The sequence below is a fragment of the Sinomicrobium pectinilyticum genome (genome assembly GCF_003725735.1).
GTDB lineage: Bacteria > Bacteroidota > Bacteroidia > Flavobacteriales > Flavobacteriaceae > Sinomicrobium > Sinomicrobium pectinilyticum.
On sequence record NZ_RJTM01000110.1, the window covers coordinates 1 to 57,671 of the forward strand.

Annotated in this window: 39 protein-coding genes (1 of these 39 running past the window's edge); 19 read left to right on the top strand and 20 right to left on the bottom strand. The window is 45.5% G+C overall.

The features are described from left to right. The first annotated feature begins 456 nt into the window (after positions 1–456). From ED312_RS16740 to ED312_RS16760, 5 genes are all read left to right on the top strand, one after another. Positions 457–3,729: a SusC/RagA family TonB-linked outer membrane protein gene (locus ED312_RS16740; protein WP_123217177.1), complete on the top strand. Its 3,273-nt coding sequence runs from the start codon at positions 457–459 to the stop codon at positions 3,727–3,729. A gap of 19 nt (positions 3,730–3,748) precedes the next feature. Then, the gene (locus ED312_RS16745) at positions 3,749–5,341 is read left to right on the top strand and encodes a SusD/RagB family nutrient-binding outer membrane lipoprotein (RefSeq protein ID WP_123217178.1); all 1,593 of its coding nucleotides are present in this window, start codon (positions 3,749–3,751) and stop codon (positions 5,339–5,341) included. Between the two features lie 107 nt (positions 5,342–5,448). After that, entirely contained in the window at positions 5,449–7,854 is a 2,406-nt protein-coding gene (locus ED312_RS16750) for a glycoside hydrolase family 3 N-terminal domain-containing protein (RefSeq protein ID WP_123217179.1), read from the top strand. Positions 7,855–7,898: 44 nt separating this feature from the next. Then, positions 7,899–9,347, top strand: coding sequence for an alpha-L-fucosidase (locus tag ED312_RS16755; protein WP_123217216.1), 1,449 nt, complete (start codon positions 7,899–7,901; stop codon positions 9,345–9,347). Positions 9,348–9,370: 23 nt separating this feature from the next. Beyond that, positions 9,371–10,828 carry an alpha-L-fucosidase gene (locus ED312_RS16760; protein ID WP_123217180.1) on the top strand — a complete coding sequence of 486 codons (1,458 nt, stop codon included), beginning with the start codon at positions 9,371–9,373 and terminating at the stop codon, positions 10,826–10,828. A 77-nt stretch (positions 10,829–10,905) separates the two neighbouring features. Here ED312_RS16760 and pafA read toward each other — a convergent pair whose 3' ends face one another. After that, positions 10,906–12,555 carry an alkaline phosphatase PafA gene (pafA, locus tag ED312_RS16765; protein ID WP_123217181.1) on the bottom strand — a complete coding sequence of 550 codons (1,650 nt, stop codon included), beginning with the start codon at positions 12,553–12,555 and terminating at the stop codon, positions 10,906–10,908. A 162-nt stretch (positions 12,556–12,717) separates the two neighbouring features. Here pafA and ED312_RS16770 point away from each other — a divergent pair, with 162 nt between their 5' ends. Further along, positions 12,718–13,455, top strand: a complete 738-nt coding sequence (locus ED312_RS16770) for an MlaE family ABC transporter permease (RefSeq protein ID WP_123217217.1) — start codon at positions 12,718–12,720, stop codon at positions 13,453–13,455. Next, positions 13,455–14,222: an ABC transporter ATP-binding protein gene (locus ED312_RS16775; RefSeq protein ID WP_123217182.1), complete on the top strand. Its 768-nt coding sequence runs from the start codon at positions 13,455–13,457 to the stop codon at positions 14,220–14,222. The genes ED312_RS16770 and ED312_RS16775 overlap by 1 nt, the downstream gene beginning before the upstream one ends. Positions 14,223–14,443: 221 nt before the next feature. Here the strand turns inward: ED312_RS16775 and ED312_RS16780 are convergent, their stop codons facing one another. The 9 genes from ED312_RS16780 to porV form a co-directional block, all read right to left on the bottom strand. Further along, the gene (locus ED312_RS16780) at positions 14,444–15,913 is read right to left on the bottom strand and encodes a TIGR00341 family protein (protein ID WP_123217183.1); all 1,470 of its coding nucleotides are present in this window, start codon (positions 15,911–15,913) and stop codon (positions 14,444–14,446) included. Between the two features lie 6 nt (positions 15,914–15,919). After that, the gene (locus ED312_RS16785) at positions 15,920–17,008 is read right to left on the bottom strand and encodes a mannose-1-phosphate guanylyltransferase (RefSeq protein WP_123217184.1); all 1,089 of its coding nucleotides are present in this window, start codon (positions 17,006–17,008) and stop codon (positions 15,920–15,922) included. A 164-nt stretch (positions 17,009–17,172) separates the two neighbouring features. Then, complete coding sequence (locus tag ED312_RS16790; protein WP_123217185.1) at positions 17,173–17,775, bottom strand: SprT-like domain-containing protein; 603 nt, start codon at positions 17,773–17,775, stop codon at positions 17,173–17,175. An 84-nt stretch (positions 17,776–17,859) separates the two neighbouring features. Beyond that, complete coding sequence (locus ED312_RS16795) at positions 17,860–18,543, bottom strand: SDR family NAD(P)-dependent oxidoreductase (protein ID WP_123217186.1); 684 nt, start codon at positions 18,541–18,543, stop codon at positions 17,860–17,862. Between the two features lie 84 nt (positions 18,544–18,627). Then, positions 18,628–19,584 (bottom strand): M28 family peptidase, encoded by a 957-nt coding sequence (locus tag ED312_RS16800; protein ID WP_123217187.1) that lies wholly within the window; start codon positions 19,582–19,584, stop codon positions 18,628–18,630. Positions 19,585–20,029: 445 nt separating this feature from the next. Beyond that, positions 20,030–21,679 carry a pyruvate dehydrogenase complex dihydrolipoamide acetyltransferase gene (locus ED312_RS16805; protein ID WP_123217188.1) on the bottom strand — a complete coding sequence of 550 codons (1,650 nt, stop codon included), beginning with the start codon at positions 21,677–21,679 and terminating at the stop codon, positions 20,030–20,032. 5 nt (positions 21,680–21,684) lie between these two features. After that, positions 21,685–22,683 (bottom strand): pyruvate dehydrogenase (acetyl-transferring) E1 component subunit alpha, encoded by a 999-nt coding sequence (pdhA, locus tag ED312_RS16810; RefSeq protein WP_123217189.1) that lies wholly within the window; start codon positions 22,681–22,683, stop codon positions 21,685–21,687. A gap of 379 nt (positions 22,684–23,062) precedes the next feature. Continuing rightward, positions 23,063–23,545 carry a cytidine deaminase gene (gene cdd / locus ED312_RS16815; RefSeq protein WP_123217190.1) on the bottom strand — a complete coding sequence of 161 codons (483 nt, stop codon included), beginning with the start codon at positions 23,543–23,545 and terminating at the stop codon, positions 23,063–23,065. 2 nt (positions 23,546–23,547) lie between these two features. After that, positions 23,548–24,708 (bottom strand): type IX secretion system outer membrane channel protein PorV, encoded by a 1,161-nt coding sequence (gene porV / locus ED312_RS16820; RefSeq protein ID WP_123217218.1) that lies wholly within the window; start codon positions 24,706–24,708, stop codon positions 23,548–23,550. Between the two features lie 379 nt (positions 24,709–25,087). On the opposite strand from porV, the gene gldJ reads away from it, so the two are divergent. Together gldJ and ED312_RS16830 are read left to right on the top strand one after the other, a co-directional pair. Next, complete coding sequence (gene gldJ / locus ED312_RS16825; RefSeq protein WP_123217191.1) at positions 25,088–26,755, top strand: gliding motility lipoprotein GldJ; 1,668 nt, start codon at positions 25,088–25,090, stop codon at positions 26,753–26,755. A gap of 76 nt (positions 26,756–26,831) precedes the next feature. Next, positions 26,832–28,106, top strand: coding sequence for a UDP-N-acetylmuramoyl-tripeptide--D-alanyl-D-alanine ligase (locus ED312_RS16830; protein ID WP_123217192.1), 1,275 nt, complete (start codon positions 26,832–26,834; stop codon positions 28,104–28,106). Positions 28,107–28,161: 55 nt separating this feature from the next. On the opposite strand, the gene ED312_RS16835 is transcribed toward ED312_RS16830, so the two are convergent. From ED312_RS16835 to ED312_RS16855, 5 genes are all read right to left on the bottom strand, one after another. After that, positions 28,162–30,711 (bottom strand): phosphocholine-specific phospholipase C, encoded by a 2,550-nt coding sequence (locus ED312_RS16835; RefSeq protein ID WP_123217193.1) that lies wholly within the window; start codon positions 30,709–30,711, stop codon positions 28,162–28,164. 88 nt (positions 30,712–30,799) lie between these two features. Further along, positions 30,800–32,371, bottom strand: a complete 1,572-nt coding sequence (locus ED312_RS16840; protein WP_123217194.1) for a SusD/RagB family nutrient-binding outer membrane lipoprotein — start codon at positions 32,369–32,371, stop codon at positions 30,800–30,802. A 4-nt stretch (positions 32,372–32,375) separates the two neighbouring features. Continuing rightward, positions 32,376–35,774, bottom strand: coding sequence for a SusC/RagA family TonB-linked outer membrane protein (locus ED312_RS16845; RefSeq protein ID WP_123217195.1), 3,399 nt, complete (start codon positions 35,772–35,774; stop codon positions 32,376–32,378). A gap of 20 nt (positions 35,775–35,794) precedes the next feature. Beyond that, the gene (locus ED312_RS16850) at positions 35,795–36,856 is read right to left on the bottom strand and encodes a FecR family protein (RefSeq protein WP_123217196.1); all 1,062 of its coding nucleotides are present in this window, start codon (positions 36,854–36,856) and stop codon (positions 35,795–35,797) included. Between the two features lie 66 nt (positions 36,857–36,922). Then, positions 36,923–37,522: an RNA polymerase sigma factor gene (locus ED312_RS16855; protein ID WP_123217197.1), complete on the bottom strand. Its 600-nt coding sequence runs from the start codon at positions 37,520–37,522 to the stop codon at positions 36,923–36,925. A 427-nt stretch (positions 37,523–37,949) separates the two neighbouring features. Here ED312_RS16855 and ED312_RS16860 point away from each other — a divergent pair, with 427 nt between their 5' ends. The 10 genes from ED312_RS16860 to ED312_RS16905 all read left to right on the top strand — a co-directional run bounded on the left by ED312_RS16860 (position 37,950) and on the right by ED312_RS16905 (position 45,216). Then, positions 37,950–38,507: a TetR/AcrR family transcriptional regulator gene (locus tag ED312_RS16860; RefSeq protein WP_170164542.1), complete on the top strand. Its 558-nt coding sequence runs from the start codon at positions 37,950–37,952 to the stop codon at positions 38,505–38,507. A gap of 98 nt (positions 38,508–38,605) precedes the next feature. Then, on the top strand, positions 38,606–39,361 hold the full coding sequence (locus ED312_RS16865; protein WP_123217199.1) for an SDR family oxidoreductase: 756 nt from the start codon (positions 38,606–38,608) through the stop codon (positions 39,359–39,361). Positions 39,362–39,464: 103 nt separating this feature from the next. Continuing rightward, complete coding sequence (locus tag ED312_RS16870; protein WP_123217200.1) at positions 39,465–39,830, top strand: DoxX family protein; 366 nt, start codon at positions 39,465–39,467, stop codon at positions 39,828–39,830. Between the two features lie 76 nt (positions 39,831–39,906). Further along, complete coding sequence (locus ED312_RS16875; RefSeq protein WP_123217201.1) at positions 39,907–40,227, top strand: nuclear transport factor 2-like protein; 321 nt, start codon at positions 39,907–39,909, stop codon at positions 40,225–40,227. 27 nt (positions 40,228–40,254) lie between these two features. Continuing rightward, positions 40,255–40,767 carry a class I SAM-dependent methyltransferase gene (locus ED312_RS16880; protein WP_240643126.1) on the top strand — a complete coding sequence of 171 codons (513 nt, stop codon included), beginning with the start codon at positions 40,255–40,257 and terminating at the stop codon, positions 40,765–40,767. A gap of 5 nt (positions 40,768–40,772) precedes the next feature. Further along, a complete protein-coding gene (locus tag ED312_RS16885; protein ID WP_123217202.1) occupies positions 40,773–41,450 on the top strand; it encodes a potassium channel family protein in 678 nt (225 codons plus the stop codon). A 15-nt stretch (positions 41,451–41,465) separates the two neighbouring features. Then, the gene (locus ED312_RS16890; RefSeq protein ID WP_123217203.1) at positions 41,466–42,470 is read left to right on the top strand and encodes a bestrophin family protein; all 1,005 of its coding nucleotides are present in this window, start codon (positions 41,466–41,468) and stop codon (positions 42,468–42,470) included. Between the two features lie 12 nt (positions 42,471–42,482). Next, a complete protein-coding gene (locus ED312_RS16895; protein WP_123217204.1) occupies positions 42,483–43,112 on the top strand; it encodes a carbonic anhydrase in 630 nt (209 codons plus the stop codon). A gap of 356 nt (positions 43,113–43,468) precedes the next feature. Beyond that, positions 43,469–44,383 (top strand): metallophosphoesterase family protein, encoded by a 915-nt coding sequence (locus ED312_RS16900; protein ID WP_123217205.1) that lies wholly within the window; start codon positions 43,469–43,471, stop codon positions 44,381–44,383. Between the two features lie 116 nt (positions 44,384–44,499). Beyond that, positions 44,500–45,216, top strand: a complete 717-nt coding sequence (locus ED312_RS16905) for an endonuclease/exonuclease/phosphatase family protein (RefSeq protein ID WP_206363274.1) — start codon at positions 44,500–44,502, stop codon at positions 45,214–45,216. A gap of 116 nt (positions 45,217–45,332) precedes the next feature. Here the strand turns inward: ED312_RS16905 and ED312_RS16910 are convergent, their stop codons facing one another. The 5 genes from ED312_RS16910 to ED312_RS16930 all read right to left on the bottom strand — a co-directional run. Further along, the gene (locus ED312_RS16910) at positions 45,333–46,790 is read right to left on the bottom strand and encodes a glutamate synthase subunit beta (protein WP_123217207.1); all 1,458 of its coding nucleotides are present in this window, start codon (positions 46,788–46,790) and stop codon (positions 45,333–45,335) included. Between the two features lie 45 nt (positions 46,791–46,835). Continuing rightward, positions 46,836–51,368 (bottom strand): glutamate synthase large subunit, encoded by a 4,533-nt coding sequence (gene gltB / locus ED312_RS16915; protein WP_123217208.1) that lies wholly within the window; start codon positions 51,366–51,368, stop codon positions 46,836–46,838. Between the two features lie 470 nt (positions 51,369–51,838). Beyond that, positions 51,839–53,317, bottom strand: coding sequence for an efflux transporter outer membrane subunit (locus ED312_RS16920; protein ID WP_123217209.1), 1,479 nt, complete (start codon positions 53,315–53,317; stop codon positions 51,839–51,841). Positions 53,318–53,380: 63 nt separating this feature from the next. Continuing rightward, entirely contained in the window at positions 53,381–56,566 is a 3,186-nt protein-coding gene (locus ED312_RS16925) for an efflux RND transporter permease subunit (protein WP_123217210.1), read from the bottom strand. 113 nt (positions 56,567–56,679) lie between these two features. Continuing rightward, positions 56,680–57,671: the 3' portion of an efflux RND transporter periplasmic adaptor subunit gene (locus ED312_RS16930; RefSeq protein ID WP_123217211.1), read on the bottom strand. Its footprint extends 160 nt past the window's final position; only the last 992 of its 1,152 coding nucleotides appear in the window; its start codon lies beyond the right edge, outside the window; it ends in the stop codon at positions 56,680–56,682.

The following is a 57,671-nucleotide window of genomic DNA, read 5'->3' on the forward strand; positions in this document are numbered from 1 at the left end:
GACTTTACTCCTTTTTTACGTTAAGATTATTTTATCTCTTATCCATTATTCACGTTAATTATTGTTAAAACCATAGACATCCCACACTAATACCCTTTTTTCATTACTATTTCCACCATTATTACATTAAGTTGCTTAATTATTACGATCACCCCGTATGGCCAACCTTTATTTTCACAGGTAAACACGTTGATTTAAAAAATAAAAAGATTAAATATCACTTAAGATAAATCATACATTTTATACTTACCACTTACACACAACCTTTTTACAAGAATATAATAACACATTCTTAACACTTCCTTCGGCTTTTCAGAATTGTCATTAGTCGAAAAAATTTCCTTATGTTCATTTTTACCATAACATTTATATCCCTTTTTTAACGAAGGGACCAATCACTATTTTCCGGAGTGGCCCGAGTGGTCGCTCCATATTTTTAACTAACTCAAAATTAAAATGTGTAAAAAACAATTAACTTTTGTATTTACTGTTCTTCTCCTCTGCAGTCAGTTACTGCTTGCTCAGGACAGAACAGTCACGGGAGTGGTTACGGACGCCGAAGACGGCATGCCGTTGCCAGGGGTAAATGTGGTTATAAAAGGCACCACCACAGGAGCTTCAACGGATTTTGACGGAAATTTTACCATACAGGTTTCCGCAGATGCTGTTCTGGTTTTCTCCAATATGGGGTATGCTACCAGGGAAGTCGCAGTTGGAAACAATTCCGAAATCAATGTTGCTTTATCCCCTGCCATGGAAGAACTGGAAGGAGTGGTAGTAACCGCTCTGGGAATTAAAAGACAAGCCAGGGCTCTGGGATATGCCGTAAGTACAGTAAGTGCTGAAGACCTTACGGAAAGCGGGAACACCAATTTCGCCTCCGCATTATACGGAAAAGCCGCCGGTGTAAAGATCACTACTGCTCCCGGAGGTGCCAGCAGTGCCGTGAATGTTCAGATAAGGGGAATTAATTCCCTGAATTATAACCAACAGCCATTATATGTGGTAGACGGTGTGGTAATACGTAATGACGGACAGTTCGGTGCTAATGGTGCAAACAACAACAACTACTGGGATGACCAGCGTATCCAAGGGAATGGTATCCTGGATATCGATCCGAATAACATCGAAAGCCTGAATGTCCTTAAAGGTGCCAGTGCTACAGCATTGTATGGTTCAGATGCAGCCAGCGGTGTTATAGTTATAACCACGAAGAAAGGAACTGAGAAAAAAGGCCTTGGTATCGAACTTAACTATAACGGTACCGTAGAGCAGGTAGCTTTTCTTCCAAAATTCCAGAACACCTACGGTCCCGGATATGACAGGGAAACCAACCTCGCTAACGGTGCTACCGCCGAAGGCTGGATCCCGGATTCCGAGTCTCCTTCGGGCTTCCGCCCCTACTTCCGAGCATACGGGAACTTCGGTCCTAAAATGGAAGGCCAGCAGGTACGCTGGTGGGACGGATCTACACGCTCATACTCCGCACGTCCGGACAACTATAAAGATGTCTACAGAACAGGGTATACTTCCAATGTAAACCTGGCAGTGTCCGATAAGACCGAGAAACTCAATTACAGGCTTACCTACAGCCGTCTGGACTACAAGGGAACCCAGGAAGGAAACGAACTGGAGAAAAACACCTTCGGTCTTAACAGTTCTTTAAAAATCAATGACAAAATAAGTTTGGACATTGTTGCCAACTACATCAATACAATTACAACCAACCGTCCGTACCAGTTAGGACAAGTGTTGGGTTCCTTCGGAGGCTATTTCAGCCGTACGGAAGATATGGATCTGATGAAGCAGAAATACCGTACTTCAGACGGATATAAATACGTAACTTATGCCAACCGGGAACGTTCGGACGAATCGTTTATTTACGATATCCGCGCAACAAATCTTCTGGATTTCTTCTGGCAGCAGATGCGTAACAAATACGTAGAGACGGAAAACCGTCTGATCTCCAGCGCTACACTCAACTGGGAACTTGCAAAAGGGCTTCAGTTCCGGGGAAGAATAGGGAGCGATTACACCAGTCTGAACTCCGAAAACAAACAACACAACGAATATCCGCTGCGATTTAACGGCGCCACCAGTACCGGCGCCTTCAGTGTTGCCACGGGACAATATTCCATACTTTACGGAGACCTTCTGCTCACCTACTTTAAAGAGCTCGGTGAAGATTTCGATTTCTCCGTTTCCGGGGGGTTCCAGTCCCGCTCCGAAAAATACAAAGATCAGAAATCCGCCACTACCGGTGGTCTGGTAACAGAAAACTGGTTCAGCCTTAACAACTCTTACGGAATTCTGGAGACCAGCTACAACAGGAAAGAGTTGTTGAAGTATGCCTATCTGGGCATATTGAACTTAAGCTATAAAGACTTTCTCTTTGTGGAAGGAACGGCAAGACAGGAATACGCATCCACATTGCCTGCCAAAAACAACTCGTACTTCTATCCATCTGCAAACGCAAGTTTTGTATTCAACGATGTACTCCAGGTTCCGGAGTTTATGAGTTACGGTAAAATACGGGCATCTTACGGTGTGGTAGGTAACGCTCCTCCCATGTATGAATCTAATATATCTTATAACCAGATTTCCCTGCAAAGTATTAATGGTTCCGTACCTGCCCTGAGCCTGAACAGTGCATATGGTAACGATGATCTTAAACCGGAGAAAAAATACGAGATGGAAGTCGGGCTTGAAACTCAATTCTTAAACAACCGTATCGGACTGGATATCAGCTACTATGACAATCAGGTAAAAAACCAGATCCTCGCCCTGCAGACCGCTCCTTCCGTAGGAGCCTCCAGCCAGCTCGTTAATGTCGGGGAAATAGGAAGCCGTGGATTTGAACTGGCCATTAATGCTACTCCCCTGGCAGGAGATTTCCGCTGGGATACACGTTTTAACTTTGCCGTAAACCAATCCAGGGTTAATTCTCTTATGGATGGTGTTGATGAACTCGTGTTTTATACCGCAGAGCAGAATACGATAAAAATTGTTGCCGGAGTAGGAGAAAAACTGGGCAACATTTATGTAAACCCAAGGGCTACGGATGAAAATGGCAACTACCTCATCAATGATGATGGTCTGTATGTAATGGACAAGAATACTTATGTAAAAGCCGGTAACATTATGCCAAAAGCAGTAGGTGGCTTTTCCAATACTTTTACGTACAAGAATTTTTCTCTTGACTTCTCTGTAGATTACCGTTTAGGGGGACAAATGGTCTCTCCCAATACCAAGTACATGATGGGAGCCGGTATGCTGGAAAATACCATGCAGTACAGGGATGCAGAACATGGTGGAATTTCCTATACCGCAGATGGTGTCACCTATAACGACGGTGTATTACTGGAAGGTGTAAATCAAAATACGGGGCAGCCTAATGAAGAAGTAATCAGTGCAGCTACTTATTACATGAACACTTTTAACTGGGGAAATGATTCCTGGAGTCGTGAAGGCGCTATTTATGACAACAGTTATATTAAAATGAGGGAAATGGTCCTAGGTTACAACCTACCGGATAAAATAGCCGAAAAACTGCATGTACAGAATCTGAGGATTTCCCTTATCGGAAGAAACCTGTTCTATATATGGAGAACCCTCGAAAATATTGATCCGGAAGCTCCTTTAGGCAACAAATGGTGGTCTCAGGGCGTGGATGTCGGGTCTACCGCTGCAACAAGAAGCTTTGGTATTTCCCTGAACGCAAAATTCTAAACTAAAAGACACTAAAATTATGAAAAACAAATTCATCATATTAGGTTTGCTCACATTGCTGATGACCTCTATCAGCGGATGTTCGGACCAGCTTGAGGATAAATACCTCAACCCGGAGCAATCTACGGATGCCAGCATACCAGGTTTTTTCACCTCCATGCTGAATAATGATCGTGTGCGCCCCAGCTACTGGAACGTACGTACATTTCTCCTTCCCCATCCCGCTGTATATACACAAACCGCATTCTTTATGAACAGCAATTCCGTATATCAGCAAAACGATGACTATTCCGACCAGTACTGGAGAGACTTCTACGTATCCGGCGCTAACGGAGGCGGTGTTCTCAGCACCTATGCCGCCATGCAGGTAAATTATGAGGGTCTCACCGACCAGGAAAAGGAAGATAATGAAATATTCATGCATGCCGCTAAGGTGATCCTCATTGATGAAGCCTCCAAAATGGTGGATCTTTGGGGAGATATTCCATTTAGTGAAACAGCCAGCCTCATTAAAACAGGGACCATAGAAAACGGTAAATTCGACGATCAGGAAGAACTTTATTATTCTTTTATCAATGACCTGAAAGAAGCTGCCGATTATTTTGCTTCGGCAAGCACTACGGGAAATTTCTCAAGATATGATATATTGTTAAGCGGAGATACGGACAAATGGACGAGATACGTCAACTCCCTCCGTTTAAGGCTTCTTATGCGTATATCCTATGTAGACGAGGCCACTGCACAAACCGAAATAATGAACATGCTCAATAACAGCGGAAATTATCCCCTGATTGACGGGGGAAATGCCGGAGACTACGATCCGGCCGCTTCGGATGTACTGCTTCAACCTGTCACTACCTATCAGGATGATCTTACCAGCGCCCTTACTGAGCTTCCCAGCCATTACGCACCGGACTACATGCTGAACACGGTCATGCTTCCCGCCGAAGACCCGAGGATACCCATAATGTTCGACAAATACGGAAGAACAGAAGATGATGAGTTTATTCCAAATGAGGAGTACAAAGCAATGCCCATCACATTCACTGCCACACAACAGGAGCAGCAAAACAGGAACTATTCCATACTGGATTCGATTACCTTCATACAAAACCCGGATCTTCCCGGTATTGTTATAACTGCACCGGAAGTAAATTTCCTCAAAGCCGAGGCTTATGAAAAGTGGGGTGGCGGAGATCCCCAGGCAGCTTATGAGACCGCTGTTAAACAATCCGTTTCCTTTTACTATTACCTCAACGGGGCTAATCAAAAAAACAAGTCTGCCGAAGAAAAGCCGGAAAGCAGTGTAATAGAAGAGTTCATTACCAATGAAAACATAGCTTATACCGGATCACGGGAAGAAAAGCTGGCTAAGATCTGGACGCAGAAATGGCTGCACTATGGTTTCCTTCAATCTACCCAGGCATGGGCAGAATACAGGAGAACAGGATATCCTGAGCTGACCTTCCCTGAAGCTACACTCTCCGGTTACCGCACACCCCCGTCCAGACTGGTATATCCTTCCACGGAAAAGAACTACAACAGCCAGAACTATCAGGCTGTTCAGGGGCAGGATGTCCGTGACGGGAAAATATTCTGGGATGTGGATTAACCTATGAAAAAAAGCAATTACATAACCTAACTACTAACTGCAAAAAGAGGTTGTTATTTTAATGACAACCTCTTTCTTATTAATTTTGGAAAAATCACGTACAGACAATGAAAGCATTCCGGCATGCCATATGGATCACACTTCTCATCAGTCACTTACCTGTTACCGCCCAGAAAAAGAGTACTTCTCTTCCTGTTTATAAAGACAGTTCGGCTCCCGTTGAACAAAGAGTAACCGACCTGCTGCAACGCATGACCACCGAGGAAAAAGTCGGGCAGCTCAGCACGCTTCTCGGATGGGAGATGTATACTAAAAAAAGAAATAAAGTCACGGAAAGCGATGCCTTTCGCAAGGCCATAAAGGAACAGCATATAGGCATGTTGTGGGCAACCCTTCGCGCAGATCCGTGGACAAAGAAAACACTGGAAACAGGGCTCAATCCCGAACTGGCCGCGAAAGCCACCAATGCCATGCAGAAATATGCCATAGAAGAAACAAGGCTCGGTATTCCCCTTCTCCTCTCCGAGGAATGCCCCCATGGCCATATGGCCATAGGCACAACCGTATTCCCTACTTCCATAGGGCAAAGCAGCACCTGGAACCCGGAGCTTATAAAGGAAATGGCCACCGTTATTGCAGAAGAGGCACGCCTTCAAGGAGGGCATATCGGTTATGGTCCGGTCCTGGACCTGGCCCGCGAACCGAGATGGTCGCGTGTAGAAGAAACGTATGGCGAAGATCCCGTACTCAACAGTAGAATGGGTGAGGCTATGGTTCTGGGCTTTCAGGGCGATGACCTGAAAAGCGGTTACAACCTTATTTCCACCCTGAAACATTTCGCCGCATACGGTGTCCCCGAAGGCGGACACAACGGCAATGCAGTTCATGCCGGAACCCGTGAATTACAACATAGTTACCTTCCTCCTTTTAAGGCCGCGGTAAATGCCGGTGCCCTTTCTGTAATGACTGCATACAGTTCTATTGACGGTGTACCGAGTACCGCCAATCACTGGTTGCTCAACGGCCTCCTTCGCAACGAATGGAATTTTGACGGTTTTGTCGTATCAGATCTGGGCAGCATAGAAGGCCTCTCGGGCAACCATCACCTAGCAGGCACTTTCCCGGAAGCAGCAGCACTGGCCATAAATGCCGGGGTAGATGCAGACCTGGGAGGAAAAGGATACGGGACACATCTTCTGAAAGCGCTAAAATCCGGAGAGGTATCCGAAAATATACTGAACACGGCCGTTCGCCGGATACTCCGGCTCAAATTTGAAATGGGACTGTTCGAAAACCCTTATGTAGATCCTGCAAAAGCAAAAAAGGAAGTACGCAGCCGGAAACATATAGCACTTGCCCGAAAGGTAGCCCGCGAGTCCGTAACCCTTCTCAAAAACCAGGAAAATATACTTCCCCTGTCCAAGGACATAAAAAGCATAGCCGTCATTGGCCCCAATGCTGACAATATATACAATCAGCTCGGGGACTATACGGCACCTCAGGCAGAAGACAACATAGTCACCGTTCTGGAAGGCATAAAAGATAAGGTCCCACCCGCTACCAAAGTTACTTATGTAAAAGGATGTGCTATCCGCGATACCACTCAAATAGATATTGCCGGCGCAGTACAGGCCGCGAAACAGGCAGAAGTAGCTGTTGTGGTTCTCGGAGGTTCAAGCGCACGCGACTTTAAAACAAAATATATAGACACAGGCGCCGCCACCATAGGTCCGGATACCGGTACCGGCATTATAAGCGACATGGAAAGCGGGGAGGGTTATGACAGGTCTACACTGCATCTTCTCGGTAAACAAACCGAGCTACTCCGGGCCATTGTAGAGACCGGCACCCCTACTATTCTCATCCTTATCAAGGGACGTCCCCTGCTCCTCAACTGGCCTTCGGAAAATGTCCCCGCTATCCTCGATGCATGGTATCCCGGCCAGGAAGGTGGCAATGCCATTGCCGATGTGCTCTTCGGCGATTATAATCCTTCGGGCAAATTGCCCATTTCTGTTCCCAAATCCGTAGGGCAGTTACCGGTATATTACAATGCTCTGTTTCCCGTAAAACACAATTATGTGGAAGAAGATGCCAAACCGCTTTACAGTTTTGGCCATGGCCTGAGTTATACCGATTTTCGGTATGAAGGGCTTACCGTAACTGTTGACGAAAGTGAAAATGACGTCACGGTAAATATAAAATTCCGGATAAAAAATACCGGGCCTAGAGACGGCGATGAAGTGGCCCAGTTATATCTCCGGGATGACGTAAGTTCTGTAGTTACTCCTCAAAAGCAGCTTAAGGCATTCAAGAAGGTCCACCTCAGGGCGGGAGAAGAGAAAACCCTGGAATTCCGGCTGAAAGCCAGAGACATGATGCTTTGGAATACCCGAAGAGAATGGGTAACGGAAGCCGGAACTTTCTCACTGATGATCGGGGCTTCTTCCGAAGATATAAGATTAAACAGTTCTTTCGAAATATCCCGTAATATAAAGATACACAACCCATGAGAATTTCATATCTTTTCACAGAAAACAGCAAAAACAATTCGTACATGACTTATAGCAAAAAAACGGTATTGGCCTTCTGTGCAGGTCTCGGCCTGGCCCTTTCTGTCCGCGCGCAGGAAGATAACCTGCACCGGAGGTCCGCTATCTATGAAGCACCAAAAGATGCTAAGGTAATTGAAAAACTGGACCGGTGGCAGGATCAGAAATTCGGGATGATCATCCATTGGGGCATTTATGCCGTTCCCGGCATCATAGAGTCCTGGTCCATCTGTTCGGAAGACTGGATAGAGCGTGACAGTACCATAACCTATAATGACTATAAAAAATGGTACTGGGGACAAAGTAAAAAATTCAATCCCGTCAACTTTAACCCGGAGCAATGGGCAGATGCCGCAGATGCCGCCGGTATGCGATACCTGGTTTTCACCACAAAGCATCACGACGGTTTCAACATGTTCGATACCAGGCAAAGCGATTTTAAGATCTCCAATGGTCCTTTTGCGGATGATCCCCGTGCGGATGTCGCCAGATATGTTTTCGATGCTTTCCGTAAAAAAGGCTTCATGATCGGGGCTTACTTCTCCAAACCCGACTGGCACTCCGAATATTACTGGTGGCGCAAATACGCCACCCCCACCCGCAACAATAATTACGACATCCGCAAAAATCCATGGCGATGGAATAAATTCAAGGATTTTACCTATAACCAGATCAGCGAGTTGATGCACAATTACGGCAGTATAGATATACTCTGGCTGGATGGCGGCTGGGTACGCCCCCGTGAGACTGTCAATGACGAGGTCCTCTCCTGGGGAGCCCCGATACCGGAGTGGAGCCAGGACATAGACATGCCCAGAATAGCAGCCATGGCAAGAGAAGCCCAGCCCGGCATCCTGATGGTGGACCGCACCGTACACGGTCCGTATGAAAATTACCAGACCCCCGAACAACGCATCCCGGACGAAAAGATAGACAATCCCTGGGAAAGCTGTATGACCCTCGGAAATGCGTGGAGTCATGTGCCGGGCGACAAATTTAAATCCACCGCAAAGGTCATACATTCCCTTGTGGAAATTGTAGCCAAGGGGGGCAGCCTGCTACTCGGTGTGGGCCCAAAGCCGGACGGAACCCTTTCGCAGGAAGTCATAGACCGTTTAAAAGATATCGGGAAATGGATGTCTGAAAACGGCGAAGCGATCTATAATACCCGGACTGTGGACCATTACAGTGATGAAAACACCTACTTTACCCAAAACCCGAAGAAAAAGAAAACCTATGCCATTGTCTGCCTTCCGGAAAACAAAACGATCCCCGAAGTGGTTACATGGACAGGTAACCTTCCGAAAAAGGGCAGTAGTATGAAACTTCTTCAAACAGGGAAAAACGTGAAATGGGAAAAAGAAGGAAACCAGGTCAAGATATTTTTACCCGCTTCCCTGCAACAGAATAAAGATGTCCCCGCCATCGCATTTTCCTATACAAGGGAAAAATAAATTTGAGTCCAAAACCCGAAAACATGAAAAGACTAATCGCTATCACCACAATCCTCCTTACCCTCTGTTCCTGTAATTCACCCAAAAAACAGGTATCCGTTCCGGAGCCTGCAGGCCCTGTTCCTTCGGAGGCTCAACTGGCCTGGCAGGAGATGGAGTTGAATGCCTTTGTCCATTTTACCACCAATACGTTCACCGGTAAGGAATGGGGTTACGGAGACGAAAGCCCCTCCATATTCGCTCCTACCGGCATTGATGTAAACCAATGGATAACCACTTTGAAAGAAGCCGGTTTTAAAGGTGTTATACTTACTACAAAGCACCACGATGGTTTTTGCCTGTGGCCAAGTAAGTACACCGAACATTCCGTTAAAAACAGTCCCTACAAAAACGGTAAAGGAGATATCGTAAAAGAAGTTTCCGAAGCCTGTAAACACCACGGCCTTAAATTCGGGATATACATGTCTCCGTGGGACCGTAACCGCGCCGACTACGGCGAACCGTCCTATATCGAATATTACCGCAACCAACTGGAAGAGCTTTTCACCAATTACGGTCCCGCTTTTGAAATGTGGTTTGATGGTGCAAACGGTGGTGACGGCTATTACGGAGGTGCCAATGAAACCCGCAATATCGACAGACAAACTTATTATGACTGGCCGGCCACACTGGATATGGTACGCAAAATACAGCCCGAACCGCAAGTGTTGTTTTTCAGTGACGCCGGACCGGATATTCGCTGGGTAGGTAATGAAAAAGGGCTGGCCGGAGAGACCAACTGGAATACCATTTCCAAGGACACTTTATATGCCGGAAAAGCCGGTATAGAAAAATTATTAGCCACAGGTTCCGAAGATGGAAAACAATGGATACCTGCCGAAGTTGATGTATCTATCCGCCCAGGCTGGTTCTACCATGAAGAAGAAGACTCCAAAGTAAAAACCGCCGAACAATTATTTGATCTCTATCTGACTTCCGTGGGCCGGGGTTCTAATCTGCTACTCAATGTGCCTCCGGATAAACGTGGCCTCATCCACGAGAACGATGTGGAAGCCCTTCGCGGGTGGCGAAAACTACTGGACGAGACTTTTCGCACCAATCTGGCTTCCGGAGCTCCCGCAACAGCGACAGCGTATCGCGGAAATTCCCCGGAATATGCGGCGACTAACGTAACTGACGGTAAAAAACAGACGTATTGGGCCACGGACGATGGTATTACCAACGCTTCCGTTGAAATTGATCTCGGGAAAGAACAACAGGTCTCGTATATCCTTCTCCAGGAATATATTCCCCTGGGGCAAAGAGTCAAATCTTTCACTGTAGAAGTTCAACAGGGAAAAGACTGGAAAGAAATAGCCGCTGCCACTACCATAGGGTATAAGCGCATACTGAAAACAGGAGCGGTAAGAACAGACAAAATACGCATTAATATTACAGGCGCCAAAGCATGCCCGTTAATCTCCAATATTGAAGTGTATTAGATCTCACAGATTGCAGGTTACAAGTTGCAGGTTCAACCAAACCAAACCTGCAACTTGTAATTTATAAGCCGGGACATTTAGTCCTCAATCTCTATTGCCTTCTGTACCGGATGGCCGGTGGTCCCGCTCGGAAATGCAATACCCAGAAGAACTGCAATGGTAGGAGCCACATCGTTAATATGTGTTTCTCTAACCGTACTTTTCCCCTTTCTGATCCCCTTTCCGTAAAATAAAAGAGGAGTATGGGTATCGTAGTTTAAAGCAGAGCCATGTGTAGATCCGGTCCTGGGATAGGAGATTACCGCAGGTGCCAGTACAAAAAGTACGTCTCCCGATCTTTTCTGGTTGTACCCTCTTTGTAAGAGTGCGGTGATCCTTTCCGTAAATTCCGCTTCCGTAAATACATGTGCCGCATATGCTTTCTCAACATCTTTATATTGCATCACCTCTTCTACCAGGTCATCCTGTATATCCCGGATACGTAAATTATTTTCGCTGGCCACTTTGTGATCTATAAAGATCTGAAAATTGGATATATTGGCTATCAGCCCGTCCACACCGTATTTCTCTTTCGCAAATTCCTTCATGTGAATAGTAAAATTCAGCAGGTCAAAATATCCTCCCGGTATGTTTAGAGATTGCAGATAAGAAGGTACCTGTACTGCGGCATGGTCTGCCGTAAGAAAGACGGTATACTCTCCTTTCCCTACGCTTTCGTCAAGTGCAGAAAGAAGCCGGGCAAGGTCTTTATCCAGCCTCAGGTAAGTATCCTGTACTTCCTTGGAGTTTACCCCGAACCGGTGTCCTACATAATCTGTAGCCGAGAAACTTACCGCGAGAAAATCGGTAACATCATCCTGCCCGAGGTTTTCGCCGTCAAGGGCCGCAAGAGCGAAATCCACCGTCAGGCTGTTTCCGTAAGGAACCGACTTCAGTATGTCGTATCCGCCGTTATTTTTCATCAATTTACCCAGTTCATGAGGGAATGTCGGCGTTTTTTCCCCTTTAAAGGGGCCTTCATAAGGGTTATTATCCGGTCCGCTTTCGACATAGGTATCTATATCGTAAAGCGTGTTCCACGTAGTAACGTATTCCTTCACTTTACCGGACCGGTTAAATTTTTTCACCCACCCCGGAAGTTCATCTATATAATAAGAACTCGTTATCCACTTTCCTTCATCTTTACCATGAAACCAGTAAGCGGCATTAGCGGCATGACCTGCCGGCAGAATTGCCCCCCTGTCTTTCAGCGCCACTCCTATTACCTTACCACGGAGTTCCGTGGCCAGTCGTAACTGGTCTGTTATGGTAGTGGTTTTCATCCGGTGCGGGGACATCTTTCCTGCATCCGACTGCGTACCAACAGACTGCCGCGTATCATCCTCAGCACAATATACCATTCTGTCCTGTTCCTTATCATACCAGTCATTCCCGATGATACCATGTATCGCCGGTGTCGTACCGCTATAAACCGAAGCATGGCCCGGGCCTGTATAGGTTGGCGCATAATTATAATGGTTATTCCTGCAATTGAAGCCGTCATTTACCAGGCGCCTGAAGCCATCATTACCATATTTTTCCCAGAATCTGGTAATATAATCGTACCGCATCTGGTCTACCACGATACCTACCACAAGTTTGGGTTTTGCGTAAGGAGTTTCTTCCGTTTGTGCTTTAGAACCGAAGGCTGCGAATACACATAATACCGCAGCTGCTAATTTTCTCATAACTTTTAAAATTTTTAAGACCCGTAAAAATAAATAGTTCTCACTAAAATCCCGTTCGCATTGCATTATTTAACGATATATCTTTTCACAAAAAAAATGATCTTCACAAAATAAACTGCCCAACATTATTTATTTTTACCTTAGTTGCTATATTTTTACCGTATGAAGTATTTTGAAGCCATTGGCAAATATTTTTTAATGATACTAGAAGTTTTCAGGAGGCCTACCAAATGGTCTATCATGAAAACCCTCATCCTCAAAGAGATTGACGACCTGATATACGGTTCCCTGGGCATTGTAATTTTTATCTCGTTTTTTGTTGGCGGGGTGGTAGCCATACAGACTGCTTTAAATACCGATTCCCCTCTACTTCCAAAGTACCTGGTGGGCTTTGCCACACGGCAATCGGTAATACTGGAATTCGCCCCGACCTTTATCTCTATAATCATGGCCGGTAAAATAGGCTCTTATATAACTTCCAGTATTGGTACTATGCGTGTTACCGAACAGATCGACGCCCTGGAAGTAATGGGAATTAACGCCTTGAATTACCTGGTATTTCCAAAAATAGTAGCCTTGCTCCTGTACCCCTTCGTAATATCCATATCCATGTACCTGGGAATTTTGGGAGGCTGGACTGCAAGTGTTCTGGGAGGGTTTAATACCAGTACACAATTTATCGAGGGGCTTCAGATAGACTTTAAGCCTTATCACGTTTTTTACGCTTTTTCTAAGACCTTTATTTTTGCCTTTATACTGGCTACAATACCCTCTTATCATGGGTTTTATATGCAAGGGGGAGCACTGGAGGTCGGTAAAGCCAGTACCACTTCTTTTGTATGGACCAGCGTGGTAATCATTATCATTAATTATATTCTCACTCAAATGTTACTCGGCTGATGATTGTTGTAGAAAACTTACATAAATATTTTGACGGCGAACCTATTTTAAAGGGTATATCCACCTCTTTTGAAAAAGGCAAGACAAACCTTGTCATCGGGCAAAGCGGATCGGGAAAAACAGTTTTTTTAAAGTCGTTACTGGGTCTTTTTACCCCGGAGGAAGGTAATATCATATACAATGGCGAGACCTATTCCGAAATGGATGACAGCCAAAAACGCGATCTGAGACAAAAAATGGGCATGGTATTCCAGGGAAGCGCCCTTTTTGATTCCATGACTGTGGAAGAAAATGTGATGTTCCCCCTGCGGATGTTCACGAATGATCCCATAAGTGAAATGCAGGAAAGGGTAGATTTTGTGCTCAACAGGGTAAACCTTACGGATGCCCATCATAAATTCCCCTCGGAAATTTCAGGGGGAATGCAAAAAAGAGTGGCCATTGCCAGGGCAATCGTCAATAAGCCGCAATATCTCTTTTGTGATGAGCCCAATTCGGGACTGGACCCGAAAACGGCAATCGTAATTGACAATCTCGTGCAGGAGATCACCCGGGAGTACGACATAACCACGATAATAAACACACACGATATGAACTCCGTAATGGAAATCGGGGAAAAAATCATTTTTCTGAAAGATGGTTATAAAGCCTGGGAAGGCAGTAACAAGGAGATTTTCAAGACTGATAATGAAGCGGTGACTAACTTTGTATACTCTTCTGAGCTCTTTAAAAAAGTCCGCCAGATGTATATCGAGGAGAGAAACTGACAAAAATTACGGATGAGATCGGGGAGCGAATTTCCGTCGCCCCCGATCTCATTTTTCTTTAGGGCCTGTTAACACTACCAGAAAAGATGGATTTTTTGAGTATATTTTTTGTCTATCGAGGCATTTTTGACAAGTTTGGCAGCGCCAAATGAGGAAAAAATAACAAAGAGAGGCAGAAAATAGGCCAAAAAGCTGCTTTGAGTGTGTAGTGTTAATAGGCCCTAGTTCAATTGCTTTATTTCAACTTTATCGTTAGATGTTTTTAGCTGTAACCAATTCTTCAATTTCTCAAATTCCTTTTCACGCTGGGCTCTGGAAGCTGATTCCTTCCATTTCACGGTAAATGCGGGCACCGTATCCATGGTAGCAAAATCCGTTCTGATTTCATTGGAAAAACCAAATTCTCCTACTCCATCATACAAGACTTTGGCTTCTCTACTGAGTTTTGCGAAATCCACATTGTAGGTAAGCTTCCGGAGCCTTTCCACTTCGTCTTCCAGGAAACGGATTTTCTCTGCACTGTTTAACAGATCTTTTTTACTCGATTCATACAGTTCATGCACGTAATTATACTTCTGTTCCGAGTCGCTTTGTCCGCCCTGTACAATACGGAGTTCTGCATTCTTCAGTGCAGGATAATCTGCTTGCTTTTGGTTCTCCCAGGTATTTATAACATTGGTCGGAATAACTTCATCACCCATAAAAACAAGCTCTATCGTAGACTTCCCGTCCCTTTTATAATTTATTTCGGAAAGGTTCTCCAGAAACATGCCTCCTTTCGAAAACTCATAAGGTCTCACTACCGTATGAATAAATTTCCTGGCGTCGTTACGGAACCTGGATTCTTTCCATACATTAAAAAAAGTATATCCGGCAGGGATCATAACAATAACGGCTATCAGGGAAGCAATGCGGGAAATAAGCCTTCTCCTTGCCGAATTCACATACCTGACCATGGGAAATCTCAGTATTTTGAGCACCAGGAATGTTGCCAGGCCTATGAATATGGTGTTGATAAGAAAAAGGTACATCGCCCCCATAGCGTATTCCCAGTTCCCGATAGCCAGGCCGAAACCTACCGTACAAAGCGGCGGCATTAAAGCCGTGGCTATGGCCACCCCAAAGATTACGCTGGCAATAGTTCCTTTCTTCGCACGGGCTATAACCAGCGCCAGGCCACCGAAAAAGGCAATGAGAACATCGCGTATATCCGGTGCGGTCCGCGCCAGTAATTCGGAAGATTCGTCACGTAACGGGAAAAACCGGAAGAAGAGAAAAGCAGTAATGATACTTAGCCCCACCATAACCAGAAAGTTCTTCACGGATCTTCTCAGGGTATCCACATCATTAATGGCAATAGACATCCCCATACCCAGGATGGGTCCCATGAGCGGGGATATTAACATCGCTCCGATAACTACCGCCGTAGAGTTGGCATTTAATCCCACCGACGCTATAAATATGGAACAAATCAAAATCCACGAGTTGTGCCCTTTAAACGGAATGTCATTTTTAATATGCTCTATGGTTGTTTCCTGGTCCGTATTGGAACGAATGTCCAGAAGTTCCCCGAAAAAGGTTTTGAGACTACCTAGTAAACCCGAAAAATCCTTTTTTACATTTTCAGTACTACTGTTCTGGCCGCCTTCCTTTTCTTCAGGCTGTGCCAAAGGTTTTTGATTCTCTTGCATACATTGTTATATTAAATCTTCTCCAAACTTTTGTTTTACTTTTTGCAACACTTCTTTAATGTTCTGCTCTTTTTGCTTGGGGTAGATTAATAATACTTTCTTTTTTTCGATAACAATGTAATCATCCAGGCCGTCGATCACCACGAGTTTCTTTCCACTGGTACGGATCATATTGTTCCCGGCATTTTCAATAAGCGTCCTGGCGTTAACCACGGCATTACCTGCATCGTCTTTGGGGAGTTTTTCATAGAGCGAGCCCCAGGTACCCAGATCGTTCCAGTCAAAACCGGCGGGTAATACATGTATATTATCCGAAGTTTCTAAAATAGCATAATCTATGGAGATATTCTCTGCCTTGGCATAATTTTTCCGGATAAAGGTCCGTTCGGCCAGAGTATTGTATTTGGACTTCCCCTTTAAAAATAACCGGTACATGTCCGGTTGAAGGTTTTCAAAAGCCCGCAAAATACTTTTTGCGCTCCAGATAAATATACCAGCATTCCACAAGTAATTTCCTTGTTTCAGGAATTCTTTTGCCCTTTCATAATCCGGCTTCTCCGTAAATTTCACTACCTGACAAATGCCGTCATTTTCCGTTCCCGATGCCTTATCATATTCGATATAACCATATCCCGTATTGGGAAAGGCAGGGGTAATACCCAAGGTCATCAGTATATCTTTCTCCAGGCATGCCGTAAAGCAGCGCTTTACATCCTCTGCAAATGTTTCTTCGTCTTCTATCCAGTGGTCACTGGGAGCTACGAGGATAACGGCATCCGGATTTTCCTTTTGTATTTTCATGGAAGCATAAAGGATACAGGGGGCTGTATTTCGCATGGCAGGTTCCAGCAATATCTGTCCGGGGTTCGCCCGGGGCAACTGTTCCAGTACGAGGTCCTTATAGCGCTCGTGAGTAAGTATACAGATATTCTCTTCGGGGATGATATGGCTTAACCGCTTAAAGGTCTTCTGGATAAGGGTCTCACCTGTTCCCAGCATATCGTGGAACTGTTTGGGCAATTCCGTAGTACTGACGGGCCAGAAACGGGAACCGATCCCTCCGGCCATTAATATTGCGTAGTAATTTTTATTCAATTTCAAAATAGTTTATCCGGTAGTTTATAGTTTGACGGTCGGGCTCCAAGGGTACGGACATCAATCCTTCTCATGTCCGGGATTTTACCCGTCTTTTTACAAACATCCTATTATATATTTGGGTACTGCCATACTTACCGATAAAAATCAGGGAAGGTCTCTGTCTACAGATCAGGTAATAATTCTACCTCTGCATTGGGATTAAACAGGTAGATCTTTCCGGATGATACTTCCACACATTCGTACCGTTTTATTTTTTTATGCCCCTTGCGGAATATCCTCCCGTTATATATACGAAAAAAACTTCCTAAAGGGAGTTCAAATATATAATTTTTATCGTTTTCCGGATCGAATTGCTTTAAAGCCAGTGCTAATGATGCGTCCGTATCGCTGCTCGCCCGGGGATTCCTGAAATGGCGTGCCAGCAAAGACAGCAGGCTGTCCGGAAAAACCGCCGGGTTCAAAAAGGGTAGCATTAACTTCCGGAATGTCGATTTCCACTCCGCCCCGTGCGGTTTGATATTCCCTCCGTATTCCCGGAAAGCCACTAAATGGGCCACTTCGTGCACGAGGGTAATGAGGAACTTATATTTGTTCAGACTTGCATTTACCGTAATCTGGTGCATCCCTCCCGGCAAACGCCGGTAATCCCCGTGCCGGGTAACCCGCTCATTGACGATCTTAAGATAAACGCCGTTACTCCGGATCAGATCAAAACAAGGGTCTACTGCTCTCTCCGGCAGGTATTTTTGCAAAATATCCTTCACTGTATGATCTCCATGTTTATCCTGTAACCGTATCGCTAACTGTTAGCGTCTGCATAATATTACAAAAAATCGAAATTTCAAAAATCACGGTGTGGAATTGGATACCTGCAACAGCTTACCATTGTAATAAGTGTTCCCTTTCAAGGCAAAATCAAAAATATACGAAGCCATTTCCGAAGCGGAAAGCGGCGCCTGATATCCCGGAAACGCCTCTTCCAGCATTTCCGTCTGCACGGCTCCCAGAGCCAGCACATTAAAGGAAGGTCCTGTTTCTTTATATTCCTCGGCCAGCAGTTCGGTAAGGGTAATTACCGCTCCTTTCGAAGAACTGTATGCCGCAAGTCCCGGAAATTTCACGCTCCCCTGTACGCCTCCCATACTGCTGATATTCACTACGTGCCCTTCTCCGGGCATAAAGGGAAGAACTCTTCGTATCATTTCCGCCACTCCGAAAACATTGACCTGGTATACTTCTTCAAATTCTTCCGGTGTGATTTCGGCAAAAGGCTTATTCACCAGTTTTCCGGCATTATTAATAAGGATATCCGCTTTTCCTTTCCATTTACCTGAAATAAAATCAGTCAGCTTCTCCAGGTCGTCTTTAACCGACAGATCGAATGAAAAAGAAGTTATATTCGGATGGTCCCATTCCATAACAGGACGTGCGTTCCGGGAAAGAGCGAGTACCCGGTGCCCTGCTTCCGCAAATATCCGGGCCAGCTGCAATCCTATCCCACGGCTTGTCCCTGTGATGATGACATTCTTCATACAAAAAATACAGATATCAGATTTTTGAGATTCCGGGTGTAAGTCCGGGGACGCCCCCCCGTCACTATTATCCAAATCCGGGATTTATTCATTTACAAATTTGATTTCCCTGCTCGCCGCATTTGCCATTTTTTCCATAACGGGAATCATTTCGGAAATAAAGGAAGTCATATGGTCTATATCCATCAATTCCACTTCATCTCCTACTTTATGGTAGTATTCAAAATTTGTAAAATCAAAGGTACAAATTGTTTGTGAAGGGACGTGGAATTCCAGAAAAAAGGGGTAGTTATCCGACCTCTTGAACAACTGAAAATCTTTGGCTTTGGGCAGAAACCCGATCAGGTTCTTCCCGGCATATGCATTCATTTTCTCTGCCATATTGGTATCTTCATAACCTGTAATATAAGCCGTATAATCGGCTGTCATAGGCACTCCTATCATTTCCAGGTTCACCACGGTATAGAGGTTGAGTTTTTCCGTACGCAGCTTTCGCGCCAGATGGCGTGAACCGAGAAGGCCTTTTTCTTCGGCAGAAAACAGTACAAAAAGCAGGCTTCTTTTATTGGTTCGCGAATCTCCGAAATATTTGGCCAGTTCCAGAACCCCGGTCGTTCCGGAAGCATTGTCATTGGCCCCGTTGGCAATAACATCATCGCCTTCTCCCTCTTTCTGTATCCCGATATGGTCGTAATGGGCGCCAATAATAATATATTCTTCTTTGAGTTCCGGGTCATTGCCTTCTACATATCCGACGATGTTATAGGCAGGTTCCTTAAAATTATCCAATGTATCGCGATAAGAAGAAAAATAAGGCTTCACCCCGTGGTCTGCAAACACCTCTTCTATGTATTGTGCCGCCTTCTCTATTCCGGGACTGCCCGAATCTCTCCCCTCCAGTTCGTCCGATGCAAGAAATTCCAAAGTTTCCCGGACATCTCCGGCACTCACTTTATAATCTGCCCCGACCTGCTCCGCCTGGGCATTCAGTCCGCAGATCATACCACAAAACAATATGGCGGAATAAAAATATCTTTTCATCTGTTTATTTTTTGTTGTTTTTCAATGGTCAGATGTAACCCCTGCCTACCGGCAGGCAGGTTTGATGACCAAAATAATGATAGCCTTGTGAGTCTAAAGATTCTTTTAGTCATGTCGGTTTCATGTGTTCAATTTAATTGTTTTTCCATCGTTACACGCAACCTTTGATGTTTAAAATAATTCTTTCTCCCTGTGTTCAACTATTTTAAACATGCCGGTTCCATGTTCTTTGTTTATTTTGTTTTTAACAGGTCAGATGTTATGCCCAAGAACATTTCTCTCCCGGGAATTCCGGTTATTATTGGCATCAGGGGGATTACAAAGACTTGTTAACGGGCATTTCATACGGAAATCGTTTACTGTTGTATTGGCTAAAATATATAAAAAATCCCGTTCCTTATAATGAAGGGAACGGGATTCTTTTATTTATTTCTCCTGTCCGGAACTATGCGAGCATGGTCACCGGATTTTCCAGATAGTGTTGTAATGTCTGCAGGAACTGCGCTCCCGTCGCCCCGTCTACCGTACGGTGATCACAGGCAAGGGTTATTTTCATCGTATTACCTACCACAATCTGACCGTCTTTAACCACGGGCTTCTGCACTATCGCCCCTACGGACAGAATAGCTGAATTGGGCTGGTTTATGATAGAAGTGAATTCCTGAATACCAAACATTCCCAGGTTAGATACCGTAAAGGTACTGCCTTCCATTTCCTGAGGCGTCAGTTTTTTATTCCTGGCCTTTCCGGCAAGTTCTTTTACCCGGGCCCCGATCTGCGTAAGGGTCATCTGGTCGGTAAAACGAACTACAGGAACTACCAGTCCTTCTTCCACTGCCACAGCTACGCCCACATGCACATGGTGATTGTAAAGTGTGGTATCTCCCTTCCATGACGTGTTTACCTGCGGATGTTTCTTCAGGGCCATGGCACATGCTTTCACTACCATATCATTGAAAGACACCTTGGTATCCGGAAGTGCATTTATCTGTCCTCTTGAAGCTATGGCATTGTCCATGTTCACTTCTATGGTCAGATAGTAATGCGGTGCGGTAAACTTGGATTCTGCAAGGCGCTTGGCGATGGTTTTCCGCATTTGCGAATTTTTCACCTCCTCGGAACTTTCTTCACCTGCGGGAACAAAAGGCATAGCCTGGGCCGCCGGGGCAGCCTGCTCTTTAGATGCAGACGCAGCCGGAGCGGTCTCTGCTGCGGGCGTATAATTTTCTATATCCCTCTTTACAATCCTTCCGTTTTCTCCGCTTCCTTTTACCTTGGAAAGGTCGATACCTTTTTCTTCAGCCATCTTTTTAGCGAGGGGCGATGCAAATATTCTGCCTCCGTCCTGAGATACTGAAGTACCTTTTTCCGGACTTTCCTTAGTTTCTTCGGTCTTCGAAGTGGCTTCGGACGTTTCTTTCCCGGCACTTTTTTCCTTTTTGGCTCCGCCGCCGGCAACAGTTTTGAGAACAGCGTCCACATCCGTACCTTCCGGTCCTATGATCGCCAGAACAGCATCAACGGGTGCAGATTCCCCTTCCTGTATACCCACATGCAGCAAGGTCCCCGAATAGAACGATTCGAACTCCATAGTTGCTTTGTCGGTTTCTATTTCCGCAAGAATGTCGCCTTCTTCTACTTTATCACCGACTTTCTTTAACCAGCTTGCTACGGTACCTTCTTCCATCGTATCGCTCAGGCGCGGCATGGAAACCACTTCCACTCCTTCGGGGATTTCCCCGGAAGCTTCTTCTGTTTCCTCTTCCTTTCCTGATCCGGAAGACTTGCTCTCTTCTGCTTTTTCTTCTTTAGCTTCCGTTTCACCTCCGCCGTTCAGTAATGAAGAGATATCTTCTCCTTCCTCTCCTATGATAGCCAGGAGGGAATCAACGGGTGCTCCGTCGCCTTCTTCTATTCCTATGTGCAATAAAGTACCGGAGTAAAAGGATTCGAACTCCATAGTAGCTTTATCTGTTTCTATTTCAGCAAGAATATCGCCTTCCTCTATTTTATCTCCTACTTTTTTCAACCATTTTGCCACCACACCTTCTTCCATGGTGTCGCTTAATCTCGGCATATTAATTACTTGGGCCATAAGAACTATAATTTATGAGGTAAAAACGGATAATCTTCTTGTGCGTACACTACATCATACATCACGTTCTTATCCGGGTAGGGCGATTCTTCAGCAAATTTCTCGCATTCTTTCACCAGGTCTTTTACCCGTTTGTCTATTGCTTCTATTTCTTCGTCCGTAGCGTACTTCTTTTCTTTTATTACATCCAGCACCTGGGTGATCGGGTCTATTTTCTTGTATTCCTCCACCTCTTCTTTGGTCCTGTAGTGTTGCGCATCGCTCATGGAATGGCCCCTGTAACGGTATGTTTTCATCTCCAGGAAAGTAGGGCCTCCGCCACTTCTTGCCCTCTCTACGGCTTCATCCACAGCTTCGGCTACTTTTACCGGGTTCATACCGTCTACCGGTCCGCAGGGCATTTCATACCCGAGCCCGAGTTTCCATATGTCTGTTGTATGTGCGGTCCTGGCAACAGAAGTACCCATGGCATACCCGTTATTCTCACAAATAAATACTACCGGCAATTGCCACAACATGGCGAGGTTGAAAGTTTCGTGAAGTGATCCTTGCCTGACAGCTCCGTCTCCCATATAACAAAGGGTTACGGCGTCTCTTTTGAAATATTTATCGGCAAAGGCCATACCGGCTCCCAGAGGAATCTGTCCCCCGACGATACCGTGACCTCCGTAAAAACCTTTTTCTTTGGAAAAGATGTGCATGGAACCTCCGAGTCCCTGGGATGTCCCCGTACTTTTCCCGTACAGTTCGGCCATTACCCTCCGCGGATCAACTCCCATACCGATAGGCTGAACGTGGTTTCTGTATGCTGTTATCATCTTGTCCTTGGACAGGTCTATCGCATGGAGCGCTCCTGCAAGGACAGCTTCCTGACCATTGTACAAATGAAGAAATCCCCTTACCTTTTGCTGGATGTAAACTGCAGCCAGTTTATCTTCGAACTTTCTCCAGAACAGCATGTCTTCGTACCACTTCAGGTACACTTCTTTTGTGATCTTTTTCATGTGTTTACTTTTTTTCAGCGGTCAAAATACATCATCCCGACACATATCGGGATGTTTTATGCACCTGGGAACGCTTTTTCCGCACATGAATCCATTCCGGTTACATTCCTGCAACCTCTAAAAATCCATGTCCGTCTCATCAAATATCTTAATTAGTCTTTAAAATTGATGCCGCACCCCAAATTTATGCAAAAGGGGACTTTTTAATTGCGAGTTACAAAAGTAACATTTTCAATAAAAGTGAAAAAATGAAAAGAAGAGTTTTATTTTGGTTTTTTGTTAAATTAGGAAAAGTCCGTCTCGGGCCGTTAAAAGATGAAAGGCCTAACCGGAAAAACACCGCTTTTTTCGGACGGCTATCCGCAGAATATACGAGGGATCATAAATTGGATTTATCGAACAGCAGGGGCAGCAGGTCTTTGACCGAAGCAGCCTTAACGACTTTCCCGGTTTCTCCCATGAAATAAAGTTCCATAGGCTCTGCCTGTTTCACTTCGTATTCCGCCAGACTCTGCCTGCAGGCACCACACGGGGGAATGGGGGTCAGTACCGTACGGTTATCGGAAGCTGCGGATATGGCCATGGCACGGATCTTTACATCGGGATATCTGGCACCGGCGTGATACACCGCCACCCGTTCGGCACACAGACCCGAAGGATATGAAGCATTTTCCTGATTATTCCCGATAACCACTTCCCCGTTCTCAAGCAGTAAAGCAGCACCTACCTTAAACCTCGAATACGGGGCATAAGCATTTTTCCGTGCTTCTACGGCCTTCTGCATCAGGACCCGGATAGTTTCCGGAAGCTCATCGGTATTGTCATACACCATGAGCCTGGATGTGATCTCCACTTCTTTCATAACTAAAACTCCGTAAAATTATCTCCGAAATTAAACCGCAGCGAAAACCGCAGGGTATTTTCCAGGGGGTTCTGCACTTTTGATGTTGAAAACAGGTAAGACAGATCTATTGTTGCGGTATTAAAGGTAAATCCGGCACCGAGAGAAAAGAACTTACGGGCCCCTTTATCGTTACTCTCATTAAAATAGCCCGTCCGCAATGCAAAAACCTCCTGGTACATGTATTCCAGGCCCAGAGCCCAGGTCACTTCCTTCAGTTCTTCGCTGAATCCGTCGGGGGCATCACCAAAAGAATCGAAAATACCACCTACAAATCCTTTATTATAATAGTCGTCCTGCATATTAATAATACCGTCGCCGTTGGAATCGCTTGGGGTAGGCACGAGCAATTTATTAAACTCTATTGATGTCATCAACCTGTTATCCGCATCAAAAATAAACTCAAAACCGCCTCCGAGCCCCAGATTGGTCGGGAGGAATTCTTCCTGGGTATTATCATTGCTGTAACTGATCTTCGGCCCGATATTGGAAATATTAAATCCGCCACGCCACCTGCCGTTAAAATTAGCGTAGGCAATCTCGGGAGACTGGTAATACCCGGAGATATCCACAGCAAAGGAATTGGCGGCCCGGGCATCGACAGCCCCTTCCACTTCGGTAAGCCGGAGATCGGAACGCAGGTACCTTCCGGCAACAGCCATGGAAAACTGTTCGCTAAGCTTGAGGGAGTACGAGCCGTCCAAAGCTATTTCATTGGGTTTTACCTCACGTGCCTGGTCAAAAGCCGTCTGTCTGAACTCAAAGCCTCCTAAGCCGTAATACCGCAAACTGAAAGCAAAAGCACTCCGCTCATTCACACGTTTGTAGAAGTTAAGGTTCAAGAGCCCCATATCGTCTACCAGTTCGGTAAGATAAGGCGTATAACTTACCCCGATACCATATTGTGTTTCGGAAAAAACATACTTGGCAGGATTCCACTGCTGGGAAAAAGCATCGGGCGATGTAGCTACTCCCATATCTGCCATACCCGCCGACCGGGCATCTGCAGCAACTCTGAGGAAAGGCATTGCAGGGTTTATGGCACGGTAATCACTATTCTGAGCGTGTAATGCTCCCTGCATTGCAAAAAACGCAACAGCAATAAGAATACATATTTTTTTCATGTTCAGATTGGTAGATTTGTAACAAATATAATCTATAATTACAGTTATACAAGTTTCGGACAACAGGGCATTCTATTTTTCTTAACGTTGCTTTTGCAATTATCTTGTACACATTTTCTTTCTTTTCACAATAAAAAAGGCACGGAGAATCGCACACAGCAGCCATACTGCGCATAACACCCTTTTTTACACCTTGCCTTTCACGGCATACTCTACCAAAGTATTTTCCGTTCAACATAATAATAAGAAGCATTCAACGTTATTACAAGTGTCTTAATACCGCTAGTTTCTAAAAAAGAATTTCGATATAAAAAGTAAAAATATTTCGTTAATTGCTATATTGCACGCATATTTCTCGGACAACTCAAATCTTTTTTCTATGAAGATTAATTTTAAACTGTTGGTATTGTTCATTGCTATCACCGGCGGGTTTACGGGGTGTAAAAACTCCAAATCGGATTACAAGAACACATCGAGAGCCACCGGATGGAAGATAAATGACGGTGACGGAGGCTTTGAATATAACACCAATTTTAAAGAACAGGAAACCGCTCCGGGCCTGGTTTTTATAGAAGGAGGTACTTTTACAATGGGAAAAGTACAGGATGATATTATGCACGACTGGAACAACACCCCTACACAACAGCACGTGCAGTCTTTCTATATGGACGAGACCGAAGTTACCAATCTTATGTACCTCGAATATCTGGATTGGCTGAAAAAAGTATTCCCTCCAGGAACCCCCATGTACGAAAACATCTATTCCGGGGCTCTCCCCGATACCATGGTGTGGAGAAACCGGTTGGGATATAACGAGGTAATGACCAATAATTACCTTCGCCACCCGGCCTACGCCAATTACCCGGTAGTAGGTGTAAACTGGGTACAGGCCGTACAATTCAGCGAATGGAGGACCGACAGGGTAAACGAACTTGCCCTTGAAAAGGAAGGTTATATCGCAGAAGGCACCAAAAATGCCGTCACAGTCGGTGAGGTCAGCGGAACATTCAGTACCGGAACCTACCTGATGAACCCCAGAGCTGCTTACGGAGGTAATGTGGACAGCTTGCAGGGTAAAAGGAAAAAGGCTGAGGACAGTACCAATGTATACGCAAAACTCACTTCTGGTGTTATACTCCCCGGTTACCGACTGCCTACGGAAGCCGAATGGGAATACGCTGCAATAGCCATTGTAGGCAATCGTGAGTACAACAATATAAGGGGAAGGAAAAAATACCCATGGGACGGCGAATACACCAGATCTTCCAGAAAATCCGCAAAAGGAGACCAATTGGCCAACTTCAAACAAGGAAGAGGAGATTACGGAGGTATTGCAGGATGGTCTGATGACGGTGCCGATATTACCGCACAGGTTAAAACCTACCCTCCCAATGACTTCGGTCTCTATGATATGGCCGGGAACGTAGCGGAATGGGTTGCGGATGTTTACCGCCCGGTAGTGGATGACGAGGCCAACGACTTCAACTACTACAGAGGTAACGTGTATACCAAAACCTCAATAAATGACGATGGTACCGTAACCGTACTGGACCCGGACCAGGTAGTTTACGACACCCTGCCGAATGGAAAAATCATTGCCAAAAACCTCCCCGGAGAAGTGGTCAAGGTGCCTATCACCGAAGAAGATGCCTACCTGAGGCCTAACTTTTCCAAAAGTGACAACAGGAACTACAGGGACGGTGACTTCAGTTCGTCAAGGTATTTTGACAGGTTTTATGAGGAAGATGCATCTGCTGCCGGTGGGGATACCAGAAAAATGTACAACTCTCCCAACCACAAAATCGAAGTGGATGAAGAAGGGAATATGGTTATGGAATATGACAAATCCAACCGGAGGACCACGCTTATCGGTGACGATGTAAGGGTTTACAAAGGAGGGTCCTGGAGAGACCGCGCTTACTGGCTCGATCCTGCACAGCGAAGATACCTGCCGCAATATATGGCAACGGATTATATAGGTTTCCGGTGCGCCATGTCCAGGGTGGGTTCTAAAGCCAAACAAAAAAGAAAAAGGCCGAGAGGTTAATATCCTCCTTCAGAAAAAAATAATATCAAAGCCCCGGCACTGTGAACAGGTCGGGGCTTTTTTCTATTTTTACCACATGAACACAGAAGCACTCTACCAGGTATATCTGTCGTGCAACAAGGTTTGTACGGATACGCGGCAAATTGAAAAAGGAGATCTTTTTTTCGCCCTGAAGGGGGATCACTTTAACGGTAATGCTTTTGCCGCCCAGGCCCTGGAAAAAGGGGCTTCGTATGCCGTTATAGACGAAAGCGATTACCATACGGGTGCAGGGACCATTGTTGTAGACAACGTTCTGCAAACACTCCAACTACTGGCGGGATTCCACAGAAAACAATTGGCCCTGCCCATTATTGCGCTTACCGGGAGCAACGGAAAAACAACCACAAAAGAACTGGTACATTCGGTACTTTCCAAAAAATTCCGCACTGTGGCTACCAGGGGCAACCTCAACAATCACATCGGAGTCCCCCTTACGCTTCTCTCGATGAATAAAGATACAGAGATGGGTATTGTGGAAATGGGGGCCAATCACCTCGGGGAAATAGCTTTTCTCTGTTCCATTGCACAGCCCGATTATGGCTATATTACCAATTTCGGTAAAGCACACCTCGAAGGTTTCGGCAGTATGGAGGGGGTAATCCGGGGCAAGAGCGAACTTTACCGGCACCTGATGCAACAGGAGAAACTTGTCTTTTACAATGCCGGGGACACCGTACAACTGGAAAAACTGAAAGATTATCCGCATACCTTCGGATATGACACCGGGGGCAATGCGGATGTTCTCGTAAAATTTACGGAGGCTGCTCCTTTTGTCCATCTTCGATTCAAGGACCAGGATATACATTCCGGTCTTATCGGGCGCTATAACTTTAACAATATTGCAGCGGCAGTCACCATAGGGGCATACTTTGAGATTCCCGCCGGCGACATCAAGGCTGCAATAGAAGATTATACGCCTTCCAATAACCGTTCGCAGGTCGTGGAAAAGAACGGCTGCAAAATTATACTGGATGCTTATAATGCCAACCCGAGTAGTATGCAACTGGCCCTCGAAAATTTTACAGCACTCCCCTACCCGGATAAAGCGGTCATTCTCGGGGATATGTTCGAACTCGGTAACGAAGCGGCCACAGAGCACCAACACATAGTCGACCTGGTTTCCGGTTTCCCCGAAAACAGTGTTTTACTCGTAGGAGAAAACTTTTTCAAAACGAAATCCGCACATTCCAGATTCCGCGATTTCGAAGCATTGCAATCGCACATCCTGAAAAATGGCATTCCCGGAAAAACCTTGCTCATCAAAGGATCCCGGGGAATGGCCCTGGAAAGGGTACTGGATTTGTTATAAAGGAGAGGCTCATCCTGCGCCTGGACAACCTCTCCCGGATTCCTGTGTCCACAATCTAGACCTCCCTTCCCATAAAAGGATCTGTCCGGGAGTGTTTACCCGTTTCCACACGCCCGGCATACCGGCGTAAAAACTTCGTTTCGCCCTCTATGGCTACGGTAAAATCATACCACCCGTAACTTCCGGCCGCAGGTACGATAATCCTTTCCGTACTGTTATTTTTAATACGCTGCCTGATCTCCGGGTTTTTATATGCCCGGTCCGTGACGGTAATACGGACCTCCTTCCCGGATCCGTTTGTCACTTCCAGCTCAACGTTCCCGGAAAGTTTTTTCAGGAACCTGCCTTTTTTCTCATAACGGCAACGAAGCGTTACCTCCGGATCTTCAGCGTCTCCCGAAAATTCCCTGTAGAAACCGTTAGGGCCGTAGACTCTCAGGTGATAACTTTCCTTTTCAAATCGATCCAGCGGCCAGGTATCCCCTATCATATCTCCGGCAACTACGGCATAAGGCCAGGCCTTAACATCCTCCATTGAGCGGGTTCCGTCCATATTTTCCTGCAGGTATCTTCCCGGAGCATATACGTGAAAAGGAGCTCCGGCAGCGTTATTCCCAAAGACCGTATCGCCTGCATGGAAGGATATCTCAAAAGACTTTCTGTCCCTTGTCAGTGCCCCGTCCACATAAAGTTCATAGGGCAAAGCACAGGACTCCCTGGTGCCTTTCTCCTGTACGGGTATAAAAGGTATACCTGTCTCTCCCGTCCGCGCCTGTCTTATCTGGGTGGCAGACAGCGGTGCAAAATTGGAAGGAGGCGCTTTAAACGAAGCATTATACACTTCTTCCATCAACCGATTGCGATCCACAAAATCGTCATAGTGGAAATCGGAAGTATCGTAGGGACGAAATGCGGAGGTAAGATCGCTGCATATTGCCCGCCGCCATGAACTGATATTACTTTCCCTGATGTTTTTTCCCGTTTTCTTGCTCAACCACGTTTCCATTAGCATGAGTGTGGAAGTTATATCGCACACTTCGGAATTCACCCAGCCACCGCGTGTCCAGGGAGAAGCTACTATTAACGGCACCCTGTACCCGAGCCCCACGGGGCTCTCTCTCGCATTTTCGGGGTCCAGTCCTTCCTTCCGGAGTTCTTCTTCCATGGTAACGTACTCCTGTGAAGGGTCCAGTCCTTCGGAATATGCATTTTTATGTTTCGGATCGGGTGCAACAAAAGGAGGCACATGGTCAAAATACCCGTCATTCTCATCATAAGTGAGGATAAACACTGTTTTTTTCCACACCTCCGGGTTGTTGGTAAGAATGTCCAGCACTTCCGACACATACCAGGCACCGTACCAGGGAGCACTGGGATGGTCTGAAAATTTCTGAGGAGCCACAAGCCAGGAAACAGCAGGTAATTCCCCGTTGTTCACATCTTCCCGGAACTGGTGCAATATATCTCCTTTAGGCACTTTAATAGTGTGTTCTTCCCCGTTATCCGAATAGGTAATGGTCTCCGTCCGGTGATAGTCCGGATCTTTTATATTAGTCGTAAAAGCTTTTTTGTGCAGGTTTTTTTCATACTCCGGAAGTTTGTCAAAATTATCGGGATTCCATACCCTGAGTTCTTCCCTGATCTTTTCGAACTGGTTCTTTTTCTGTTCGAGTTTATTCCTGAGTTTCTGCACTTGCGATTTTGGCTGTTTCTTTACGGTTTTCTCCAATTCCGAGATCTCGCCCGGCAGTTCGTCCAGCCTTTTCTTCAAAAACCTTTGATGTCCTTCACTGTAACGGACATTAAACCGGGAGAACCATTCCAGGTTGTTATCCGTAAAGTTGGCAAGCAGGGATTCGTCTTCCCCTTCCAGTTCTGTTTGCAGGCTTATTTCATTCTGATAAACCCGCCAGGATATACCGTTTTCTTCCAACCGCTCCGGGAAAGTCTTCCAATCCGCTTCACGGTTGTAATACACTTCCGAATTTCGGACGTTGGGTGAAGCCGAAGGAGATGCCTTATGGGTTCCGCTCCAAAAGAACAGACGATTGGTGGTCGTTCCTGTCAGGGAAGAACAAAAATGCTGGTCGAAAACGGTAAATGCATCTGCAAAAGCGTAATAAAAAGGAATATCTTCCCGATTGTAATATCCCAGAGTAAAAGGGATATCCTTATATGCTTTTCTCCCGGTTTGTTTTGCCGTAAGCCATCTGTCGTATTTTCCGCCGTTGCGCGCATCCACCTGGTTTTCCCACGAATGGGGAAGATCTCCCATCCAGGTTGCTTTGGTCTCCCGCATATTGAGGCGAAAGGGCACATAGGTCTGTCCTTTGTCGTTACTTTGCAGCCATACCGGGTTTTTATCGGGTAGTGTAATTGCCCTGGGATCGTTATAGCCCCTTACACCCTTCAACGTCCCGAAACAATGATCAAAAGAGCGATTTTCCTGCATAAGCAATACGATGTGCTCCGCATCTTCAAAAGAAGTCCCCTCATCGGGGTTAATAGCCAATGCTTTTTGGATGGATGGCGGGAATGCCATAGTAACGCCCATACCTCCGGTGAGCAAAGCCGTCTTTTTTAAAAAATCTCTTCTGGTATCCATTTACTGTTATTTTGGATTGGAAAAGTCCCGGGAGCAGGGATGCTCATATAATGATTCACATCAAACTCCGGGACTTTTCTTTTTTTTACTATTTCAGAATCCACATCAGTTCATTGACATTATCGTTGCCGTTATACTGACGGTTTATGGCCTCATTCACATTCTCGCCGTTGTAATTCAGCTCCTCCTGCGGATACATCCAGCGTACGGGTAATTTATCCGAAGGGATATTTTCATTAGATTCCGGGTTTACCGGAAACTCCGGGAATCCTGTCCTCCGGTTTTCAAAAAATGCTTCCAACGGTGCCTGTAGAAAGGTACAAATATATTTTTGGGTAATGATCTGTTTTAACTTTTCTTCGGTAGTGGCAGCGAACTGTACCGCAGGGGTGTTTGTATAATAATTTTCTATATATCCTTCGTCCATTATCCGGTTGTGATGAAAGGGCGGCTCATCGGAATTCGGATTTCCGGGGGTGTTGTCCGCCACAAAATACATCGCCGATCTAATTCCGTCTATATAATAACTTTCTCCACTTCCGGAAATCCACCCTCTAACGGCAGCCTCGGCCAGTATAAATTGTACCTGGGCATAGCTGAGAATAAATACGGGCTCTCCGGCAGGTATATATTTATACCTGTTGTTAATGTCGGAATAATTTTTAGAAGCATGGATATCCTGCATCTCCGCATACACCAGCGAAGGGTCTGTTCCCTTATACGCCTCAAAATCGGAGATTTCCGCACCTGCTTCTATAAGAACGGGAGAAGGTTCTGTATAATAGAACAAACGATAATCTTCCAGTGATTTGAGATTATCGATCAGCAAATCGGATACCATAGGATATATCATAAATTGATTTCCGAGTTCGTTAAAGGGATACATCTGGTTCTGGTTCGCCGAAAACACAAGCGCAAAATTATCTTCATTTCCTTCGAATACCGGGCGGTTATTTACAATATCGTTAAATCGTTCCGTCACTTTAAGGTCAGTATCACTTGTTTTTTTATACAGGTTAATCAATACTTTCAGCGCAAAGGAATTTACCATCTTCCGCCATTTCCCGGGATCTCCGTTATAGATCATATCCCCGTCAAAAACACCACCGTCCTTAAAAAGCCTGTCTGCTTCATCGAGTTCATTCAGAATATTCAGAAATACCTCTTTTTGTGTATCGTATTCCGGTCTCAGGTTGTTTTCACGCTCTCCCTGAAGAGCATTACTGTAAGGAATGTCGCCTACCCGCATGGTAAGATCAAAAAAGGTGTAGGCCCGTATAAAGTGGCCGAGTCCTTTATATGAATTTTTAATAGCCTGGTCCATACCTTCTATAGACTCTGCATATCCCACCATTTTTTCCACATTGACCAATCTGGTCATTTTATCGAAATCGGTCCGTTCGAAATCGTTGTACTGCTCTCCCTGGGGAAATTCGCTCCACAAGATATATTTGCTTACCAGATGCGGACTCATGAATGATTTTTGGGAACTGTAATCATTTTTGGTAATATTGAGTATGAGTCCTGCCGCCAGTGTTTCGGGGCTCCCGGATGTTATGCCGTCCGGATTGGTATTTAATTCGTTAAAGTCCGTACATGCTGTAAAAGCCATTGCCGTTACAAAATATATTGCCAAACGTTTTATAGAGATTTTTTTCATGATCTTATTGTTTAGAATTATCCGGATGTCCTATATGCAGGTTAATGTTTATTCCCACGAATCGCTGTGAGGGTGAGGTGAGATCGCTGTCCGAGTTAAAGTCAGGATCGGCAAAACGGAAATCCTTGGCCCACAGGAAAACGTTCTGGGCTGTAAGCGATATCCGGGCACGGCTGAGTCCCCATCTCTCACTTACGGATTTCGGAAGCGTATATCCTATGGCAATTTCTCTCAGTTTTACAAAAGTGGCATCGGTAACCCCGAAGGTACCGTCTCCATACCTCCTGGCATATGTTTCGTAGGAAACCTTGGTTTCATTGGGCTGATATGTACGGGTATCTTCTATAATACGGCCGTACTGATCGTAGGTCACCGATCCGGAAGCTACCTGAACGCCGTTACCTACATAGGAAATATTTCCATTAACCACCTCGTCATAACGCCACTTGTTGTCACTGTCAGGATGCGCCCCCGTATCCCACATTTTATAAGAAGAATAATTGTTGAGCAATCCGCCTACCCGGCCGTCGAAGCTCAGGTGGAAATCAAAATCTTTCCAGGTAAACGAATTGGTAAAGCCCCATATGAAATCCGGATCGGAATGCCCGAATAACGAAGTGTAGTCGCTCCGTACGGGAAGTCCTCCCGAATTGTGGATGACATTGCCCTGCGGATCGTACAACCACTCCCGCCCGGTATAATTATCCACACGTCCCCCGGGCCTGGTCCATAAATTATCCGGTGAATACACCGGGTCCAGGTCTTTATAATACTGGTGTGTCTTAGCCCAGTTCACTGCTACATCCCAGCTAAAGTCCTCTTTTTTTATGATCCCGGCATTCAATGTTACCTCTACTCCCCGTCGTACCCGGGTCTCATCGGTATTTACCAGGATGGAAGTAAAGCCGGAAGATGCCGGAATAGTGGCATAGATCTGGCGATCGTAATTATAAATGTTGTAATAGGCCACGTCCAGGCTAAGCCTGTTACCGAACAGGTAAGCCGCTGTACCGATTTCCCAGGTTCTGCTCACCTCCGGCAACACATCCTCATCGTTGCGGATGGTATTCGTATACGATGCTGTGTTGTAGGTATCCCAGGCCCCGATTCCAAGATCATAATTTACATTGGTAGCATATACTCCGAGATCCTTTTTGGAAACCGTCCAGGAGCCCCTTACCTTCCAGAGATCCGTCCATTCGGGAAGTTCTGCAAGTTCATTTATCAATACACTTCCGGCTACCGACGGGTAAAAGAATGATCTTGTGGACGAAGGCAGAGACGAACTCCAGTCGTTACGCCCCGTGACATCAATAAAAACGGCATCATTCCATGCAAAAGAGGCCAAACCGAAAAGACTATTCACCTGCTTCCGGGTCCGGGAAGTATAAACATCGGGCCTTTCTACGGAATTGTTCAGGGAATATATCCCCGGGACCACAAGTCCATTCCTGGTTACACTTCTTAAAGACTGGTCTTCCCACTTATACATGGAGGCACCTGCAGTAAGATCGATATCAAAATCTCCTGTTATTTTCTTTTTACTGTAATTAAAAAGCAAATCGGTGTTCAGACTATACCCCCTGTTCTGGCCCTGGCTGAACATACCGTTGGCATGCCACCCTCTTGTAGAAAAAATTCCCGGCGGGTTTCTCCGCGTTGTTTCGTCAGAATAGAAATCGTACCCGACCCTGGCAGTAATTTTGGCATTTGTAAACGCCTTGTATGTGGAAGTAAGATTTATATTGGTCATATTCCGCTCCACTCCATTAAGTTTCTCATAAGCAATCAGGTACGGGTTATCATACCAGGCCTTATAATGCCAGTTCTGTTGCTGATTGGGGACCACCCAGTAATCCCGGTATTTCTTCAGATCGTATTCCGGTCCGGTCCACATCAATATCTGGTAAATAAACCCCTGATCACCATAACCTGCCCCGGTGGTCTGCGGTGCGGTACTCCTGTTATAGCCCACATTACCCTGTAATTCGAAATCATCGCCCAATTTCAGCTTCCCGACAATATTCATATTCAAACGGTTCAGGCGAAGGTTGGGATATTGCCCTTTATTATATACGTGAGTAAGGGAGGTTCGTACAGATCCTATCTCACCCGAACGTGCAAAACTTATATTGTTATTGGCAATAAAGCCGGGTTCCAGAAAGTTTTTGAAATTGTTCTTTCCGCGGGAGGTAAGTTCCATAACTTCCATCTGCTTGGTCTCCGGGTTCCACTGTTCTTCCATAATACCCATATCGAGTTTATTACCCCAAACATAGTCTATGGAATTATAGGCCCCACCTATACCCGCACTGTAAGAGTGCTGTACCCTGGGCAGCGCCAGGTATCCTGCAAAAATCATGTTATTACTGTTTACGGTGATACCGTTTCCTCCGCTTTTTGTAGTAATGATGATGGCTCCCCCGCTTCCTCTTGACCCGTACAATGCAGACGCCGTGGCACCTTTAAGTACGTCCATGCTCTCTATGTCATCCGGGGCTATTTCCCGAAGCGACATATTACCATAAGGCACACCGTCTACAACCAGCAAGGGATTGCTGCTGCCTCCCCGAAGACGTATGTCCGGGGCCTGGTCAAACTCCGTGCTATTCTGTATCCATAGCCCGGCAACTTTACCGGTAAGGGAAGTGGCGACATCTACTCCCTTTACTTCCTGTACGGCATCCCCGCTGACCCTTTGCACGGAGTACCCGAGTTTTTTCTCTTCCCTTTTTATACCAAGTGCAGTAACTACCACATTGTCCAATTGCTGTATGTCTTCTTTCATTACCACATTTATGACAGTACGGGACCCCACCGTTTCCTCCACCCTGCCAAAGCCGAGATAACTATAGACCAGTATGCTTTCTGTTCCCGGCACTTCGAGTTCGTAATTTCCATCGGCATCGGTCATGGTTCCCTGGGTTCCGCCCTTGACATACACCGACACACCGGGTAGCGGAAAACCATCGCCAGCCGAAATTACCTGTCCTGCTACGTTTATTCCGGCCTGTGCGGTCCCTGCACTTTTTTCGGGCTTCACATTTACACTGATTACTTTATCTACCAGTTTAAACCTCAAATCCGCAAAAACGGAAATTTCCTCCAGTAACTTTTCCAGGGAGATCCTTTTCCGGCTAACGGAAACCTCTTTGCTGTCGTTCACTATCTTTTTATCATAAAAGAAACGGAATTCGGTATGTGATTCGACAAACCTGAAGAGTTTCTCCAGTGACATATTCCGTTCATCCAGGTTCAAATAGACTTTGCCCGGATCCAGGCTGACCTGGACCTTATCAATGTTATCGTTCACAGCATAGGCCCCGAAAAACCGGAGCAGCAGTAAAAAGACATACATCCAGCCCCGGTGAAAGGAGGCGGACCGTTTGGTTCTGTTTTTCATTGTTAATTTGGTTTAGTTAATTAGTTATTATCCGGTTCACTGTTTTCATAAATTAGTACTTCTTTATCGCGAATAGTGTAAGAGACACCCGAAGTGAATTCCAGGCTTTCCATAACAGTTTCCAGGCTCTTGTGCCTGAAACTCCCGCTAATTTCCCAATGTTTACCGTCAAGCCCTTCTGTAGTTATGTTCACGTCATACCATCTCTCTGTTTTTCGGATAAACTCTTCCATATCCGTATCCCGGAAGACCAGGATTCCTTCTTTCCATCCGAATTCCTCCTCGAAGTTGAAAGCCGATATATGTGATTGTCCGAAATTGTTCTTCACCGTAAGTTTTTCTCCGGGAGAAAGGAGAAAAGATGCTTCCGGACCGGACGCAGAGGTTACCGACACCGATCCGCGTTCCAGGGCAATGTTTATTTCCTCTCCTTCATATGCTTTGACATTAAAGGCCGTTCCATGCACCCTGGTGCGTATGTCACCGCACTGTACTATGAAGCGTTTTGTAGTATCGTGTTGGACATCGAAATAAGCTTCTCCTGTGAGGGATACCTCCCTGGTGTTTCCGGAAAATTGCTGCGGGTAGCTCAGGCTGCTTCCGGCGTTCAGGACCACCCGTGAATTATCGGGAAGGTAAAAGCTCATTTTTTGCCCGTGGGGATTGTGCTTGGTGACAAGGGCTACTTCAGCAACGCCCTCTTCCGCTCCCGGAAATAATCCTGTTTTATAGAATAGTGTAACTGTCAGGAACAGGAATAAAACGGCTGCCGCTGCACGGAAAAGCATTGTTTGTGAAGGGAATATTCTCCGGATACCACCGGCCTTTTCACGGGAAAGTGCCGGTATTCCCAGAAGAATATTATCGAATACTTCCTTTTTCCGTTTCCCTGTATCACCGGGCTCCCCGAAATCTATCCCCAGTACTATTGCCCTGGCTGCATAGAAATTATCCTTTGCCTCAGGATGATCTTCCAGCCACCGGCTCCAGAAATATTCGCCGGGCTCCGAAGGATTTTTTACCCAGTTTATAAAAGTGGGGTCGGATAAAAAAAAGCTTATATCGTATTTATCATTCTTCAATATTTCTCATCTTTATCTCATAGACAAGAAAAACCTCAAAATGACATCGGTTTCTGAAGAAAAAATTTAAAAATATTTACGAAGGACCTTTATCACCTTATAGATCAGGTTCCTGGCTGACTTCACATGACGGTATCCCATAAGCTGGCACACATCCTCATAACTCATTCCCTTATAGAAATAGTAATAAACGGCCTCTCTCTGGGTTTCATTGAGTGATCTCAGGGCCCTTTCCAGTTTTTCCATCCGTTCTTTCTGCTCCTGGTGAAATATGATGAGAGATTCATGGGACACCACAATTTCGAAAGGTTCCGGGCATTTCACTTCCCTGACCGCACTTTTTTTGAGGTTCAGTATTTTGCGTTTGAGGCACTGAAACAGGAAAAGCCGGATAGAATTCCGTATTTCCGGTAATTTCTCTCGCTTGCTGCGAAGATCAATAAACATGTCCTGGATACAGTCCTCTGCCAGCGGTAATGATATATACTGTGCACCGAAGTGGCAGAGTTCTTCAAAATAGGCATCATAAATAGAAGCAAAGGCATCTTCGTCACCGGCGGTAAACCTGGCCCATAGCACTTTTTCGTCGGTATACGGCCCGACCTTGTTCCCGGGGGATGTACAGCTACCCGAACCGGCATCCTGGTGTTTCAGACGATATAACATTTAAGCGGTTTTGTTTTCAGGTTGGTTTGACTTAAAGTGCCATGAAACAAGAGTAGGTAGCCATAAAAATTCTTCCGGGGAACAGGGTATTTTCGTCAATACATTCAAAAATGTGTTCGAAAACATTTTTTGCAAGTATATAGATAAAAAATGAATAATCAAACATTTAAAATTTTAGCAAATCCGCAAACCGGCTCAAAACCCCGCCCGGATTTTCCGGAGGCAAAGATGACAGAAACCATTTAAATCAAGGTTGTGCCGGAATGATGAAAGTGTTATGATCGGGTTAAGAAAAACAACAGAAATAAAAATTTTCATTAATTCCGGTAGCTCGTCATTTTCTTTTCGGAGGTCCCGAGGGCACCACGTTTATCAAAAAAATGGATATTTTTGTGGTCCCCGTCAATCTACCCCTAATCCCTCTACAATGGAAAAAAGAGAAAAAATACTCGATGCTGCCCTGGGCCTTATCATTCGTCAGGGGCTACAGCACACCCCGATGTCACTGATAGCCGAAAAGGCAGAAGTAGGTATGGGCAGTATATATAAGCGTTTTAAGAACAAGGAAGATATCGTCAACGGCATTTATGTGAAGATCAAGGCGGAAGAAGCTGCGATGATCTTCGTCAATTATGACAAAAACAACGGCATCCGGGAAACCTTTATGGACATATACGGACGCATGATAGATTATTTTCTTCAGAATCCTTTAAAATTCAATTTCATCAGCCAGTATGCCTTTTCGCCCGTCATTGAAAAAAAGACACAGAAAAAGGCCATGTCCGGGTTTCATCCCTTTGACGAAATGTATGCCCGGGGCCTGGAGCAGGGGTTTTTTAAGGACCTTCAGGCACCACATCTTACTTATTTTGTCTTCGGTTCGGTTTGCTACTGGCTGAAATGTGCTTCGGAATTGCAAATCACGGTGGATAACAAGCTGAAAGAACAGTTCTTGCAAATGGCATGGGACTCCGTTAAGAGGTAGGGAACCTCCTCATTAACTTTTTTTTAACAAATACTGAACGAATATTCAGTCCGATCCTTCTAATTTTGGCTGTATGTCTAATTTTAAAAATCATAACAATGGCTAAAATTGCGCTAAAGGATAAAGTAACCATAGTTGCCGGTGGGGCCAAAAACCTCGGCGGGCTCATAAGTAAAACTTTTGCTAAGGAAGGATCGGATATTCTCATTCACTATAACAGTGATACTACCCGGCAGGCAGCGGAAGAAACAAAAAAAGAAGTGGAAGCATTGGGCCGCAGAGCCGTTCTTTTCCAGGGAGACCTGACCAAACCGGATAATGTAACCGAACTCTTCCGTGTTGCCAAAGATGAATTCGGGCGTGTGGACGTTGCTGTAAATACCGTGGGCATGGTCCTTCGGAAACCCATTGCGGAAACTACCGAGGAAGACTATGATACTATGTTCGGCATCAACTCCAAAGCAGCTTACTTTTTTATCAAGGAGGCCGGGAAAAACCTGGAAAAAGACGGGAAGATCATCACCATAGTTACTTCCCTCCTCGCTGCGTTTACTGACGGATATTCCACCTACGCCGGTGGTAAGGCTCCCGTAGAACACTTCACCCGGGCTGCCGCCAAAGAATTCGGGACCAAAGGTATTTCCGTTACCGCTATAGGTCCGGGCCCTATGGACACACCATTCTTTTACGGCCAGGAAACTCCGGAACGGGTAGAGTTTCACAAATCACAAGCCATGAACAGCTTTCTTACGGTCATCGAAGATATTGTACCCATCGTAAAATTCCTGGCCACAGACGGCTGGTGGATCACCGGGCAGACTATTTTTGCCAACGGAGGATATACCACACGATAATCTCACCCAAAAAACAAGGTGGACATGCGCTTCACCTTGTTTCTTTACCCGGATCTGCAGGTGTGAAGATGCTGTTTACAATTACCTTCCAAAAATTAAGTATATGGTTACCACAGCAAAAATCATTAATTCTGTTCTGATCACCGTAGCAGTGTTCATGGGACTTAAACAGGGATGGGCCATGGTTTCGGCCTCCCCGAAAATGACCGAAATGTTCGGCAAATGGAACTTTTCGCCCACAGGGCTAAAAATGCTGGGACTGGTCACCATATGCAGTGCGCTGATGATCCTGTTCTCAAAAACCTTTGTATACGGCAATGTCCTGATGGCCTCCACCATACTGCTGATTATAGGTTTTCACCTCAGGGACGGGGATTTCAGAGGAGTTGTTATTGAACTTCCGTTTCTCCTGTTGAACCTTGTTATTATATATCTCAAATATCCCTTACCTTTTAAAAATATATCTTAAGAATGCGGATATGTTCTTATCCGGGCAGACCGAAATAATCGGTCCCCTTCATATAAATCATTAATTTACCTTAACTATGGACACAAGTAAACTTACCAATGAAATTATTAAGAAAGCTTTCGAGGCACTCCAAAAAGGAGATAAAGAAACCTGGTCCTCCTTATTTACTGCCGATGCCGAATTATACGATGACGGAAGCCCTAGAAACCTTCAGGCATTTAACAATCAAGCCATCGGTCACGAGCGTTTTACCTCCATTGACAAGGTTGAAAATAACGGCAGGGATATCTATGGCCGGTTTCATTCCGATCAATGGGGAGATTTTAAAACCTATTTCAAATTTCACCTGAATCAACAGGGAAAAATATACCGACTGGACATCGGACAGGCGGATTAACAAATTTTGCCGTATTTTTACGATACCGTGAAAACAAAAGATGCTATTGCGCTTATAGAATCCGCCGGGAACAGACTGAAATCATCGGGGGACTGGGCAGACCTGGGCTGTGGAGCCGGGTTGTTTTCCAAAGCCCTGTCTCATTACCTGCCCGTTGACAGTACCGTTTTTGCCGTGGACAAAACCCGTTCTTTTACCCCGGATACCGAAAAAATCAGGTTTATAAAGGCCGATTTTGTTAATGACACCCTGCCCCTGGAGGAACTGGATGGTATATTGATGGCCAATTCGCTGCACTATGTGAAAAACCAGCCTGTTTTTCTGAAGAAGTTACACGCTTACCTGAAACCGGGTGCCGGATTTATTATTATAGAATATGATAAAACCATTCCGGTACCGATGTGGGTCCCCTACCCCGTCAGCTTTGTACGGCTCGGGCAAATATTCCACTCGCTCGGCTATACTTCCGTGGAAAAGATCGGGGAAAGAGCCTCTGTTTACGGGAACGATATGTTCTATGTCGCATTTATAGCTCCCTGACGCTTATGAAAAAAAACTATTGGAATATCCTCACCAAGAAAAAGTATGAGCTTTTGCTCGTTGCCTTGTTACTACACCTGTATATCGGTGTCTTCTTCATTAATCTCAAATTTTACGCGCATGTGGTATGGCCGTTAAACATGATATTGCTCGGAATCTTCAGCCTTGGTGTCTTTTCCTGTAAGAGCCGCGTCCGGCTGGCCATCCGGAATATTCTGTTTGTCCTTGTTGTCATCATCCCGGCAGCCTCATCCTTCCTGAAACCCGATGCCTGGTTTATGTACGTGGTAAGTATAACCCATATTGCCTTTTATATCATTATTTTTACGGAAATATTACGCTACCTGGTCAAACCAGGGAACATAAGCCTGGATATTGTTTCTGCTTCGGCCTGCGGTTACCTGCTGCTCATTGAGATCGGCATCTTTACCATGCAACTGATTTACTACGCTATTCCCGGTTCATTTACGGGGATAGACACGCATAATTTTATAACCATTTACCTGGACCTGGTCTATTTTTGCAATATAACCCTGACGACCATAGGATACGGGGACATCACACCTGCAAATCATTTTTCCAAACTGGCTACTGCCATACTGGGACTGGCAGGACAGTTTTATACCGTGGTCCTCATAGGCATTATGATAAGCAAGTACACCTCTATACAAAACAGTAAATAACCAAACCCGAATACTATGCATACCGGAAGCCATTACCGATTAAAAGAATTTTTACTGTGGACACGCCACTCTATCCTGGTGTTATCTGCCATTGCCTTCATTCCTACCTTCCTGTACGAAGTCGCCGGGTGGAAATGGCTCGGAATCCCCTGGGTCCCCGTGGCCCTTATAGGTACGGCCGCAGCCTTTATTGCCGGTTTCAGGAACAATGCCACCTACGACCGCATGTGGGAAGCCCGTAAAATATGGGGGGCTATCGTAAACAGTAGTCGCACCTGGGGAATTATGGTAAAAGATTATATCCGGGACAACGATCCGGACACGGAAAAAGATCTCCATCGTACCCTCATCTATCGCCATATAGCATGGCTGACCGCGCTACGCTTTCAACTCCGTATTCCCAAAAACTGGGAAAACGTCCACAACAAAAAGTACAACAGGGAGTACCGCAAAAAATACCCGGTTGCCGAATGGGAGACCGACCTTACGGAAGAATTGAAGCCTTACCTCTCCGAAAATGACCGGCAATACATACTGGGCAAAAAGAACCGTGCCACGCAACTTATCGCCCTGCAGTCCCGCCATCTCAAAGAACTCAACCGCAACGGGCAGCTGGATACGTTGTGCCTTGTGGAAATGGAAAACATACTGAAAGACTTTTATGTTTTCCAGGGTCAGGGCGAACGCATTAAGAATTTTCCTTATCCCAGGCAATTTGCCAGTATCAATTTATTTTTCATACGTTTGCTCGTGTGGATGCTGCCCTTTGGTATGCTTCATGAATTTGATAAACTCGGGCCGTACTGGGTATGGCTCACCATACCTTTCAGTGTTGTGGTAGGTTGGGTCTTCACCTCATTGGAACAGGTAGGGGAAAGCACGGAAAACCCTTTCGAAGGCAGCGCCAATGATATCCCCATGACTGCCCTGAGCCGTACCATTGAGATCGACCTGAGGGATATGCTGGATGAAACAGAACTACCACCTGCCATAGAGGCGGTAAATAATATATTAATGTAATTTGTTATGCAAATGGAATTAGGTAAAGTTTTTGAAAACAACAAAAAATGGATCGCAAAAAAACTGGAAACCGACGCCGGTTATTTTGAAAAACTCTCCGAAGGACAAAGCCCCGAAATCCTTTACATAGGGTGCTCCGACAGCCGGGTTACGGCCGAAGACCTGATGGGAGCCCAACCGGGTGAGGTATTCGTGCACCGCAACATTGCTAATATGGTGATCAGTATAGACCTCAATGTAATGTCTGTGGTCAATTACGCAGTAAACCATTTAAAGGTCAATCACGTTGTGGTATGTGGACATTACTTTTGCGGAGGCGTAAAGGCGGCCATGCAATCCGAAGACCTGGGAATACTGAATCCGTGGCTGCGGAATATCAGGGATGTATACCGCCTGCACAAAAAAGAGCTTAATGCTATTGAGGATGAAACCGAAAGATACAACCGCCTGGTGGAACTGAACGTACAGGAACAATGTATTAACCTCATCAAAACCGCTGCTGTACAGAAAGCCTATAAAGAACGCGGCCTTAAAGTCCACGGCTGGGTATTTGATATTCACAGCGGAAAGCTCATAGATCTCAAGATCGATTTTGACCGTCTCCTGAAAGATATTATGGAAATATACAACCTGGAGAAATAACCCTTTTCACTGCTATCGGGAAAGTAACATTTTTTCTGTCCCTTTCCCGATAGTCGTTTTTCAGGCAGAACACCTTCTGCAGGCCGATGACCGGTTAACTCAACGGCATCCGGCAACAATATTACGGAGCATTTCCCCTGCCAGCCCGGAAAATATAATTTTGTTGTATGCTAAAATTTAGTATATTCGCTATAATATATGTGCACGAACACATAATTAGATATTAAAAACAGGCAAAGAAGAACTTCCCTTTGCAAATAAAGATATGTGTGTTGAGTAGAGATCAGGTGTGGGAATATTTTGTGCATTCCTGCCCTGATCTTTTAAATTTTCACCTGTTACGGACGCTTTAAAATATGAAACGAAGAAATTTTATAGAAATTGTATCCGCAGGAACTGCCGGCATCTCTTCTTTTTTCGCCGCACCACTGCTTGCGGCTCCCGGAACTAAAAACACTGCGGTAAAGGAAGGACCGGTACTGAAGATAGCCCATATTACCGATGTCCATATCCGTCCGGAAGAAAATGCCCCGCAACGCTTCAGGCAATGCCTGAAGGAAATCGGCAATTCCGGTGTAGATTTTTTTCTCAATGGCGGGGATTCCATTTATGCTGCCGATTACGACCATATTTCCCGCGAAAGGGTAAACGAACAATGGGATATCTGGAAAGCATGTATGGAAGAAATCGAGGGGAAACGTATATACAGTTGTATTGGCAACCATGACATCTGGTGGGCTGCCCCGGACAAAAAGGATGTGATGTACGGCAAGGATTACGTGGTAAAATGCCTGAACATGCCCGGCAGGTTTTATAGTTTTTCCGAAAAAGGATGGCATTTTATTATTCTGGACGGAAATAACGATGCCGTATCCCTAGATGAGGAACAATTCCAATGGTTGGAAAAAGAACTGGAACGGCTGGAGGAAAACACGCCGGTCCTCATAATGTCGCACTACCCTATCCTGGGAGTAACCCCTCATTGGGAAGGCGGTATGCACTCCGATTACATTAAGCTCAAAGCCCTGTTTTACAAATACATGAACAAGGTAAAAATATGTCTCAGCGGGCACCAGCACCTGCTGGACGGGGTTACCTACAACGGAGTTTCTTATTTCTGCAATGGTGCCATGAGCGGGTTTTGGTGGGAAAAAGGAGATAAAAATTCCGCAGCACAAGGCTATTGCCAGGAAACTCCCCCGGGATATGCCATTCTGGAACTCTATGCCGACGGAACCTTTATCAACACTTATATTCCGCATAATTACTGAATCACCAATATCGTAACCAAATCCTCATGAAACCTCTTAGAAATCTATTTTTTTGCATAAGCCTTACCGTGTTCTTTTCCTGTAAAAACGACCGGGAACCAGTTGAGTTCACTTTCATGACCTACAATATCTATCACGGGGAGAACTATTACAAGCGGGGAGAAAGCAATATCGCCGGCATTGCCTCCGTTATCCGGGATGCCCGTCCTGATTTCATAGCATTACAGGAAGTAGACAGTATGACCATGCGCACTGCCGGATTTAACAGTGGTGAGAAAAAAGACCTTGTCAAAGAGCTTGAAACCCTTACCGGGATGCACGGCACCTTTGGCAAAGCCATCGATTACAGTGAAGGTGGCTACGGTGAAGGGCTGTTAACCGCAAAGCCGGCAAAAACCGGGGTTATTCCTTTACCTGTACCCGCAGGAGGAGAAGGGAGAGCCCTTGTATATGCTACATACATCTATGGCAAAGGAAAGAAAATCACCTTTGCCGCTACCCATCTCTGTCATGAATATGAAGAAAACCGGGTAGCACAGGTCCAGGCCGTCAATGACTTTCTCCTGAAACTGGACCATCCCGTGGTCCTTGCCGGGGATCTGAATTTTAAAGAAGATTCTGCTCCCTATGAAATTCTGCAACCTAACTGGACGGATTCGGCCAAAGCATTCGGATCTCCCACACTTACCATACCTGCGGACACTCCCCGATCGAGGATAGATTACATCTGGCTGAGCAAAAACAGCGACTGGAATATCCTATCCGTGGATGTTCGTAAAACAGATTATTCGGACCACATGCCGGTTGTTGTTAAAGTTTCCTTACGACAGTAACCCGCCAATCAATTAAATACAAAAAAAGAGCCGGACACACAATCCGGCTCTTTCCACTTACACTAACACAAATAAAATAGAGGAAAAATAGTTCTCTATCTAAATCTTCTCCTTAATTATGCGGCAGGGAGATCCCCTTTTTCCTTAACCGGAAGGGAGGATGTTCCCATCAGGAATTTATCGACGTGGTGCGCCGCTTCCCTGCCTTCGGATATGGCCCATACAATCAGGGATTGTCCTCTTCGCATATCGCCGGCAACAAAAACGTTCGGCACATTGGTCTGGTAATTTTCACCTTTGATATTGGTCCTGGCATCCTCTTCAAGTCCCAGTTGTTCTCCCAGGGTTTTCTCCGGCCCGGTAAATCCTAGCGCCAGCAGGGCCAGGTCACATGGCCATTCTTTTTCGGAACCTTCCACTTCTTTGAGCTGCGGGCGTCCGCCGGGGACTTTCACCCATTCCACTTCTACGGTTTTCAGGGCTTTTAAGTTACCCGCTTCATCTTTAATAAATTCCTTCGTAGCAATACTCCAGTTGCGGTCGCAACCTTCTTCATGTGACGAAGTGTTTTTCAGTGTAAACGGCCAGAAAGGCCATGGATTTTCAGCAGTTCTTTCCTTGGATGGCATAGGCAAGATCTCAAAATTGGTCACCGATGCTGCTCCGTGACGATTTGAAGTACCCACACAGTCCGACCCGGTGTCCCCGCCGCCGATAACAATAACGTGTTTTCCCCGGGCATGAAGGTCTTTGACCGGTTCTACCACTCCGTCTACCACTTCGTTATTTCTCTTGAGGAATTCCATAGCCTGTACCACTCCTTTGGCATCTGCCCCTGGAATGGGCAATCCTCTTCTGGCAGTAGCACCGCCACACAGTACTATAGCATCGTATCCCTTCAGTTCTTCCACATCGTAGTTAACTCCCACATGAACCCCGGTCTTAAACTCAATACCTTCTTCTTCAAGTATGGCCAGCCTGCGGTCTATGACCTGTTTTTCCAGTTTAAAATCCGGGATACCGTAGCGAAGTAATCCGCCGGCCTTTTTATCTCTTTCAAAAACAGTAACGGTATGTCCTGCCCGGTTCAGTTGCTGTGCTGCGGCAAGCCCTGCCGGTCCGGAACCTATCACCGCTACCTTTTTACCGGTGCGTTCCTTGGGCGGATCGGCTTTTATCCAGCCTTCTTTGAACCCGCGTTCCACGATATATTTTTCAATAAGCTCTATAGAAACTGGTGGATTTATAATGCCCAGTACACATGCGGACTCGCATGGTGCCGGACACAACCTGCCCGTAAATTCGGGGAAGTTATTGGTAGCGTGAAGTATGCTCAGCGCCTTGGCCCAGTTGTTCTGATACACCGCATCGTTAAAATCGGGGATCAGGTTTCCGAGCGGACATCCGCTGTGGCAAAAGGGAATTCCGCAGTCCATACATCTTCCTCCCTGCTCATTCAGTTCACTTTCCGTAAGATCTACGGTAAATTCTTCGTAGTTCTGTACTCGTTTTTTAACTTCTATATAGTCTTCAACTTTTCTGTCGTATTCCAAAAAGCCTCTTAGTTTTCCCATGGTCGTTGTCTTTTTATTGCCCTTATTTATTCCGTTAAACAGCAGTTACCCATTTACATTTGCCATTAATTCCTCACTGTCCAGTGCTTTTTCCCTGGCCAGTCTTTCCAGCGCTTTTTTGTATTCCACAGGCATTACCTTGATGAATTTGTTTCGCTGCGCTTTCCAGTCGTCCAACAGTCGTTTTGCCAACGGACTTTCGGTATGGGTATAATGGTTTTCCACCAGCTGTCTTACCTCCTCCATATCTTCGGAAGAAGGTTCTTCGAGCTCCACCATTTCCAGGTTGAAATTGTGTTCGTCCAGTTCATTGGAGCCATTGTAGATATAAGCTGTACCTCCGCTCATTCCGGCTGCGAAGTTCCTTCCTATCTTTCCGAGTATAACAGCTACCCCTCCGGTCATATATTCACATCCGTGATCACCGATACCTTCTACTACAGCTTTTGCTCCGGAATTCCTCACGCAAAACCGTTCGCCTGCTATTCCGTTGATATATGCTTCTCCGGTAATCGCCCCGTATAATGCCACGTTACCGATTATAATATTCTCTTCGGGTTTGAAAGTGGCTTTTTCCGGCACTCTTACTACCAGCTTACCTCCGGAAAGACCTTTTCCGAAATAATCGTTGGTGTTACCATTGACGACCATAGTGAGTCCGTGTGTGGCGAACGCCCCGAAGCTCTGTCCTGCAGAACCGGTAAATTTCAGGGTCAGGGTATCTTCGGGAAGCCCCTGGGCCCCATGAATTTTGGAAATTTCGTTACTGAGGATCGCCCCGGTAGTACGATTGGTGTTGTTGATAATGAAGCACTGCTCCATTTTTTCTTTCCTGTAGACTGCCGGGTGAGCCTTGCTCAGTATATCGAAATCCAGAACATTTTCCAGTTCGTGGTCTTGTTTCTTTGTATTGTATAAGTCTATATGGTCTCCCACCTGGGGCTTGTAAAGTATTTTAGAGAAATCTATCCCCTGTGCCTTGTAATGGTCTACTGCCCGGTTCATGTCCAGTTTCTCGCTTTTACCTACCATTTCGTTAATGGTACGGAAACCGAGATCGGCCATGATCTGTCGCAGTTCCTGCGCTACGAAGTACATGAAATTGATAACATGCTCCGGAGTTCCTTTAAAGTTTTTGCGGAGTTCGGGATCCTGGGTGGCTATACCCACCGGACAGGTATTCAGATGGCACGCACGCATCATAATACATCCGGATGCTACCAGGGGTGCAGTGGCAAAACCGAACTCTTCGGCCCCGAGCAGGCATGCAATGGCCACATCACGCCCTGTTTTCAATTGCCCGTCACACTCCAGTACTATCCTGTTTCTCAAATCATTCAGCACCAGTGTTTGCTGTGCTTCGGCTATTCCAAGCTCCCAGGGAAGCCCCGCATGGCGAAGAGAGGTCAGAGGTGAAGCCCCGGTACCTCCGTCATAACCGGAAACCAGAATAACATCGGCTTTGGCTTTGGCTACACCGGCGGCTATGGTACCTACGCCTACTTCGGACACCAGTTTTACATTGACCCTGGCCTCGCGATTGGCATTTTTGAGATCGTAGATCAGCTGGGCCAGGTCTTCAATAGAATAGATGTCGTGGTGCGGGGGTGGGGATATCAACCCTACATAAGGGGTCGAATTTCTTACTTTGGCTACCCATGGATATACTTTGGGTCCGGGCAGCTGTCCTCCTTCCCCGGGTTTTGCACCCTGGGCCATTTTTATCTGTATTTCCCTGGCATTGGTCAGGTAATTGATAGATACCCCGAACCTTCCGGATGCCACCTGTTTGATGGCACTGTTCTTCCAGGTTCCGTCCATATCCTTGTGGAACCTTCTCGGATCTTCACCACCTTCCCCGGAGTTGCTCTTCCCTCCGATACGGTTCATTGCAATTGCGAGATTTTCATGGGCTTCCTGGCTAATAGAACCGAAGGACATGGCCCCGGTTTTAAAACGCTTGACAATCTCGGTCCAGGGCTCAACTTCTTCAAGAGGAATAGGGTTAAGGTTTCTGAACTTGAACATGCCCCGAAGCGTCATCAGTCGTTCGCTCTGCTCATTGATGATATCTGAGTACTCTTTAAAGCTCTCGTATTTGTTGCTTCGCACCGCCTGTTGCAGTTTGGCTACGGAAGCAGGGTTGAACATGTGCCGCTCCCCGTTCCTTCGCCAACGGTAATCGCCTCCTATATCCAGGGTGAGATCGGCAGCTATTTTTTCTTTTTCAAAAGCCTTATCGTACCGCTTGCGTATTTCTTTCTCTATTTCGTAAAGTCCTATCCCTTCTACCCGCGTGGCGGTATTGCAGAAGTATTTGTCCACGAACTTTTTGTTGAGACCAAGGGCTTCAAATATCTGGGATCCCCTGTAAGAATGAAGGGTAGATATCCCGATTTTATTCATGATCTTAACAATTCCTTTTCCGATGGCCTTGTTAAAATTCTTAACCGCTTTTTCCGCACTCTCCGCAACAATATCTTCATTGGCTACGAGTTCCGCAATAATTTCGTTGACCAAATACGGGTTAATGGCACTTGCCCCGTAACCGAACAACATGGCAAAATGATGTGGTTCTCTCGGTTCTGCGGATTCTATGATGATTCCTACAGAAGACCGTTTTCCCAGTTTTTTCAAGGAATGGTGTACGAATGAACATGCCAGAATCGCGGGAATGGGCGCATATCCTTTTTCTACATTCCGGTCGGAAAGTATAATAATGTTCGCCCCTTCGTCCACCGCTGCGGATATTTCGGAAATAATGGTTTCCAGCCTGGATTCGAGCCCGTTCAATCCTTTATCTACTTCATAGAGTACGGAAATCGATCTGGCTTTAAAATCCGGATGTTCTATATATTTGATCTTATCGAGGTCCTCGTTGGAAATCACGGGGTTCTGAATCCGGAGTTTTTTTGCCTGTTCCGGCACAACATCAAATATATTTCTGTCTCCCCCGATGGAAAGGCTTATATCCGTTACGATCTCTTCCCGTATACCATCCAGTGGCGGATTGGTAACCTGGGCGAAGAGTTGTTTAAAATAGTTATATAGCAACTGTGGTTTTTCCGAAAGTACGGCGAGGGGGGTATCGAATCCCATAGACCCAATAGCTTCCTTACCTTCGGTGGCCATCGGGGTGATAATGGTTTTGATATCTTCCAGTGTATAACCAAAAAGTTTTTGCCTCGTGTGGATATCCTCTTTTTCCACGGGCGTTTTGTTTCCCGTATAAGGAATACTCGCCAATGGCAGAAGGTTCTCATCCAGCCATTTGCGGTAAGGCCTCTGAGAGGTGATTTCTTTTTTCACTTCTTCATCCCCTACAATACGGCCCTCGTTCATATCCACCAGGAACATACGCCCAGGTTCGAGACGACCGTGGTATTCCACATTTTCCGGTTTTATGTCAATAACCCCGGTTTCCGACGACATGACTACATACCCGTCTTTGGTCACCGTATACCGGGAAGGACGCAGTCCGTTCCTGTCCAGTAAGGCGCCTATATAGTTCCCGTCAGTAAACGGAATGGAGGCGGGACCGTCCCATGGCTCCATAATACAGGCGTTATACTCGTAGAATGCCTTTTTGGTGTCGTCCATGGACTGATGCTTTTCCCAGGCTTCGGGCACCATCATCATCATGGCTTCCGGCAAGGACCTTCCGGTTTGCAGCAGTAGTTCCAAAACCATGTCCATAGAAGCCGAATCGGACTTACCTTCCAGTACTATGGGAGGGATATCTTTCAAAGTATCGCCGAAAATCTCGCTTTTGAACAGTTCTTCCCGGGCCTTCATTCTGCTCAGGTTCCCTTTAAGGGTATTGATCTCCCCGTTATGGCACATATACCGGAAAGGCTGGGCCAGGTCCCAGGTGGGGAATGTATTGGTAGAGAACCGTTGGTGCACCAGAGCGAGTTTGGTCACCACATCGGGCTCGTTAAGGTCTTTGTAATACCTGTTTATATCCTGCGGCATTAACAGCCCTTTGTAAATAATGGTTGTAGTGGACAGACTGGAGAAGTAAAAGTAATCTGCCTCCGAAAAATTGGACTGAAGCACCTGGTGTTCCGCAATTTTACGGGCAGCGTATAACCGGGCATTGAATTCGCTTTCGGAAAGGTCTTGCCCGTTTTTGCCCACAAATACCTGCATAACGGTTGGTTCGGACTCCGCCGCTATTGCCCCGATACAATCGTGATCTACCGGAACTTTTCTCCAACCTATAATGTGCAATCCCTGTCTGGCTATGTTCTCTTCAAATATCCTGGTACATACTTTAACCTGGTTAGCGGATTTGGGCAAAAAAAGCATCCCGACGGCATACTCTTTGTATTCGGGAAGTTCAAAGCTACATGCTTTCCTGAAAAAATCATGGGGTATTTCAATAAGTATACCTGCACCATCTCCCGTTTTGCCGTCCGCACTAACAGCTCCTCTATGTTCCAAACGGATAAGGATATCCAGGGCCTTATGAATAATATCATTGGTCCTTTTCCCTTTCAGGTTACAAATAAAACCTGCTCCGCAATTGTCATGTTCAAACTCCGGGGAATAAAGTCCTTGCTGCTTAAGTTTCATATCTCTTAGTGATTGGTGTTAAAAAATCATCAACGAAATTAACACATCTACATAAAATTACACATAGGATTTTAGAATTGACACAAATTAATTCGTGTTTCTTAAAATATCATTGATGATAATCCAAAAAGATTACTCAGAGCAGAGGAAATTACAGATATGCTATTTTGACTCCCGTTTCAGAGGGCACCCCCATCTAAAACGAGCTTTAAAGAACAAAAAACAATATTAAAACCAAAACACCCTACCAAAAAACAGAAAATAACAATTAATAAATGAATAAAAACAAAAACACCCCCTATAAATTCAGGGCAAACAAAAATAAAAAAGGAGAAAAAAACCGTAAATACAGTTCTTTTCTCCACAGGAAGTATTTTCTATATAAAAAGGAGCACTAAAAAAATAAAAACCAAACGGAAGGAATTATCCTGCATAAACACAGTAAATTCCTTACTTCATCTATCTCTACTCTACTGCCAACCTCCTCCAAGGCTTCGGTACAATTCTATATTGGCAAGCAGTATTTGCATTTTTATATCGATAAGTCCCAGTTCACTATCCAGGGCATCACTTTGTGCTGTGATAACCTCCAGATAATTGGCAAAACCACTTCTAAAGAGGAGGGCAGCATCCGTAACTCCCCGCTGGGTAGTATTTAATCGTTCCTGTGTAAGGACGTATTCCTGCTCCAGTTTATCCAGGGTTATCATGGCATCTGATACCTCTCTCACCGCATCGAGAATCGTCTCCTTGAAGTCCAGCTGGGCCAGCTGCCGTCTCGCCAATGCCTTTTTGTAATTCGTCTTCAGTTTTCGTTGTTGGAATATCGGCTGAAAAATAGCGCCGTTTATCAGGGCAAATAAGGATTCCGCCGGGGTTGAGAACAGCTTATTCGCCTTATAGGAATCGAGTCCCATACTGGCATCGATAGTAAGGGTAGGATATTTTAACGCCTGGGCGATACCCACTTCTGCATTACTCATTATTAATTCATATTCCGAGGCGGCCACATCGGGTCGGTTTTGCAGGAGTTCCATAGGCACCCCCGTGTTATATTTCCCCTTGAACTCGGCATTGTCCAGATGTCCGCGGATTTCTATGCGTTGCGGTTCTCTTCCCAGCAGGGCATTCAGCCTGTTTTCCTGAAGCGCATACTCACGTTCTATTTGCGGTATAAGCGCTTCAAATCTCAGTTTTTGTGATTTGGTCTGGCGTACAGCTAGCGAGGTAGCCTCTCCGGCCTCGTACTGCAGTTCAACAATTCGCAGTGTATTTTCATTAAGATTGAGGTTCCGTTCTGCCACTGCCAGTTCTGCCTTGAGCTTTAGCAATTCGTAATACGTAGAAGCTACTTCTGCGACCAATGCCGTCTGCACTGCCTTTTTAAACTCCTCGCTTTGCATGTAAGCCGCACGGGCGGCATCTTTTTTCCAGCGAAGCTTTCCCCAGAGCCCCACTTCCCAGCTGGAACTAACTCCTATATTATAAGACAGGCGCTCCGTATACATACTGGTTGGCGGATTCTCCCCGTGAATCCTTCGCCCTCGATTGGAACCGTAATTATTGTGGTTCAAGCTCCGATAATCTCTAGTATAACCGGGCCCGGCTCCAAGCGAAGGGTAAAAACTGGCCCTGGCCTGCAACAGGTCTTGCCGGCTCATTTCCAGAACCTGGACCGTCCTCTGCATATCTATATTATTGGCCAGTGCAGTATCGATCAAAGAAACCAGATCATAGTCCCCGAAGAACTCTATCCACTTCATCCTCGCCAGAGGAATACTGTCCAGGCTATCCGCAGCAATACTATCCAGCCTGCTTACACTTCCGTGATACTCTTCCGGAAGCACATCAAAATCGGGTCTTTTATAGGGGTCTCCTACCTTACAGCCCGTTACGGCTGCCAGGAGAAAAACCACAATGCCTAGTTTTTTTATGTTTGTTAACAACATTTACCTTATTGTTTTGATCTTCAATTAGTTTTCAAAAAACTGTCCTAAATTTAATACTCACAACTACTCTTCGTCTTCCGTAATTTCCACTTTAAACCGATCCTGTAGTTCCTGGAATATATAAGCCAATACGGGAATAAAAATAATTCCGAGGAAAATACCGAAGATCATTCCTCCGGCAGTACCTATACTCACAGACCTCGTACCTTGCGCGGACGAGCCTACGGAGAACATCAAAGGTACCAATCCTGCCGTAAAGGCAAAGGAGGTCATCATAATGGGGCGTATACGCAAAGCACAGGCTTCTATAACCGCATCTATCACCTGTAATCCGGCCCTTCTTTTCTGGGCAACGAATTCCACAATAAGGATAGCATTTTTGGCCAACAATCCAATGAGCATAATAACACCTATCTGCACATAAATATTATTGTCTACCCCCGCCAGATTAATTGCTGCAAATACCCCGAGTATACCCGGTGGCAGGGAAAGGATTACCGCCATCGGTAACCAGAAGCTCTCGTATTGTGCAGATAATATAAAGTAAATCAATACGATGCTGACAATGAATACCAGAATAGTATCGGACCCGGATTTTCTCTCTTCCAGGCTCATCCCTGTCCATTCGAAACCGAGGTTTGCAGGCAGTTTTTCTTCACTAAGTTCTTCGATGGCACTCATTACATCCCCGGTACTGTATCCTTTGGCCGGAGTGATATTTATCCTGGCGGCACTATAGAGGTTATACCGGAATACCGTTTCAGGGCCGAATGTCTGCTCCAGTCTTACGAAAGCACTCAGCGGAACCATTTCTCCCTTGTCGTTCTTAACCATTATGGAGTTGATGGCTTCCGGAGTTTCCCTGTATTGAACATCGGACTGCATATACACCATATACTGACGGGTAAAACGGTTAAAATCTCCCACCCTTGTACGTCCGAAATTAGACTGCAGGGTAAACATCATTTCCTTAACACTTACGCCAAGCGCTTTGGCTTTGTCATAGTCGATCTCAATCCGGAGTTGAGGAAAATTGGTGTTAAATGATGTAAAAGCCTTTTCTATTTCCTTACGGGCCGTAAGTTCACGGATGAATTGGTTAATCAAAAGACCGAATTCTCCCATATCGCCATCGCTCATGTCCTGGAGTACGATCTGCACCCCGTCGAAATCACCAAAACCCTGTACGGTAGGCCTCGGATACATATTCACCTTGGCCTCACTGACCACTGCCATTTTTTCCGTCAGGTGTCGTATTACTTCTTCGATATTTCTTATTTTCCCTCTATCTTCTATGTCTTTTAGCATAACGTACCCCAAACCTGTAGAAGAACTTTCGGATCCGTCTACAATATTATACCCGGAAACCGTATTCACACTAGATACAGCTTCTTCTGCCTGAAGAATAGAATCCATTTCTTTAAGAACCTCACTGGTCCTGTGAAGGGAAGATCCTTCCGGCATGGTCAAGGCAAAAATGAGAAAGTTATCGTCCTCTGTCGGGACAAATCCCTTAGGGGTACGGTTAGACAAGAAAACGGTAAGCAATGCTACCAGTACCAGTGCCCCCATAACCCACCATTTATGCAACAAGGACCATTTGACCACTTTTAAATACTTTTCCGTAAACTTATCGAAAAGAGAATCGAATTTCTTCAACCCTTTGTCACGGACTTTTTTCGCCTTTTGTAATTTTCTTGAGTTACTGATACGCTGTATTATGGTTTCTTTACTCGTATCTCCTTCTTCCTCTTTCCCTTTTTTCAGGATCAAAGCACTTAATACCGGTACCAGGGTAAGCGCATTTATTGCGGATATCAATACCGCAAAAATAATGGTATAGGCAAACTCCTTATAGAATACCCCTACCGGTCCTTCGAGAAATCCTACCGGCAGGAAGACAGCTGCAATAACAATAGTAATGGAGATAATAGCACTGGTAATTTCATTCATGGCCGCATTTACGGCTTGTTTTACTCCCATGCCGTGATCTTCCATTTTTTCATAAATAGCCTCGATAACCACAATAGCATCATCCACCACTATACCTATGGCCAGTACTATAGACAGCATGCTGAGCACATTCATTGTAGCCCCGATAAACTGCAAAAAGAAAAAGGTACCGATCAGGGAAACCGGAATGGAAATTGCGGTAATAATAGTAGCCCGGAAATCCTGCAGAAAGATAAATACCACGAGGAATACTAAAATAAAGGCCTCTATCAGTGTCTTTTGCACGTGGTGCATGGATTCGTCAATCTGGTCACGTACACTATATGAAATACTGTAATCCATGCCTTCAGGAAAGGCTTTGGCCTGCTTTTCCAAAACCGCACGTACTCCTTCATCAATTTCCACAGCATTCGCTCCCTGCTGTTGTACGATATCGATGGTTACAGCCGATTTACCGTTCAACTTGTTATCACTGGCATAATTCGTAGCGCCGAATTCCAATCTTGCCACATCCTTGAGATGTAGTTGCGTTCCGTCTTTTTCCGTTTTTATAACGAGGTTTTCGTATTGTTCGGGCTCACTAAAACGCCCATCGTGTTTTAATACGATTTCGAATACTTCATCTGAATTTTCCCCGAACTTTCCGGGTGCCCCCTCGAAGCTCTGGTCTCTTACCTGATTATACACATCCCGGGGGGTCAGCCCGTACACAGCCAGTTTTTCCGGATTAATCCATATCCTCATGGCATAATCCCGGGAACGCAATATAGATGCTTCCGCTATACCGCTTACCCTCTTGAGCTCGCGCCGGATCTTCATTCGGGTATAAGCATTGAGGAAAGTTTCATCATAAGTACCGTCTTCGCTGTAGATATTGATGGTCATCAACGTCCCTTTCAATCGCTTCAGTACTACAATACCAGCCTCCACTACCTCCGGGGGAATCTGTTCCATAACCTGAGAAATACGGTTCTGTACTTCTACTGCCGCTGTGTTCGGATCCGTTCCCGGTTCGAAATATACTGTAGAGCGCCCTCTACCGGAGCTGGTCGCGGTAGAATTGATATAGCTCATATTTTCTGCTCCGTTTATAGCTTCTTCCAGGGGGACCAATACGGATTTCGCCACGGTCTCGGCATTAGCTCCGGGATAATATACCTGTACACTTACACTGGGAGGCGCTATTTCCGGAAAACGTTCTACGGGAAGTTTAAAGATACTTGCTGCTCCGGCCAGCACCAGCAATATGGAAATCACCATCGCAAATACGGGCCTCGTCAAAATTTTTTTTATCATTACTACCTCGTGGCTTTATCGGTCAGTTTACATTCCTCACCCCATCCGGAACATACAAAATGTAAATTTCCCGTAATTAATCAATGTTTTTAGTAAAAAAATACAGAAATATATCACTCATTTGTAGATAGCAGTCTTCCCTGCTGTATGGGCTTCACCTTAACCCCGTCGGTAAGATTGTCCAGGCCGGAAATTACCAGTCTGTCTCCGGGAGAAAGACTTCCGGACTTAACAATGTATTGTTTGCCGGACCTTCCTTCTATCTCTACTTCCTTACGCTCAACCGTATTATCTTCTTTCAGTGTATATATAAACCTTTTGTCCTGCACGGAAGTTGTCGCTCCCTGGGGAATCAAAATAGCCTTGGGATAGATTTGCTCCATCAATATCTTGCCGGTATTTCCCGACCTCAAGAGGGTATCCGGGTTATGGAATTTTGCACGAAGTGTTATGGAGCCGGTAGAACGGTTTATTTGTCCGGAAGTAGCATCCACTACACCGGCGTGATCATAAATAGAGCCATCTGCAAGCACCAGCTTCACATCCGAACTAATCCGCCTGGAAGTAGAATCCTTTTTCATTCTTTCGTAGTACAGGTAATCGGATTCACTCATAGAGAAGTAAACATACACGTCATTTACATTCGACAATACTGTAAGAGGTTCACTGTCGGTCTGTTTCACCACGTTCCCCACGGACTTCGGAAATCTTCCTACAAACCCGTTAACAGGTGCTTTGATAGTCGTAAATTCCATTTTGATCCGCATGTTGGCAGCCATTGCTTCTGCCCGGTCAAGTGAAGATTTTGCCACCTCATAATCTGCCTGGGCGGTTTTCTGCTGTACCTCGGAGATCACTTCATTGTCTATAAGAGGCTGTAAACGGTCCAATTCCGTCTTTGCCTTTCGTAATTTTGCCTGTTCCAATGCCACATTAGCCTGCGCATTTTTCAGGTCCTCAAGATAAGGTTGCTGGTTCACCTTGAAAAGCGGCTGTCCTTTCTTTACAAAGTCCCCTTCATCAACAAAAATCTCTTCCAAAATCCCATCCACCTGGGGACGTATCTCTACATCCTCTACTCCTTCTACCAACCCTAAATAATGTG

Coding starts and splice junctions, on each gene's coding strand:
- ED312_RS16740 (WP_123217177.1), top strand. CDS start 457: ATGTGTAAAAAACAATTAACTTTTGTATTTACTGTTCTTCTCCTCTGC.
- ED312_RS16745 (WP_123217178.1), top strand. CDS start 3,749: ATGAAAAACAAATTCATCATATTAGGTTTGCTCACATTGCTGATGACC.
- ED312_RS16750 (WP_123217179.1), top strand. CDS start 5,449: ATGAAAGCATTCCGGCATGCCATATGGATCACACTTCTCATCAGTCAC.
- ED312_RS16755 (WP_123217216.1), top strand. CDS start 7,899: ATGACTTATAGCAAAAAAACGGTATTGGCCTTCTGTGCAGGTCTCGGC.
- ED312_RS16760 (WP_123217180.1), top strand. CDS start 9,371: ATGAAAAGACTAATCGCTATCACCACAATCCTCCTTACCCTCTGTTCC.
- pafA (WP_123217181.1), bottom strand. CDS start 12,555: ATGAGAAAATTAGCAGCTGCGGTATTATGTGTATTCGCAGCCTTCGGT.
- ED312_RS16770 (WP_123217217.1), top strand. CDS start 12,718: ATGAAGTATTTTGAAGCCATTGGCAAATATTTTTTAATGATACTAGAA.
- ED312_RS16775 (WP_123217182.1), top strand. CDS start 13,455: ATGATTGTTGTAGAAAACTTACATAAATATTTTGACGGCGAACCTATT.
- ED312_RS16780 (WP_123217183.1), bottom strand. CDS start 15,913: ATGCAAGAGAATCAAAAACCTTTGGCACAGCCTGAAGAAAAGGAAGGC.
- ED312_RS16795 (WP_123217186.1), bottom strand. CDS start 18,543: ATGAAGAATGTCATCATCACAGGGACAAGCCGTGGGATAGGATTGCAG.
- ED312_RS16800 (WP_123217187.1), bottom strand. CDS start 19,584: ATGAAAAGATATTTTTATTCCGCCATATTGTTTTGTGGTATGATCTGC.
- ED312_RS16805 (WP_123217188.1), bottom strand. CDS start 21,679: ATGGCCCAAGTAATTAATATGCCGAGATTAAGCGACACCATGGAAGAA.
- pdhA (WP_123217189.1), bottom strand. CDS start 22,683: ATGAAAAAGATCACAAAAGAAGTGTACCTGAAGTGGTACGAAGACATG.
- cdd (WP_123217190.1), bottom strand. CDS start 23,545: ATGAAAGAAGTGGAGATCACATCCAGGCTCATGGTGTATGACAATACC.
- porV (WP_123217218.1), bottom strand. CDS start 24,708: ATGAAAAAAATATGTATTCTTATTGCTGTTGCGTTTTTTGCAATGCAG.
- gldJ (WP_123217191.1), top strand. CDS start 25,088: ATGAAGATTAATTTTAAACTGTTGGTATTGTTCATTGCTATCACCGGC.
- ED312_RS16830 (WP_123217192.1), top strand. CDS start 26,832: ATGAACACAGAAGCACTCTACCAGGTATATCTGTCGTGCAACAAGGTT.
- ED312_RS16835 (WP_123217193.1), bottom strand. CDS start 30,711: ATGGATACCAGAAGAGATTTTTTAAAAAAGACGGCTTTGCTCACCGGA.
- ED312_RS16840 (WP_123217194.1), bottom strand. CDS start 32,371: ATGAAAAAAATCTCTATAAAACGTTTGGCAATATATTTTGTAACGGCA.
- ED312_RS16845 (WP_123217195.1), bottom strand. CDS start 35,774: ATGAAAAACAGAACCAAACGGTCCGCCTCCTTTCACCGGGGCTGGATG.
- ED312_RS16855 (WP_123217197.1), bottom strand. CDS start 37,522: ATGTTATATCGTCTGAAACACCAGGATGCCGGTTCGGGTAGCTGTACA.
- ED312_RS16860 (WP_170164542.1), top strand. CDS start 37,950: ATGGAAAAAAGAGAAAAAATACTCGATGCTGCCCTGGGCCTTATCATT.
- ED312_RS16865 (WP_123217199.1), top strand. CDS start 38,606: ATGGCTAAAATTGCGCTAAAGGATAAAGTAACCATAGTTGCCGGTGGG.
- ED312_RS16870 (WP_123217200.1), top strand. CDS start 39,465: ATGGTTACCACAGCAAAAATCATTAATTCTGTTCTGATCACCGTAGCA.
- ED312_RS16875 (WP_123217201.1), top strand. CDS start 39,907: ATGGACACAAGTAAACTTACCAATGAAATTATTAAGAAAGCTTTCGAG.
- ED312_RS16885 (WP_123217202.1), top strand. CDS start 40,773: ATGAAAAAAAACTATTGGAATATCCTCACCAAGAAAAAGTATGAGCTT.
- ED312_RS16890 (WP_123217203.1), top strand. CDS start 41,466: ATGCATACCGGAAGCCATTACCGATTAAAAGAATTTTTACTGTGGACA.
- ED312_RS16895 (WP_123217204.1), top strand. CDS start 42,483: ATGGAATTAGGTAAAGTTTTTGAAAACAACAAAAAATGGATCGCAAAA.
- ED312_RS16900 (WP_123217205.1), top strand. CDS start 43,469: ATGAAACGAAGAAATTTTATAGAAATTGTATCCGCAGGAACTGCCGGC.
- ED312_RS16905 (WP_206363274.1), top strand. CDS start 44,500: ATGACCTACAATATCTATCACGGGGAGAACTATTACAAGCGGGGAGAA.
- ED312_RS16910 (WP_123217207.1), bottom strand. CDS start 46,790: ATGGGAAAACTAAGAGGCTTTTTGGAATACGACAGAAAAGTTGAAGAC.
- gltB (WP_123217208.1), bottom strand. CDS start 51,368: ATGAAACTTAAGCAGCAAGGACTTTATTCCCCGGAGTTTGAACATGAC.
- ED312_RS16920 (WP_123217209.1), bottom strand. CDS start 53,317: ATGTTGTTAACAAACATAAAAAAACTAGGCATTGTGGTTTTTCTCCTG.
- ED312_RS16925 (WP_123217210.1), bottom strand. CDS start 56,566: ATGATAAAAAAAATTTTGACGAGGCCCGTATTTGCGATGGTGATTTCC.